The following is a 57,671-nucleotide window of genomic DNA, read 5'->3' on the forward strand; positions in this document are numbered from 1 at the left end:
CAGACCAAAGCGCATCCCAACTGCCCAAATCGGACCAGCCGCTGTTCAGGGGGACGGTGGCGATATTATCTGCCTTTTCCATCACGGCATAATCAATGCTGTCGGACGGAGCCTTGGCATAGGCGTCTTCGCCCAGACGGAAAAAACCCAGATCCTCCGCCCCGGTTTTCACCGCCTCTCGAACGGGAGCCAGCATGTCAGGCGCATGGGTTTCATAGGCCGCGGTGATGTCGCACACCCGGAAAAGGAACAAGCCCGCATTCCATAGGTGTTTGCCGCCATCCAGAAAGGTCTGAGCCGTGGCGACATCGGGTTTTTCGGTGAAGCTGACCAAGGGATGCGCTGCAAGGCCGTCCGGCTGTGTGGCGAGTTCCAGATAACCGTAGCCGGTTTCAGGGCGGTCTGGCATGACACCCAGCGTGACCAGCTTGCCGTCCGCGGCTGCAGTCGCCGCCACCCGCACCGTATCGAGGAAGGTATCGACACCGGCAATGATATGATCAGAGGGGGCCACCAGCATCAGCGCGTCGGGTTCTTCCTCCAGCAGCAGCGCCGCTGCGAGAATCGCCGGGGCGGTGTTGCGCAAGGCCGGTTCAATGACAACGCGGGCATCCGCCAGACCGATCTGTTCGCATTGTTCGGTCGCGATAAAGCGGAAATCAGCGTTGGTCATGACCAACGGTGCGCCAAAATCCGGACCTGTCAGACGCTTCAAAGTGACTTGAAATAAGGTCTCATCACCGAAGAAGCCGGTGAACTGCTTGGGGTAGGACCGGCGGGAACTGGGCCAAAGGCGGGTGCCGGAACCACCACAAAGGATAACGGGGTAGATCATGCAAACCTCTTGGCTGACCGGTCGAATTCGATCTGCGCTTAGCCTGTCTGCGCGGCGATTTCCACCGTACTTGTGACCTGAAGAAACTCAGGTGGGCCATTGCCTAAAACAACAGCGGTCAACGGCCTGCCGCGATACGCACCGGTATCAATTGCGATATGACCTGGGGTGATCCGCGGTTCGGCAACGATAGTATGTCCATGGATCACCCAAGTCCCGTCGCTGCGCGGTGTCTGATTGCGCGTCGGACGGGCCCAAAGGAGCACCTCGTCGCTTTGCGCGGACATTGGCTTGTCTGGTTGGGTGAGGGCATGAACCACAATCACATCGCCGCTTTGCCACCATAACGGGCGCGCCGCCAGCCACGCTTCCAAATTAGGGGGCATCGCCTTTCGCAGGTTTTCTGCGACCATCTGGTGCCGGGCCGCCGCGTTGGGCCCCTGGGGCGCTGTGGTCAGGCCAAAGCTGAACAAGGTGTCTTGTCCACCGGCGCCAATCCAACCCGCGGCGCGTTGATCCGGATTTTGCAAAAACCGCAGCATCATCAGGTCATGGTTGCCCATCAGGCAGGTGACGTACGGTTCGTTATCCAATGCCATGAGACGGTTCAAAACCGCGGCACTGTCAGGGCCGCGATCGACATAATCGCCGACAAAGACCAGATCGGCGGGGCGACCCTGGCGATGTGTGTCTATCTTGCTCAACAATGCTTCCAAGGCGCGCAAACACCCGTGGATATCCCCAATTATGTAGGTGAGCCGATCGGGACGGGGCGTTGTAGGCGGATCTTCATGGGGCCGTTCTGGCGCATCAAGAAGATAGCCCGAAACGCAACCGATAAGGAAACCACCCAGATGGGTTTGCCAGGCCAGTTGCCCATCCAGCGCCCAATACATGACGAGGTTGATCACGATCAAATAGATCAGAAGCCGCCACATCTGGCGCAGGTTGCCTTCATGCAGGTCACGGTCCAGCCAAAGCCAGACCACCATGGCGCCAGCCAACCCGAAAAGCGCGCCCGAGGCACCGACCATCAGGCGCAAGGACTCCGAGAGCAAGCCATAGGCCACCGCGCCGCCCAGCAAACTGCCAACGTACAATAACGCCAGACCGCGCCCGCCGATCCGGTCAACGACGATGTGACCTAGGGACCAAAGCGTGGCCATATTAACGGCCATGTGCAGCGGCCCGCCATGCAGAAACCCATAGGTCAGGAACATCAACCATGGTTGCGCCGGATAGTTTGGCCGCCAGTTCTGGAGCAATTGCGGACGGAAGGCACCGTTATCGTAGGCGGTTTGACGCAAACGCGGAATGTTGAGCACACCATAGTCTGCGGCCAAAAAGGAAATTTCCACCCCGGTGCATATGGCGATGATTGCGAGGATCAACCAAAGGCCAAACCGGTCAGATCCGGGATCAAAGGCGGCAGAGTTCATTCCCTGTCATCCCCCAGACCGGGCAAAGGCTCAACTGGAAATCGGTTTGGCGTCGCGCGCATTGCGCGAACCCACCGTGACAAACGAGGCGCGACCGCCATACATGGGTTAGCTTTGCGCGGTTAAAACCGCGAGGGTCTTGTCGTATTTGGTTTGAAGCCTGTCTCTGGTGGCGGGGTCGGATAGCAAGTGCAACCGCGAGCGGTTGTGTCGGACATCAGCAAGTTTCACTTGGCGCGCGATCTCATTCCGCAAGACACGGGGCAGATAGCCGTCATCGTAGCTTTCGTCCGGTCGCTTGGTCATACAATCGACCGCATCGGCAACGGCCACGCCAAAGAGATCTGCGATGTCCTTCAGGCTCACAACATCACGGTCATCGCAGTCTTCGATACTGTCATGGAGAAGTGCTGTGATCTGATAAACCTCTCCAAGGTGTCGAACTGCCTCTGCCACGGCCTCAACGTGTTTGAGATAGTCAACACCAAGCTTATCGACCTGCCCGCGATGTGCGTCGCGAGCGAGGTGCAATGCCCGGTCAATCTGGCTTTCACCCATGAAAAGCGCCCTACAGGATCTTAGTTAGGCATAAAGCGTGGCAGTTTAGGCAAAGCCGATGCCATGAACCGCTGCATTCTCGCCTCTGCCTGTTCCTCGGTCTCACCACGCGCGATCGGCGTCACAAAGCGCACAAGTGATCCGTCCGTGCGGCCAATGGACAAGCTGTCATAAACCACGCTGAACTTGGCAGCGAAATCATTGGTCATCCGTTTGCCGCGCTGTTCAAACCAGTAATAGACCAGCTGGCGGGACAGTCCCTTTTCGATGATAGCGCGATTGACCTCGAACTCGCCATAGACCGTATCGGTGAAGCTGACCTTGTGCTCATCCAGATTATAAACCTCCCAACCGCCGACGGGCAGGCAAACCTCAGGAGAGTGGATACCAGAACCGTCGGTCTGGTTATGATAATATGCGATGAACATGTTCACACCAGCCGGCTCTCCCGCGGTGGAGAATGTGGCGTTCAGGTAGTCATCGGCAGCCAGTGTCGCCTCTACCGCCGGATCAAGTGAGCTGCGGACCGACGCCCAACCGTCAATCGTGTTCGGGAACAAGACGAATGGATCGCGGTCCAAATTGGTGACCTGCGTGTTTGGCCGCGCCACCATCCAGACCGCCGTTACGGCGATGGTCAGCACACATGCCGTGATCATCGCGCGGGACACCCGGATGGCACCGATCCGCCCCATAATGGGACCAAAGCCCTGGAAATCCAGATCAATGGCCTGCGACAATGGCAAGGGGTTAGGGGTCAGCCGCTGCAGGACGATCGCCATCAGAAACAGGATGCCGATACAGGCGAGGAAGATGATCCAGCCTTCGAAGAAATGCATGAAGCCTTCGGCATGTTCGATCCCATAGGAATTCACAACAACCCCGACAACGCCGATGCGGAAGGAATTCATGAACACCGTCAGCGGTGCCGCTGACAGCAAAAGGATCGCCTTGTGCCAGATCGGGCCTCGATAAAGGATCGAAACAAGATAGCTGAAGCTGAGGATCGGGAACAGGTAGCGCAGGCCAGAGCAGGCTTCGGCGACCTGCAGCTTGAACACACCCAGATCGATGATGTTCCCTTCCAAGAAGACCGACACACCGGCCATCTTGACGAACCATACCCCAAGCTCAGATGAGACACCTTGTAGGAAAATCGTCATCTGCCAATACAGAAACTGCGGCAGCGGCAGCATGAAGATCAGGTGCAGCACAGGTGCCCAGTGGGTGATGCCGCGTCTCCAGCCAAAGACGGTCAAGACCACCCCGCCGGTCCAAAGGATAAAGGCATATGTCACGATATCCGGGATCCGGGCGATATTGCCCAGGATCGCGATCGTAAGGGAGATCATGATGAGCAGAACGCCAGGCGTGCGGTCCGTCACATCGTATGAGGGGGTCGGTGATCTTCGCAACTCTCGGATAAAGAGATAGAGGGAGATCAGGGGGATCAGCGGGCCGTGGCTGTATTCCGGCGTGGCCCAAGCCTCTACCAGTGAAACAAACCCGATCCAAAAGATCGGCACGGATGCGACCAGCAACAATGAAAACCAGAACAACCCCAGCGGGTTGAGCGTACGAACGGCCGTCGTAGTGTTCATTCCTGTCGTATCCCGATCTGTTTTGCGGATATAGGTCGATTCTGCTCAGGTCGGCATAGAGCAAAACCCATAAAAATTCGACCCGTTACCTAGATCACATGCGCGTCATAGAAGGCGCTAGGGTCGCAGGGAAAAGCTACGATTGATGGTCGCGAATAAGGTATTTCTGCGTCGCCCATCACCATCGTTCGTCTCGGTCAACCCGTATTCATACCCGGTCCGCAATTGCCAATCATGCGTCAGATCCCGTGTGTAGGTCACACCAAGATTTGTACGGCTACGATCCGTACCATCGTCGCCTTGAGCATCGCTTTCAGTAAGCGACAGATCCAGTTCCAGACCGGAGACGCGATCGATCTCGTGCCGGTAATTTGCGGAAAGACGCGTGTTGATAAAGGAGTCGCCATCGGTGTCCGTGTTCGCGTTCTGACTGAACCGTATCCGGTAGGAGCCACGTTTCAGATCACCGGAATAGGTCAGCGCCAGCAAGGGGTCGAAACCATTGCCGTTGGTTTGCGTGGCACCAACTGAAAAACTCAACTCACCCCGTTTCAATTCCAGATCACGGGCAACACGGATCGTTTGCCGCCGCCCATTCCGGATCAGGGTGTTCGAAAACGTCGCGCTGATCTGTCCATTTGGCCGATCATGCTCAATACCGAAATTGAAGGATGGGCCCTCATCGACATCGGTGGACCGGCCACCTGCCTCGTCCTGTTCCGTCTCGATCCGGACCGCGGACAGCCCGGCATTCACGCGGGTGGCGCGGGATATTTCGTAAACGAGGTTTGCACCATAGCTGGTGGTTTCCTGCTCTGTCTCAACATCGTCATCTTCGATGAGTTGGGATTGAGATGCGGTGAGCCGCAAGGTTGCAGATGGCGTTATCAGCAAGCGGAGCCCCGCATCGATCGAGAAAAACTCCGTATCTGTCAGTTCGTCGCTGGTCACGCCGTTGAAATTGCGGGTCCGGTAACGCAGATCAACATCCGTGCCCCAAGGGCCCTGTGGATTGGTCTCGAACGAAAAACGCAGATCGGTATCTACGCGTGTTCCATCATCTTCGATCAGATCCTCGTTCTCGAACTCATCCTCCACCACGCGCGACCGGCTGACATCGGTTTCGCGGTAAGTGCCCAGGAACGAGAAATTGGCATTCGCGCCCTCGCGGCGATAGGCCAGCGTCGCGAACGGATCTTCGAACACTGAAGTCGTCGTATCGTCCTGTGCGAAATACCCCGCCTCAAACCGGCCGCCGAAGGTCAACGCCAGATCGGATACCTTGGTTTGGCTGCGAGCACCGAAGGTGAGATTTGTGCGCGAAAGGGTCGAGCGTCCATTTGGATCTGCCACGTTTTCCAGGTTGTCGCTGGTCACGATCCCCGTGGACAGGTCGAGCGTGTATTCGATACCCGGAGGAGGCTGCCGCTCCTGCGCGACAACCCCACCCACGGATCCGATCACAATAGCTAGGCCCAGCGTTTTTCGGCGGGCATCTCTCAGCCTCATGGCGTCACTCGAACAGGCGGCGTTCGGGCACCAATATGACGTCGCCATCATGCAGCACAACATCACGGATAAGCCGAGCACCGCGCGATAGGGCGTTATAATTCACTTTGACCAACTTCTCGGTATGGCCAACGCGCCGACGGATCTGAACCCGCTTGGTGGCGGCAAACTTGGTAAATCCGCCACTGGTCGACAGGAACTGGAGGATCGTCAAACCGGGTTCAACCTGTTTGGGGCCGGGGCTTGAAACCTCTCCCAGCAGGTAGATGGTCATGGTTTCCAAATCAGGTTCCGCGTCGAGTAGCCGATCGTTGATACGGCTGACGGCGACAAACACGGTTGGTGGGTTGGCAAAGTTTGGCGCCAAACGGCTGGTAATGGCACGGCGCACCTGCTCAACCGTTCTGCCGTTTACATTTACGGTGCCCGCCAATGGAAAACTGATCTGGCCATCCGGTGTTACCAGCACGTTCCTGTTAAGACTGTTATCTTCAACGACTTCGATTTGCAGGCTGTCGCCCGGTTGGATGCCGTAGCTTCCCTGCGCCGTCGCTGCCGTGGCGAAGAACAATGAAAGAAGCAAAAAGCCAAGATACCGCATTTTCGATCTGCACCTGGAAATCATTTCTGGTCAAATCTGGAATAAGCGATTGGGGCAGGCCAGAGAAGGACCTGCACCATGTTTTGGTCTGAATTGGCGCAGGTCGTTAATATCCGTCGTTTTTTCGCATCACTCAGACGGTGTGGTGGGGGCCGTTTCGGCGGATCCCAGCCGATCCAACTGCTCCCGCGCATCCTCGAACGCGGCCCGGGGGTCATCCCCAGCAAGGTCCAGCGCCTGTTCCAGAAGCGGTTTGGCCTTAGCCGGTTGGTTCAAGGCGATATAGACCTTGGCTAAGTGGTATTGGACTGTCGGATCTTGCGGCAGACCTTCTGCGGCAGGTTCCAGATGGCGCAAGGCCTCCTCATAGTCGCCCCGCAGATAAGAGATCCAACCATAGGTGTCTTGGAAGGGTGCAAAATCGCTGTCGCGCAAACGCCGTGCGACGCGGTAGGCACGGTCAAGGCTCTCTGGATCATCGCGCAGCGTCGACAGCAAGCTGGCCAGGTTGTTGGCAATCACGCTGGTTGCAGTGTTCTGGTCGTAAAGTGCTTCATAGATCTCTAGCGCGCCTTCCTGATCTCCGCTTTGCTCAAGGCTACTGGCCAGCATCCATTGCAGGTTGGGTGATGCCGTCGTCGCCTCGATCCCCTCCCGCAATGTGGTGAGGGCTTCGTCTGACTGGCCTTGGGCATTCAAAGCGCGGACAAGCTCAATCCAGATACGCTCAGCATCGGAATTTTCGGCAAGGAGGGTGCGATACCCCTCGATCGCCTTGTCGGCCTCGCCCTGCAACCCCCACACAACGGAACGAAGGAAGCGCAGGCCGCGATCATCGGGCCGAGTTACCATGAGGGTTTCGATATGGGCCGCCGCGACATCCGTATCCCCATTGCGCAGGTGGAGATGCAACACACCTAGGTCCGCACCTAGATTGCCGCCATCCTCTTGCGAGAGTTCATCGAGGAACGAAAACACCTCTTCCTCGCGATCTTGTGCCGTCAAAACAGCAAGCTGCAATTGATCGGCAACCCTGCGTCCCATTTCGCTATCCAAGCGGCGCAGCGATCGCACGACCTGCTCTGCCCGGGGCCAATCCTGCAGCGCCACGTAGACGCCCCCAAGTTCGCGCAGCAATTCGGGATGACCCGGCGTGATGCGCAACGCATTGACCAAAGCCGCCTCTGCCGGGCGCAACCGGTTCTCCGCCAACAGGAACTGCGTGTAGATCAGGGCCGTTTGCGGGGCGTTGTTCGAAGCATCCACGGCAGACGCCAAGACCTCCCCCGCCAATTCCCGGTTGCCGTTGCGCACATGGGCTTGTGCCATCAGCGTCATCAATGTGTGATCATTGGGATCCTGGTCGAGCGCCCGGCGCAAATCGACGATGGCCTGGTCCGCCTGATCATCTTCGATCAGCCAGGCTGCACGCACCTTGAGCGCTTCGACCAATTGACTGTCTTCGGTCAAAACCTTCTCGACAACTTCCCGGGCGCCAACATGGTTGCCGGTGTCGTCCAGCATCTGCGCCAGCAGAACACGCAATTCGCGGGTTTGGTCGTTCGATTCAGCGCCATCCAGGATCTCTTCCAGTTCGACCAGCGCCTTTTGCTTGAACCCATCTTCGAAATTCATGCGGGCGCGCATGGACCGAAAGAGCTGATCATTGGTCCCTTCATCGATCAATTCGTCAAGCAACGCGCGCGCCTCATCACGACCGCGGATCTGTTCCATGAAACGAACCAGCGTGACTCGCTCTTCATCACCCGATGTATCGGTCGCAATCTGATCGCGCAGAAATTTCTCCGCCGACTCCTTGTCACCGCGAGACAAGTAAAACCGGATGAGGGTTTGGCGGATCCCGTTGTCATTGTCGAATTTGCCCAGCATGTCGCGCAGCAGGGCCTCGACTTTGTCATCTTCGCCGCGCCGGGCCAGCAATTCCAGCTTGATGCGATAGAATGCGCGGTTGTTGTCTTCAACTGCGAGGGCGGCATCAAGCTCCTCAAGTGCCGCGACCTCTTCCCCATCCCGGATCAAGGAGTTGATGACGATGCCACGGGCAATCATGCTATCCGGCAACTGTTCGGTGAGCGCCTTGGCTGTCTGTGCAACCTCGCGCCGTGTCCCGGGTTGCTCTTCCAAAACGGCATTTCTGTAGTTCACAGCCGCCTGGACGACCTGCAAGCCCGGATCGTCGGAATTGGTTCGCTGTGCCTCCTTCAGATACCGTTCGGCATCAGGATAGCGGTTAAATTCCAACGACAGCTCGGCCAAGGCAAGATAAGCATCCCACGCGTCGGGATGCTGCTCCACCAGCCGCAGATACTGCGAGAACGCCTCGTTCTTTTCGCCACGCTGCCGAACGGTAAGCGCATATAAAGAACGTGCTTCGCGGTGGAATCCGTTGAGTTTGAAAACATTGCGAAGCTCGACCAATGCGCGGTCAACATCGCCTTCGGCAATTAATTCAAGGCTTCGTTGGTAATGCCCTTCGGCACGCTCTTCAGATGTCTGACAACCTGCAAGGCCCAGACATAAAAGCATGGCAAATAACAGGCGAGAGGGGGTAATAGACGGCATCCAAATTCTCCAAGGTTGCCGCTTACTATAGCGGCGAGACTGGCCTGACCAGTCTCACCAACAGGACTGTGATCAGATCAATGCTCGCCGAAGCAAATAGCTGTGAAATGTGATCGAAGGCTAAATTAGTAGCCCGTACCGCGCGCAACAACGCTCACCGTACGATACAAAATCGCGACATCGGTCGAGAACGACATCTGGTCGGCATACTTTGTATCAAACCGGGCGCGACCGCTGAATTCACAGTTGTTCCGCGCAGAGATCTGCCAAAGCCCAGTAATACCAGGCCGGACGCTGTAATAGGCGGCACCCGGATACAACTTTTGCTGGTTGCACATCATGGGACGTGGTCCGACCAACGACATGTCGCCGGTCAAGACGTTCCACAACTGTGGCAACTCATCCAAAGATGTCTTGCGAAGGATGCGCCCAATATTGGTGATCCGAGGGTCATTCTTGAGCTTTTGGCTCCGCTGCCATTCCGCGCGAGCGTCAGCATCATGGGCCAGATGATTTGCCAATTGCGTATCGGCGTCATGGACCATCGTCCGCAATTTCCAGATCTTGAAGACGCGGCCGAAACGTCCCACACGTTGCTGCCGATAGAAGGGCGAATTGCCATCCCGTGCTATCAATAGCGCCATGATTGCAACAAGCGGCACAACCAACGGTGCCGCCAGCAGGATTAACGCGATATCCAACGCGCGCTTCATCCCGTTGCGGTAGTATCCCTGCCGGCGTTGCACCGGAAAGACCTGAGCGGCCAACACTGGCTCGCCCTGATCAGCAACAGTTGCGAAATGTGCAGTCATTTTATTCCTTACACCTATCGGCTAGGACCATGCGGTCGGGTGTGTGCATAACTGTGCGCTTCGGACCCATCATTTACTTCTCTGGGGTACAAATACCCGCTTACTGCTAAGGACTTAATGTAAAGTTTAGACAAAGAGAAGGCGGTGTCGCCGAAAGATCACCCATGGTTAACTCACTGTTTAAATTCAATTTTCACCAAAAACACCTCAGCCGCTGCCCAATTATGCCGCATTGTTGGGCATTTTCCGCGCAGTGTTATCCCCAGTGGTAGCGGATATCGGCTCATTGTTAAGGGGTTCATTCCGGTGTTCTTCCCCATTGCGCCTGAATTCCTAGCGATTTGCGGAAAGGCTGTGCTGCACTTTGTGTTGAATTCGGCGACCATTTGATTGGAGCGCCATATTGTTGCCAATGTCGCAACAACATCTTTCGGAATAGTTCTTGGTAGGGCGAATCTCATCGATCGCCGATTCTGCGGCAAGATAGGGGCTGGACGCTTGAGAAAAGATGCGCAACACAGCCTCGACTTCCCAAGCTGATGCATGATCCTTATGTATGCGGCTCACCTCGGTAAACGGCTCGTGTGACTCGGCAAGATGGTTGGCGCATCAGATATCTACACAGAGTATTTCGGATTGCGGGAGCGGCCCTTCACGCTGCTGCCCGATCCTGATTTCGTTTTCTGGTCCCGCGGACACCGCGCTGCCTATACCATATTAGAGTATGGTATTGTTATGCGGGCGCCCATCACGGTGCTGACCGGTGAGGTCGGTGCGGGCAAGACCACCCTCTTGCAGCACCTGCTGAACTCCATCCAAGACGATACGACCATCGGGCTGATCTCGAACGCCCAGGGCGATCGAGGTGATTTGCTGCGCTGGGTTTTGAATTCATTTGGAATCGAGACGGGCCGCGACCTTGACTATGTCGGCATGTTCCAGCTGTTGCAGGACTTCTTATTGGGGGAATACGCCGATGGTCGCCGCGTCATCATCGTGATCGATGAGGCACAGAACCTGACTGCGGAAGTGCTTGAAGAACTTCGCATGTTGACCAACATCAATACCAACAAGGATGAGTTGTTGCAGCTGGTCCTTGTCGGTCAGCCGGAATTACGGGCTAAAATCGTCCGACCGGAACTGAGCCAGTTTGCTCAGCGGGTCGTTGCAAGCTATCATCTGCTTCCGATGTCGGAAGACACGGTATCACAGTATATCAAGCATCGCCTGAAACATGCAGGCGGCAAAGGTGATGAGTTCACGAAGGAAGCTGTGGAGCTTGTCTATCAACATACCGGCGGGGTGCCCCGTCTTGTGAACAAGTTATGTGATTTTGCCATGGTATATGCCGCGATGGGGGAAGAGCGGAGTATTACCGAGACAACCGTACAACAAGTCATCAGCGATGGCGTTTTCGTCACTGCGATTACCCTCACCGAACGAGCTGCTGAATGAACCCGGAACTTCGCTACTACCTCTCCGTTTTCTTCAAACGCTTTCCGCTGTTTGTCTTTGTGACATTGTTCGTGGCCGTACCGGCGGTGATGTTTTCCTTCTTGCTGCCACCGACATATTCGGCGCAGGCCCTGCTTTTGTATGAGCGAAGCCAGTTGAACGAAGATACCGGTCGGCGTGGTGGCGGATCTTTCCGACCCGCAGAAGAATTGCAAAAGGTGCGTCAGCAGCTTTTGACCCGTCAGATCCTGATCGATATCGCCCGTGATCATAACGTGTTCGAAGGGATCCGGACCATGCCGCCGGATCAGATCGTCAGCTCCATGCGGGCCAACACCACGATCAACAACAATACCGGCCGCGACAGTGCCACCTTCATGCGCGTGCGATTTGAAGGGCGCAGTGGCACGATCGCCTCCGCGGTGGCCAACGACTATGTTACGCGGATACAAGATTTGTCAGCCCGTGCACAGCGTGATCGATCAGGTGGAACAACGGCGTTTTTCGAGCAGGAGGTAAACCGCCTCAGCAACGAACTTGCACTGAAGAGTGCTGAGATCGTGGAATTCAAAAATGAGAACCCCGAAAACCTACCGGAGCGGCTTAATTTCCAACTGAACGAGCAATCGCGGTTGCAAGAACGCGTCACTCGGTTGGAACGCGATATCGACTCGCTTCGTGATCGGCGCAACCGGATCGTATTGATCTACGAAAACTCCGGATCGGTCGAAACCACCGAGAGGCGGAGCCCCGATGAGGCGCGTTTGGCCAATCTGGAAGCTGAATTGGACGAGTTGCTGATTGTTTTGTCCCCGCAGAACCCCCGCGTGTCAGTGCTGCAAGCTCGGGTCGATCGTCAGCGTGAAAAGGTTGCGGCACAGCTCTCCGCGACCTCCATCGACGGGGAAACCGACACCGATGCCAACGCGCCCCTTGATCGTGATGCCGCGCTGTTCCAGGCCGAACTGGATGAGATCGATGCGCGCATCGCCGACAATGAGGCAGAACTGACGGCAACGCAGAAGCGTCTCATCGAATTGGATGACTCGATCACCCGGACACCTACGGTTGCGATCACGCTTGACGGTTTGGAGCGGGAGAAAGATGCAATTCAGCGACAATACGACATCGCCGAAGGCAACCTAGCCAGGGCGGCTTTGGAGGAACGCAAGATCACCGGCGCCCTGTCGGCCCGCTTTGTGGTGGTGGAAAACGCGGTTGCGCCCAATCAACCGTTCAGTCCAAACAGACCGTTCATCGCGGGTGCCGGGATCGGCGGCGGCCTAATGCTAGGCTTTGCGCTGATTGTGCTGCTTGAACTCATGAACAAATCGATCCGCCGTCCGATGGAGTTGACCAACGGCCTCGGCGTCGCGCCTATGGCCACTATCCCTTACATCATGACAGCGAATGACCGGCTCAAACGCCGCGTCTGGACCCTAGCCGTGGTGCTGACGATCTGCGTCTCGGTTCCGGCAGCCATGTATTACATCCACCTGAATTTGTATCCGCTGGATCGGGTGATCGACGCGTTTATTGAGCAGTTCCGCTCTTTGAACCTCCTCTGACGCGCGACGCGAGATCGGACGAACACGATGGAAAAACTGCAAGCGGCCCTCCAGAAAGCGCGCGAAAAGCGTGCGGAGACATTGAATGAGCCGACTCCGACGAAATCAGCCCGCCCCAAAAGTCGCCTGTTACGCAATGATAAACCGGATCTCACCACCCTTTGGGCCGATCTCGAACCCATGGATATCGACAAGACCCGGCTGCGACGCCGCAAGTTGTTAACCATAGATGCGGGACATGAAGCGACACCGTTCGACATGTTGCGCACCAAAGTGCTTCAGACCCTTGCCGCCAATGACTGGAAACGTATCGCGATCACATCGCCCTCTCCCGGTTCGGGCAAAACAACGACCAGCGCTAATTTGGCGGCATCCCTCAGCCGTCAGTCCGAACTGCGGATCATGTTGATGGATATGGATATGCGTCGCCCGGCCCTGTCGAACGCCTTTATGCAACGTGGTACCAAAAGCACGTCCGATGTTCTGGAAGGACGGGTCACCTTTGCCGATCAAGCGCTATGGATCGGCACCAATCTGGCGATATCGATGAATTTCAACGCCATGCGCGACCCGTCGGATTTGTTTCTTCGCCAACGCACATCGGAAGTGCTGGACGAGATCGAGAAAACTTACAAACCCAATGTGATGCTATTCGATATGCCACCGCTCTTGGTGAATGACGACACGTCGGCCTTCCTCAAAAACGTCGACTGCGCGATGATCGTGGTGGAAGCCGGTGTCTCGACCCTCGAACAGGTTGATATGTGCGAAAAGGAGCTTGCCGAGCAGACAAATGTCATGGGCATGGTCCTGAACAAATGCCGCTTCCATTCGGATGGTTACGGCTATTACAGCTACAACAAAAGCTACTGACGCGGGACCGGGGTTGCGATGATCCAAGCGTCCAAAATCGCAGTCATCATACCGCATTATAACGACCATGATCGCCTCCGCCGGTGCCTATCCGCTTTGGCGAAAAATGATCTGACAGCGGCAGAGGTCGTGGTGGTGGACAATGCCTCCCCCACACCCGTTGAGCCCATCACACAAGAATTTCCGCAGGTCAGACTGGTGACCGAACCGCTAAAAGGGGCCGCCGCTGCGCGCAACCGAGGCGCGGCAGAGACGACCGCGCCAACCCTGGCCTTTCTTGACGCCGATTGTGTACCTGCGCCCGACTGGTTGACCACGGCGAACGCCTTGGCCGCCGACAACACCGTTATCGGTGGACGCATCGATGTCTTTGACGAAACCCCTGCCCCTCGCAGCGGAGCCGAAGCATTTGAAACAGTCTTTGCCTTTCACCAACGCAGCTATGTGGAAGATAAGGGTTTTTCCGTCACCGCCAATCTGGTCACAACCCGCAGTGTGTTTGACCGGACCGGCCCCCTGATTGTCGGCGTGTCCGAAGATTTGGAATGGTGTCAGCGCGCCACGGCAAAAGGGGCAAGGTTGGTCTATGCCGACACACTGAAAGTCTCTCACCCGACGCGGATCGACTGGCCTGCGTTGCGCAAGAAATGGCTGCGCACCACGCAAGAAGCGTTTCAGTTGCAACCGGCCAACGCAGCCGGTCGGCTGAAATGGGTTCTGCGCGCAGCCGCAATGCCGCTGAGCATCGCGGCCCATACACCGAAAGTGCTGCGCCATCCCGCTTTGCGGGGCGCCACAGAACGCCGCGCGGCCCTGGCCACGCTTGCCCGTTTACGACTGACCCGCGCGGCCTGGATGTTGCGCCAATCCCTGGGAATACCGCTGTGACCGAACCCAAACCCGACCTTACCGTGATCGTGATCAGCTACAACACCCGGGAGCTGACACTGGCCGCGCTGCGCACGCTTTACGAAACCACCCGGAAGACGAATTTTAAAACTGTTGTACTGGACAATGCATCCCATGATGGCTCCGCCGATGCCGTGGCGGAGCATTTTCCGCAAGTTGAACTGATCCGGTCGAACGAAAATCTGGGCTTTGCCAAGGCAAATAACGTGGTGGCCGCCGATGCGACCACCGAATGGCTGCTCTTGCTGAACCCAGATACGGAATGCCACGAAGGTGCCGTGGACAACCTGATGGCCTTTGCCAAGGCAAACCCGCAGGCAGGTATCTACGGGGGGCGTACCGTCTTTCCCGATGGCTCCCTGAATATCGCGTCGTGTTGGCAAAAGATCACCGTCTGGTCGAACTTCGCCAAAGCCATCGGGCTCGCTGCAATGTTTAAGGGATCGGAATTCTTTAACCCCGAAGGTATGGGCGACTGGAAGCGAGATACCGTGCGTGAGGTTGACATCGTTGTGGGATGTTTCCTGCTGATACCCCGCGCCCTGTGGGATGATCTTGGCGGGTTTGACCTGAAATATTTTATGTACGGGGAGGAAGCTGATCTGTGCCTGCGCGCCAAAGCAAAGGGCTACAGCCCCATGATCACGCCCGATGCAGAGATCATGCATATCTTTGGCGCCGCCGAGTCGGTCAACGGTGAGAAGGCAACACGGGTGGCCAAGGCCCGCACCACCCTGATCCGCGACCATTGCAAACCTTTCGCTGCACCGTTCGGAGTGTTCACCATGTGGCTGTGGTCCGCGATCCGCCATTACGGGCTGTCCACAGCTGCACGACTGAACCCGGGCAAGTTCGCACATCGGGCCGAGCAATGGGGCGTCGTCTGGGCCAAGCGCCGCGATTGGCTGAAAGGATACTAGAGTATTTTTGCCAACACTGCCTGACCGTCTTGCGCACCGCGTCCATTGGCATGACAATAGGACATGACGCAGACCATTCCCACATGGCAGGATACCGCCGCCCGATTGATCGCGGTGGCGCGGGGCGCTGAGGCCGCCGATACTGTGATCAAAGGTGGCATTTGGGTGAACGTTCACACGCGTGAAATGCTGCCAGATCATGACATCGCAATAGCTGCCGGTCGCTTTGCCTATTGCGGGCCAGAGGCCAGCCATTGCATCGGCCCCAACACCCAGGTGATTGAGGCGCGGGACCGCTACATGATCCCCGGCCTGTGCGATGGGCACATGCATATCGAAAGCGGGATGTTGACCCCTGCCGAGTTTGCCCGCGCCGTCATCCCCCATGGGACGACCACCATGTTCACGGACCCGCATGAAATTGCCAACGTTCTGGGCCTGTCGGGGGTTCGGCTGATGCATGAGGAGGCAGCGCTCCAGCCCATCAACATCTACACCCAGATGCCGTCCTGCGCCCCGTCTGCCCCAGGGCTTGAAACGACAGGCCACGAGATCACGCCAGAGGATGTGGCAGAGGCGATGACATGGCCGGGCATCATCGGGTTGGGCGAAATGATGAACTTTCCCGGTGTGATCCATGGTGACGCCAAGATGCTGGCTGAGATTGCCGCAACCCAGGCTGCCGGTAAAGCCGTTGGCGGGCATTATGCCTCCCCCGATCTGGGCCCTGCCTTTCACGCCTATGCAGCAGGCGGACCAGCCGATGACCATGAAGGCACGTGCGAAGCGGATGCCATCGCCCGGATGCGTCAAGGGATGCGCGCCATGATCCGGCTGGGCAGTGCGTGGTACGATGTTGAAAGTCAGATCACGGCGGTCACAGAACGCGGCCTTGATCCACGCGGGATGATCTTATGTACGGATGACTGCCATTCCGGCACCTTGGTGAATGACGGTCACATGAACCGCGTCCTGCGCCATGCCATCGACTGTGGCTGCGATCCGCTGGTAGCCCTTCAAATGGCCACGATCAACACCGCCACCCATTTCGGGTTGGAGCGGGAGATTGGCAGCATCGCCCCGGGGCGCCGCGCAGATTTGATCCTCACATCGGACTTGCGCAGATTGCCTATTGAGCATGTCATCGCACGCGGCCAGACCGTGGCCCAAGACGGCGGTATCACTGTCGATTGTCCACATCTTGATTGGCCTGGGACGGCGCGCCAGACTATGAACATGGCGCGCGATGTGACGGTCGATGATTTCCGGATCGCGGCACCCAAGGGCTGCAGTCATATTGAGGCACAGGTGATCGGTGTTGTCGAAAATCAGGCGCCGACCCAAGCGCTAAAGGCGACAATTCCGGTTATGGATGGCAACCTGACCCCGGACAGGGATATCGCACATATTGCCCTGGTCGAACGGCATAAAGCCACGGGTCAGGTCACAAACGCTCTGGTCCAAGGGTTTGGTTACACGACCCAGATGGCACTTGCATCCACCGTAGCCCATGACAGTCACCATATGATCGTGGTCGGCACGTCCCCCGCCGACATGGCCCGCGCGGCCAATCGGTTGGCCGAAATCGGTGGCGGCATCACGCTTTGGCAGGACGGCGCAGAACAGGCGCTGATAGAGTTGCCTATCGCGGGCCTGATGTCCGACAGCCCCGCCACCGAGGTCGCCGCCAAGGCCGACCAGCTGGGAAATGCGATGCGCGCCGCGGGCTGCACCCTAAACAACGCCATAATGCAGCATTCCCTCTTGGCACTGGTTGTCATTCCAGAGTTGCGGATCTCTGATTTGGGTCTGGTCGATGTCACGAAATTTGCACTCACTGATCTTTTGGTGTCAGAAACCTGATTGCATGTCCGCCAGAAAAGGAGCTTTGCCATGACCGCCCCTCCCATCGCTCCGATCCTGACACCGCCTGATCAGGAAGCCGCGACCTTCACTGATGCAGCTCAGGCGGTTGATTATCTGGCAAAGCTCTATGCCACGGCGACAACCTTCCTGCGCAAAGCATTCTCTGAAACCGCCAGTGGAGAGCGTCCGGACCACCGATACCGAGCCTATTACCCAGAGATCCGACTGAAAACGACAAGCTTTGCCCGTGTCGATAGCCGTCTGAGCTATGGCCACGTGGCGGCTCCGGGCACCTACAGCACCACAATCACGCAGCCAGAACTGTTCCGGAACTACCTGAACCAGCAAATCGCGTTGTTGATCGAAAATCACGGCCAGCCGGTGGTGATTGGCCCGTCAGAAACGCCCATCCCCGTGCATTTCGCCGTGTCTGATGACAGTTCGATCACCGTGCCGCATGAGGGGGTCATGTCGTTCCCCTTGCGCGATATCTTTGATGTGCCGGACCTTGCGACAACGAATGATGACATCGTCAACAATTCGGCCTTTGCGCATGAGGACGGTTCCAACCCCTTGGCCCCGTTCACCGCGCAACGCATTGATTATTCCCTCGCGCGGCTCAGCCATTACACGGCGACACGGCCAAACTACTTCCAAAATCATGTGTTGTTCACAAACTATCAATTCTATGTCGAGGAGTTCGAGGCCTATGCCCGCAAAGCCCTTGCCGACCCTGCCAGCGGCTATGTCGCCTTTGTTGGTCCCGGCAACCAGATCATCCGTGACCCTGCCGGCGTAATGGAAACCCCGGCAAAGCTGCCGCAGATGCCAAGCTATCACCTGATCCAGGAGAACGGCGATGGGGTTACACTGGTGAATATCGGGGTCGGGCCATCGAATGCAAAAACCGCGACAGATCACATCGCCGTACTGCGCCCGCATGCCTGGCTGATGGTCGGGCACTGTGCGGGCTTGCGCAATTCGCAAAGCCTCGGTGATTTCGTCCTGGCCCATGCCTATCTGCGCGAAGACCACGTGCTGGATGATGACCTGCCCGTTTGGGTGCCGATCCCTGCCCTGGCTGAAGTGCAGATCGCGCTGGAACAGGCCGTGGCCGAGGTGACCCAGCTAAAGGGGTTCGAACTGAAAAGCATTATGCGCACCGGAACCGTCGCCACCATCGACAACCGAAATTGGGAGTTGCGGGACCAATCGGGCCCGGTGCAACGGCTCAGCCAATCTCGCGCTGTCGCACTGGACATGGAGAGTGCCACCATAGCGGCCAACGGCTTTCGCTTCCGGGTGCCCTATGGCACGTTGCTATGCGTTTCAGACAAGCCGTTGCATGGCGAATTGAAGCTGCCTGGCATGGCTTCGGATTTCTACCGCACACAGGTTTCGCGCCATTTGCTGATCGGAATCCGAGCCATGGAAGCCCTGCGTGGCATGCCATTGGAGCGTCTTCACAGCAGAAAACTGCGCAGTTTCGACGAAACGGCCTTCCTTTAGGGCCAAAAAACGACCCGACGCCACGGAAACTTAGCCAAAACCCCTTGATTTGCTGGGGTTCCCGCCACAAAACGTTGTGGCCGCACCCTACATGGCGTAGCATCACACGAATAAGCCCCAACAAAGGGTCAAGAACGAGGAGACCATAACAATGGCCAAACCAATGACCAAGACACAGCTTGTGGCCGCGCTTGCCGACGAAATGGGTTCGGACAAGAAAAGTGCAACCACAGCCTTGGATGCGATCACAGGGATCATCACCAAAGAGGTTGCCGATGGCGGCGCCGTTACCCTGCCCGGCGTTGGCAAGATCTATTGCCGCGAGCGGCCCGAGCGCATGGTGCGCAACCCGGCCACCGGTGAGCAGATCAAGAAAGACGCCGACAAGGTCGTCAAGATGACCATCGCCAAGGCGTTGAAAGACAGCGTCAACGGCTGATCCGGTCAGACAGTTTCACGGAAGACGGGCTGCTTTAGGGCGGCCCTTTTTCATTTTGAAGGGCCGGAAAACCGGTAAGGCAACAGAAAACACAAACGGCTATATCACGGGGATGTTCTGAGGTTTTGGTATGAAACGGTTCATTGACGCCACATTGGGCAGATGGTTTCGGCACTTCATGTTCGTGCTTGTACGGACGTATTATGCGTTATTCTACAATGTCAGTTGCACCAACAAACACTTGCTGCAAGACCAGCCGGGCACCCTGATCCTGGCCACCCATGTCAGCCGACATGATGGCCCACTGATCTCGGCTATCCTGTATTCGACCATGCGGATCAGGCCGACCGTGCATTACGACGAATATTACAGCTGGTTTCAGTGGTTCCCGCTCTACGTCGCCTCGGCGATCCCGATGAGCTCTCCCAAAACCTGGTCCGAGGAACGACGCATCGCACGAAAGGCATTCACCCTTGGGGTCATTCACAAGGTTTTGGCCAACGGCAACTCTATCCTGCTGTTCCCAGCGGGCCGGGTGCGCCGACAGGAAAAGGAAATTGTTGAGCCGTATCTGTCCGGTGTCCATGACATCCTGCGCGCGAAACCGGACATACCGGTTGTGCTGCTAAAGCTCGATGGGCTGGGGAAGTATCAATTCGCCAAACATGACAGCTTTTGGAGCTTTCTTGGGATCAGGAAGGGCCGCAGGCATATCAGCGTTGATATCCAACCCCTCACCGACCTTGACCCGGCAATGGCATTGCCGGCGTTCAACAAAAAAATCGAAGATCTTCTGAACGCGTAGCCCAATCTGCTGCGGGTGGTTCAGGTTCCTGGTCCGATACGTTAAGCGGGTCGAGCCGACATCGGGGGGACCAATTGGACATTCGTGCGATCTTGATGGGCCTCGCCTTTGCGATGATGTGGTCATCGGCCTTTACCTCCGCACGCATCATCGTCGCCGCCGCGCCGCCGATCAGCGCCTTGTCATTGCGGTTCCTGATTTCGGGCCTCATCGCCATCGCTATAGCTCGGTTCCTGGGCCAAACTTGGCGACTGACAGCGCTACAATGGCGCGCAACGATCGTCTTTGGCATCTGTCAGAACGCACTTTACCTGGGCCTCAACTTCTATGCGATGCAGACGGTGGAGGCGTCCCTCGCAGCCATCATCGCGTCAACCATGCCGCTTCTGGTGGCGTTGCTGGGATGGATGATCTTCCAAGATCGATTGAACAGCCTGTCGGTTATGGGCTTGTTGCTTGGCTTTGCGGGTGTCGCCGTGATCATGGGCAACCGTTTACAAGTCTCGGGCGGGGTCGATTTGACCGGTGTTGCGCTGTGTGTCATCGGCGCTGCGGCATTGGCCCTTGCGACCCTGGCCGTCCGCGGCGCGATAGCAGGCGGCAACATGTTGATGGTGGTGGGCCTGCAAATGATGGTGGGGGCTGCAGCCTTGTCTCTGATCGCCGTCACAACCGAAAGCTGGTATGTTAGTTGGTCAATCGAACTGATCATGGCCTTCGCCTATACCACAATTGTACCTGGCCTTCTTGCCACGCTTGTCTGGTTCTGGCTGGTGGATCGGATCGGCGCCGTTCGCGCCGCGACATTTCATTTCCTAAACCCGTTCTTTGGTGTTGCCGTGGCTGCTCTGCTGCTGTCGGAGCAGATTGGTCTTTATGATTTGATTGGCGTCACGGTCATCATGGTGGGCATCCTTGCCGTGCAGTTGGCAAAGACACGAGGCCCCTGACCACGCGGTTGTTATCAGGTGTCATCACTTAGAGGGATGACACCTGGCCATCGGTAGGGCACATCCCGGTCATGGACCTAATACTCGGATACGGCGCGGGCCTATTGACCCTAATCAACCCGTGCGTATTGCCGGTATTGCCCATCGTGCTGGCCGGCGCGTTGCAGGCAAGTCGTTGGGGTCCCGTCGCCTTGGCCGCTGGAATGAGCCTGGCCTTTGTCACCCTTGGGCTGGGCGTTGCGACCCTAGGCCAATCCCTTGGCGTAGACCAAGATACAGTAGCACAGGTCGCAGCCATTTTCATGGTAGGTTTTGGGCTGGTTCTACTGGTGCCGCAATTCTCGGCCCGCTTTGCCACGGCAACGGCTGGCATGGCAGCCAGCGCCGATAGCCAGATGGACAAGGTCGACGCGACCGGCCTACGCGGTCAGTTCCTGGGCGGCATGCTGCTGGGCGCTGTCTGGAGCCCTTGCGTCGGCCCCACCCTTGGCGCAGCCATCTCTCTCGCGTTTCAAGGGGAAAGCCTTTTCTGGGCCGGATCGATCATGATGACCTTTGCTCTTGGGGTATCCACCGTGATCCTGGCATTGGGCTATGGTGCCCGCTCAGCCTTACAACGGCGCAAGGCCTGGATGCAAAGCATTGCCATGCGCGCCCGCCCGATCCTTGGCATTGTTTTCGTCTTGGTCGGCCTTGGCATCTTGTTCGGCATCCATAAATTTTTGGAGATCTGGGCGCTCGACCTGCTGCCCATCTGGCTCCAGGACCTATCTGTCGCGTTATAAACTATCAGGAGACTACCCATGAAACGCCGCCATTTCATCGCTCTTTCGTCCGCAGCGCTTGTTGTCCCAGCGCTGGCACGCGCCACCCCAGCGTTGGACTACACACCAGGTTTGGCGGATCAGCGGTTAAAAGCCGGAGAAACCGTGTTCCTCGATTTCAAAGCGGAATGGTGCACGACCTGCCGGGCCCAAGAGCGTGTAATCGGCGCACTTTTGGCGGAAAACCCCGCTTACGGGCAAGCCATCACCTTTATTAACATCGATTGGGACGACCATAAACGCGATCCACTCACAAAACGCCTGGCCATACCTCGGCGATCCACATTGGTGGTTTTGAAAGGCGACCAGGAGCTTGGCCGCATCGTGGCCGGCACGCGCAAAGACGACATCAAAGCTCTGCTGGACACGGCATTGCAGGCCGCCGCTGTCTGACCACTCACTGTGACACGATGCACGGGACCACTCGCAGCGGCCATGGCATGAAGGTTCGGATGTGAACGTTGATCTCAACATCATATTCACCTGACCATGGCCAATGGACCTGGATATCGCAGGCGCGCTGATAGGCCGGTCGTTGAGCATCGCAGAGAATATTAACGCCACCGCATTGCACAGACACAGCGTCGCGTTACCTCCTGCATTCAGATGCGTCAGAGGTGCACTATGAACGAAGCGGTCCGTGACCCCGATACAGATGTCAGTCAACCCTGGGACAAGGATAACCAAGCGTGGTGGGACTGGTATGTCAGCCTTGCCGATAACGAGGATGAGATCACCACATTTGAGGCCGTCGCACCGCTGCCCGACCTTCCACTACCCTCTGACGAGGCGGTTATTGCGGAACTGGCCGCGCCCTATGAATTGACCGACGCGGATGTCGCGTTCTTTCACGACAACGGTTTCATCAAGCTCAAGCGCGTGTTTTCACCCGGCGCAGTGTTAAAACTCCGGGCAGAATTGATCCGCTTGCTCAAGGCGGAGTTCGGCGCCGATCCCGATAGCGGCGTACAAGACCGCTTTTTAAGCCTTGAGATGATCTGGCCCGATAATCCGCTTCTGCGCGCTTACGTGCTTTCACCCCGTGTTGCGCAGATCTGTGCGGATCTGCTGGAGGTTCCAGCGGTGCGTCTTTACCATGACAATGTACTATCTAAGCAGCCAGGATGCGGGCGCACGCCGTGGCATTTTGACGATCACCATTTCCCGTTGGATACCAATGACGTCGTCACGGCCTGGGCACCTGCACAGCCGATCCCACTGGCAATGGGGCCGCTCGCCTTTGCCTATCCGCGCAGCATCTGGGAATTGGTCGATAACGTGGCGTTCGAGAAGTCATCGACCAGCTATGACAAGAATGTTGCCAAGCTCTTTGCCAGCCACCAGGTGGCTGTCGACGAAACGCCGTTCGAGATGGGAGAGGTCAGCTTTCACCACAACCTCAACTTCCATACCGCAGCCCGCAATCGAACCGATCGCAGCCGGATCGTCCTGGCCAATACCTATTATGTCGATGGCGCGCGGGTCGTGGACTCGCCCACGATGGTATCCGGCGACTGGCAAAAATTCATGCCGGGGGTTGGACCAGGTGATATAGCGGCGAGCCCACTTAACCCGATCTGCTGGCCGGTGACGACGGATGAGTGAAATCTTAACGCGAAGTTCCGCCCATTGGTCCGAAGCCGGGCGCAAGGGTATGGAAGCGTTTTATCATCTTGCCACCGACGACTACCGCCATCTTGCGCTTGCGCGAAATTGGGTGGACTTTTTCGAAGCGGCCCAGGCAAAGGTCGGTGACCGCAGCTTGCGCCTTTTGGATGTCGCCTGTGGATCCGGCAAATTCCCAAGCGCGCTTGCGCAACATGGTAACCTTCAGACCGCCAAGATCGCGCCGATAGAGACCGCGCTACTGGACCCGTCCGCCTTTTCCATCGCAGAGGCGCGCGCGGCTCTGCCTGCTCCGTTTCAGTGCCACGGGGAATACGAGACAACCCTGCAAGCGTTTGATCCACCAACTGGTGGATTTGATATCGTATGGGCCACCCACGCGCTTTACGCGATCCCCCGTAGCGAGTTGGCGCCGGCCCTGGCCCAGTTCCGGGCGGCAATAGCCCCCGGCGGCCACGGGATCATCGCCCATTCGGCAGAGGCTGGTCATTACATTTCGTTCCATGGTCATTACTTATCCGCCTTTGATACACCCGGCGTGGAACAATATGTCCCGGCAGAGTTGATTGCCGATACGCTTCGCCGCACGGGTGCGGACGTGTCAGTGGAAGAAGTCATCTACGACAGTGTGGCCGATGGCGATGCGACAGAGGCAGTCGAAGGCTATCTGCGCCGCTGTGTCTTTGACGACACGATCAGCCTGATCCAGATGCAGAAGACCGAACCACTCGCCAGCTACCTTGCACACAGCCGTGATGCAGCTGGTTGGCGCTTTGGACAACGCGTCTGGTTACTGACCATCACCGGCTGACAAAACACCCCTCCCTTTATAAAAAACGGCCCGCTCTCGGGCCGGGAAAGCATCCTATGCATAATCTCTGCCCGCTGCGGACAGACTGGACCGAAATCGTAAGCCATGGAGACGCCCCTGACGCGACCGCGTTGCGGTCGCATCTGCGGGCCGTGCATCGCGAAAATGCCGGCTTTACCGAGCGTTGCGCCATGCGCTGCCGCGATACGGACGGGCGCACAAGCTATGATTGGCTCATCGACGCTGTTGATGGCTCACAACACCGCAAGATCCTGGATCTCGCATGCGGCTCCGGCCCGCTTCTGGAGCTTTGTCACCAACGGTTTCCGGCGGAGGTCGATCTGGTCGGCGTGGACATGGCACCCGAGGAACTGGCCCTGGCAAAGGCCAGGCTGCCTGTGGGTCGCGCCCGCCTGATCGAGGCGCAGGCCCAATCGATGGCCTGCCTTTCGGACAACTCGGTCGACATTGTGTTGTGCCATTGGGCGCTGACGCTGATGGATCCAGTCGCGCCGGTTTTGGCCGAAAGCGCACGCATCCTTGCCCCTGGGGGCCGCTTTGCAGCGATTGTTGATGGTGACATGGACATGGCACGCGGATACCGGAACGTCCATGACTTGATCTATGGATATGTTCAGGTCGAGTTGCCGCAATACGGCGCATTCGATTTGGGCGATCCTCGCGTGCGTGACACGGACAGCTTGGCAGACCTCACGCGCAGGGCCTTTCCCACCGCGTCCGTTGAGGTGCATCCGAATGTCGTGACCATGCGCGGATCAGCGGAAACGATCGCCGAAGAGGCAGCCGGTTTCTTTTACGCAGCTTTCGTTTTGCCGCCGGATCGCCGCGCCGCGATGCTCACCGACCTAGCCGCGTATCTTTGCGCAAACATGGATCAAGGCGAGCAGGCCAGTTTCGCAATGCCAATCAACCGGCTGGTTGTCACCTTGCCATAGTCGTTGTGCCAACCACAGGGATCGGGCAGTCGGAAGGGAGGTCTCCCTATCAATGCGTCCAACGCATTCCATGACAGATCTAGCTTAAATTCTAAGCGCGGCTTTCTACACAGCCCGTGTCACGATGGCCAAATGGGATGGTGATCGTCGATAATGTAGATATGGGAATGGCGCAGCGGGCCATGGCTATGACGCACGGGCTTTAACGCGCCACTTAATGTCGGATCATGGTGATCCGGATCACCATGGGCATGTTCATGCTCAATTTGGGGGTGTTCATGCTCGATCTCACGCGGATCCCCTGCCGGCCAGATTGCCAGGGCCACCAGACCGGCCCCGGCGGCAATGACTGCAAAAACAGCAAAGGTTTGGTCTAAACCAAGCGCCACCCCAAGATATCCCGCCATTGGGTATGTCATCAGCCAGCATCCATGGGACAACGTGAACTGCGCTGCAAATACCGATGAACGGTCCGTGTCGTGGCAGGATTGGGTGATCAGCAAACCGCTTGGCGTTTGGATCATAGACGCCCCGGCTCCTAGAACCGACCAGATGATCAAACCTGCTCCAAACCCTGGCCCGAATGCTGCGCTGACAAGACCCACTGTCAGGATCGCGCCACCTGTCAAAACCACCGGGCGGACCGCGACCCGGCGCAACATCGCGGGCATCAGCAACGCAACCGCCATGGATCCGACGCCGTAGGCCGCGAAATAAACCGCCACCATGGCGTCCCCCAATCCCAACTCTCCTTTCACCCGTGGCACGGTGTTGACGATCACAATCGCAGTGGCCGCTGCAACCGATACATAAAGGGCCAACAAGCCGCGCAGTCGCGGGGTCGACAGGTACACCCATGCACCGCGGGTCAGTCGCTTGCGAAAGGGCAGCGGCATTGTGTCTGGCAGCAACGCAGGCAAAACGACCGAGGCAACGAGCAGACCAGAGGCCAAAAACCCGATGGACGTACCAGCGAACAGAAAGTGAAAGCTGACGACGGTCAGCAGCAAACCCGTCAGCAGCGGGCTCACGAGCGATTCCAGATCATAGGCCAGACGTGAATAGGACAGCGCCCGTGTGTAGTCTTCTTCCTTGGTCAGGATGTCCGGGATTACTGCCTGAAATGTCGGGGTAAATGCCGCAGACAGCGCCTGAAACGCAAAGACCAAAATGTAGATCTGCCAGATTTCGGTAACGAACGGCAAAAAGAGGACCAACACCGCCCGGGACAGGTCCAGACCGATCAGAAACGCCCGACGAGGCAGGCGCGCGGCCAAGGCAGACGCCACCGGCGCAACTCCGACATAGGCGATCATCTTAAGGGTAAGAGCCGTGCCCAAGACAGCGCCAGCATTGGGCCCAGCCAGATCGAAGGCAAGCAATCCCAGCGCCATGGTCGTCAACCCGGACCCCAGTAAAGACAGGACCTGGGCCAGAAAAAGCCGACGATAGATCCCGTTTGAAAAAGCTCCTGCCATGCGGCTTAGTCTAGGGATTCGTAATGGCAGATCAACGGGTCGGCACGCGGCGTGGCGCCGACGTTCATACGCCGTTCGGACAGGAACGTTCTGGCAAAAAGCAAGCAACATCGCGTCGTGTGATAAAGGTAACCAAAGCTTTTCGAACCAGTTTGCTTCAGGTTCGTTAAAAGTCGAAGGTTACCCTTCGAGTAAGCAATTTTTCCTAAATATGCGCCATCGAGCTGAAGGCGAGCGCATGCAACTGTCGGAGATATTGCAGAATTTCCTGTCGTTGACACAGGATGCGATTGGTATCGGATACCGGGGGCCCGATGATCAGTTGGGCAAGCTTGTCTATGTTAACCAGGCCTATGAGGAGCTTTTTGGCCGCTCCGCCGAAGACGTCCTGGGCAGACCCGCCTCAATCAGTCACGACCCCGATACCTGGCAAAGCTATCTCGCCATCATCAATTCCAGGTTCGCCTCTGGAGAGAGCAGTTTCAGTACTGAAGCCAAATGCATTCGCGCCGATGGTAGCAAATTCTGGGCCAGCCTATCCTTTTTTGTTGTCCCTGACGATGAAAATGGCGGCCGCTACACTGCCGCCGTTTTCCGCGATATCTCTGACTTGAAAACACGGGAGGAGGAGGCCGAGCGCGCCTTGCGCGACCGCGAAACTCTGCTGCGTGATCAGGACAAGATGTATAATGAACTGCTGGCCACCCAGACCCGCTTCATATCGGCGATCAACGCCTATCCCGATCCATTCGTCGTGTTTGATGCGGATCTGAACCTGGTCACGTGCAACACGGCCTACAAACGGTCCATGTCCACTAACCCTGACGCCATTCGCCCCGGTATGCATGTACGTGAGGTGCTGGTCGAAGCGATGGATAGCGGAACCCTGCATGAACCGGAGCAGGGCCGCCAAGCCTATATGGACGAATTGCTCGGGCCAGAACGCATCGGACGAAAGGTTGAGGATCTGGAGTTTCCGGGCGACATCCATCACCGCATGCTGCGCAGTCAGGCCGAAAATGGTGATTGGGTCCTGATCCGGCTCGATATCACCGAACTGGTTCGTCAGAAACGCACGGCGGAGGAGGCGCAAGATCGGTTGCTATCGGCGATCAGTAGCTACCCCTCGCCATTTTCGATCTGCGACTCCAACGCCCAACTGATCGTCTGGAACCCGAGCTACGCCCAATCACTGACGAACAACCCGGACGAAATCCAAGCCGGCATGACGCTGGAACAGGCCATGCGCATCGGCGTGCAAAACGGTCGCTTTCCGGATGCCATCGGCCGGGAGGAAGCCTGGTTGAAGGACATCTTGCACTCCGCCCGGAACGGGCGCGCGGTTGAAGATATCACGCTGGCCGATGACACCCATCACCGGGTGCTGCGGTCCAAATCTACCAACGGTGATCTTGTCATGATCCGGCTGGACACAACGGAGCTTGTCCGCCAGCGCCGCGCATTGGAAGAAATACAAAGCCGCCTGATCTCGGCCATCAACGCATTCCCGGATCCCTTCGCCATCTATGACAGCGATATCCGATTGCTGACTTGGAACCCCGCATTTACCAAATCGCTGACGGACAATCCCGACGATGTCTTTGTCGGGATGAGCGTCGATGATGTCATTCGTCTAGCAGTTAAAAACGGGCATGTGCCTGCCGCAAAGGGTCGGGAAGCGGAATGGTTGGATGAATACGTGACGCCCGACATGCCGCATACGGGAACCGAAGAATTCGAGTTCGACAATGACAGGCATTACCGGATCATGCGGTCCAGGTCCGAAAACGGTGAACTTCTTGTTCTGCGGTTGAACATCACAGAGGCCGTGCGGCAGCGGCGGGCACTTGAAGACTACGCTAAGCGTTTGGAGGATGCCAATCACGAGATTACCCATAAGGCGCTGCATGACGAACTGACCGGCTTGGGCAATCGCCGCTATCTGTCAGACAAATTCGAACAGCTTTCGACCCAAAGACGGCAAGAAGGAGGAGATCTGGCCGCACTACATATCGATCTGGATCGGTTCAAGCAGATCAATGACACGATCGGTCATGCCGCAGGCGATCATGTGCTGGTGGACGTCGCGAACCGGATCCGGGTCAATGTCCGGCAGGAGGATGTCATCGCGCGGATCGGCGGCGATGAATTCGTCATCCTTTTGCTGATCCCCGAAGACAGCGACCGCCCCAAAGAACTGGCGCAAGCGCTGCTCGATGATCTCAGCAAGCCATCCTTTTTCGAAGGGCGGGAATGCCGATTTGGCGCCTCCATCGGTATCGCGCGCACCCCCTTGGCCAATGAAGAGGATCTGCTCACCAATTCCGATGTCGCACTTTACAAGGCCAAACGATCCGGTCGCGGGCAGATCGGCATATTCGACCGCACCGATATCGACGAGATGCGCCGCACCAAGAACCTTGCCGATGACATTATGCGCGCGCTCGAAGCCCGGGAGTTTTTGCCCTATTACCAGCCCCAGATCGACGCACAGACCGGCAAGGTCGTCGGGGTCGAAGCGCTGGCACGCTGGTTGCATCCCACAAAAGGTGTTCGCGCACCCGACAGTTTTCTACCCGTTGCCACCGACCTTAACATTGTGGCCGAAATTGATCGCATGATCTTTGAAAAGGCCATCATCGAATGCGAAGAAACCTTGGGTCGATTGCCGGAGCCCCCCAGCCTGTCATTCAATGTCAGCGCGCGCCGCATCCAGTTTGACGAGATCGCCGAGATCGGGCGCCTTGCGGGTGGCTATTCGGGCAAGGTCGCGTTCGAGTTGCTGGAAACCATTTTCCTGGAGGAGGAAAGCGATGCGTTTCTGATGCAGCTTGATCAGTTGCGCGATATGGGAATTTCCCTCGAAGTTGACGATTTCGGCAGCGGGCGGGCCTCCATCGTGGCTCTGCAACGGATCGCACCTGATCAACTCAAGATCGACCGGCGGCTCGTCACGCCCATGACCGAACACAACAGCGCGTCTCGCCTCGTCCAGTCAATTATCGAGATCGGGAACGCGCTCCAGATAGGGGTCACGGCAGAAGGGGTGGAAACCGCTGAACAGGCCCGGATCCTGGCAAAGCTCGGAGCGCAGCGCTTGCAAGGATATTACTTTTCGAAACCGCTTAGCTTGCCAGGTCTGGTCGACTACCTCAACACCAGCACAGTCCGACGGCACCAAGCATAAGCCTCAGCCCTCTGCGATCAACGGATCCCGCGGTGAAGTGGCCCCTATAAGTGCCAGTGTTATGGAAGTTTCCGCGCGCAAAACGTCCCATAATGCCTGCAAACCCTCCTCTCCTCCGGCGGCGATGGCGAATTGCAGAATGCGGCCCAGAAAGGTGAAATGCGCCCCCTGACCATAGGCCTTCACTACATCTTCACCCGACCGCAATCCGGTGTCGTAAAACAACGGATAATCGGCACCGACCGCGGACTGGATCTCCCGCAAGGCGCAGATTGGGGCGGGCGCGCTCTCTAACTGACGGGCACCGTGGCTCGACACCTGGATCGCATCCACACCGGCCTCTTTCAGCGCCACGGCATCTTCCCGATACAGAACCCCTTTGACCACCAGCTTGCCAGGCCACCGGTCGCGCAGTTTTGACAGCATGGTCCAATCGGCTTTGGCCCGGCTCTCTGTCCGGTCGAAATCATAGCCGGGCATCCGGAAATTTGCTGGCTCTGGACGCCCTTTGAACAGCATCGCAAGGGACCAGCGCGGATGAAGTGCAAAATCCAGGAACTGACGCGGTCCAATGCGAAACGGCATGGTGAAACCATGGCGCAGTTCCCGTGGGCGGCGGCCCAGTTCCGGCACATCGACCGTCAAAACCAATGTGTCATACCCCGCAACCCGGGCCCGATCCACCAGCTTGAAGGTCCCCGTCCCGTCGCCACTAAAATAAAGCTGGAACCAAGCATGGCCCTCGGCCGCTTCGATCAGCGGCTCCATCGCGGTGGAGGCGACCGTCGACACGCCAAGCGGCACTTGCTCCCGCGCGGCCAATCGCGCCAGCATCATATCCGCAGCGGGCCCGGACAAGTTGCACATACCCATCGGGCTGATCCCGAAAGGCGCCCTGGTCTGTTGACCAAAGATCGAAACACCCAGCGATCGGTCGCTGACATCGCGCAAGATACGGGGCCGCAGCGTCAGCGCATCAAAGGCCGCGCGGGTGCGAACGGTTCCGGTTTCACACCCCGCCGCCCCATCGATGTAATCGAAAACCATCCAAGGCAGACGGCGCCGTGCCAGACGCCGCGCGTCGTCGCTGGAATGAATGCCGCGCGACATACCCTATCCGACCATCGTATCGCTGGGGCTCGGGTGCAAAATGATCTTTGGCGCAGCAACCTGGCCCGCGCGGATGTCCGCAAAGGCCTGCGCCCCATCCGACAGGGGGCGATGTTCGACCCAGTCCAGTGCCCCCAACCGACCATCAAAAATAGCGGCGGCCGTGTTCCGAAAATCCTGCGCCGTGTACGTATAGGTGCCGATAAATGTGATCTCCTGCAGGGTCATCCGACGGATATCCAGCCCGCCTGTATCCTCGCCCAAACCGATATGCAGGATGACACCACCAGGCCGAACCATCGTGCTGGCAACACTGCGGGTGGCGGCATAGCCCACACCATCGATCACCAGATCAGCCGCGCTAACCATGCCGGGCGGCACCGCGGCAAACCCCTCGATCTGATCCAGCCCGGCGCGGCGGCGCTCATTCGGCTCGATCACGCAAATATCGGTGGCCCCAAAGGCGCGCAAAGATAGCGCCGCCCCCACGCCAATCGCGCCACCGCCGATCACAACGCAACGCGCCGTTTCGATGGGTTGATCCAGCGCAGCCGCGCCCAGGCGCACGGCATGCCAACCACAGGCCAAGGGTTCGGCCAAGGCAGCGCGGGGCAGTGATATGTCAGCAGGAACCTCCACCAGATTGCGATCGGGGATCACCAACTGCTCGGCAAAGGCTCCCTCACGTGGCGGCATCGAAATGATCGCACGGTCTGGGCACAGGTTGTCACGGCCTGTCAGACAGGCGCGACATACCCCGCAAGTCACCAGCGGATTGACCGTCACCCGCGCACCCGATCCAACAACATGGCCCGCCGCCTCATGCCCCAGGATCAAGGGCGCCGGACGCCGCACATCATGGCCAAGAAATGCGTGCATGTCAGATCCACAAATGCCCACGGCAGCGATCTGGACCACGCTTTCGCCCGGCCCCGGCAGCGGGTCCGGGACATCCCGGTAGGCCAGGGTTTCTACAGCATCATAGACAAGTGCTTTCATCTGGCGCGGCTCCTCGCCCAATTTGGTGGCACAGTCAGCCCGGCCAAGCCAGAAAAACCGGCGTTATTCCTGACCGACAAACGCCGCGCAGATCGGGCTTTCAGGATCTTTCAGCCCAGCGACGATCGAGAAATGATGATGCCCGTCCTCTGTCACACAACGTATGTCAGCCCCCAACCCGTCCCACATCATCGCCAGCAATCGGGACTGGCGCACAAATTCAGGGCGTTCCTCACCGCCAACCCAGGTCGTGACCGCCGCATTGGTCAGCGGTTCGCACAAAGCAGCACTTTCAGCCACGGCTTCAGCGGTATCGAGCCCCAGGGTCTCGTTCATTTTGGTGCGCATCAACGGCCGCAGATCATGCAAACCACTGATGGACAGGGTATGGTCAACACGGTCCAAAACCCCAAGGGGGAGCGGCGTGTCACCGCACACCATCCGGCTGACCAGATGCCCGCCTGCCGAATGACCGGCCAGCCGAATCGGGCCCGCCAAACAGCCAGCAGCCACCGTTACCGCCGCCCCAATCTGGCGGGTCATCGTCGCAACCCGCGCCTCCGGCGCCAAGGTATAGCTGGGCAGGCAAACAGCCCAGCCCGCGGCGCGCGCGCCCTCGGCCAGATGGGTCCAGTCTGATTTCGACAGCCGCATCCAGTAACCACCATGGACGAAAACGGCCAAGCCGTGCGGTGTGCCATCCGGCCAGATCAGGTCGAAACGCGCCCGGTCCGCATCGCCATAGGGGATATCTTGCTCGATCCGGACACCGCTGGCCCGGTAAGCCGCCGCCTCCGCCGCCCATTTACCGGGCAGCGCCTCCGACCCTGGCACATGCGCCATGTTGGCATAGGCATCATCCCAATCCCGCGTCATCTCAGACGGCTTCCAATGCCAGCGCGACGCCCTGGCCAACGCCGACACATAGGGTGCACAACGCCCGGCACGCGGTACCCTCGGCCACCGCGCGTGCCGCCGTTCCGATCAGCCGCGCCCCGGTCATGCCCAACGGGTGACCCAGCGCAATCGCCCCGCCATGGGGGTTGATATGATCGGCCATCGGATCCAGCCCCAGTTCCCGGCAAACGGCAATGGCTTGCGCAGCGAAAGCCTCGTTCAACTCGATCATGCCGAAATCAGCAGGTGTCATTCCCAACCGCGCGCACAGCTTTTGCGTCGCTGGCACCGGCCCGATCCCCATGACGCGCGGCGCAACACCCGCGCTGGCCGCGCCCATGATCTGCGCCATCGGCACCAATCCATGATCCGCAACAGCGCGGTCCGAAGCGAGCAAGACCGCCGCCGCCCCGTCATTCACGCCCGAGGCATTGCCCGCGGTCACCGTCCCACCCTTGCGAAACGGGGTCTTCAGCGCCCCCAGTTTCTCAAGCGTGGTCTGCCGCGGATGCTCGTCCTCCACCACCCGCATAGGATCACCGCGCCGCTGGGGCACTTCCACGGGGATGATCTCCCCGGCATGCCAACCGGCGGCGGCGGCAGCACGGGTCTGGCTTGAGAGCGCAAACGCATCCTGATCGGCCCGGCTGACGCGATAATCCTCGGCCACATTCTCCGCCGTCTCGGGCATGGAATCGATACCATACTGATCGGCGATCACCTGATTGACGAACCGCCAACCAATGGTCGTGTCCTGCACCTGCGCCGTGCGGGCAAACGCAGACTCGGCCTTGCCCATGACAAACGGCGCGCGGCTCATGCTTTCGGCGCCGCCCGCCAGGATCAGATCGGCCTCCCCGGCGCGGATCTGCCGGGTGCCTGCTATCACCGCATCCATCCCGCTGGCACAAAGCCGGTTCACGGTCAGCGCGGGCACGGCCTCTGGCAACGGCGACAGCAACACCGCCATCCGCGCAACATTGCGGTTATCCTCGCCCGCCTGATTGGCCCCGCCCAGGATGACCTCATCCAGCCGCGACCAATCCAGATCACGCCGGCCCACAAGGGCGGTCAAAGGAAGTGCGGCCAGATCATCGGCCCGGACCGCAGCCAGCCCCCCGCCATACCGGCCAATGGGCGTACGCGCGTAATCACAGACATAGACCTTGGTCATCATGCTTTCATCTCCTCAAGCCACCCCCAGGAACTGCTCGCTGGTCTCGTGGTCCAGGTCTGCAAAGGCGCCCGACCACACCGTTCGCCCCCGCTCCAGGATGACCGCACGGTCACAGATCTGGCGCAACTCGGCCAGGGATTTGTCAATCACGATGATTGCCAACCCCGTCTCGCGTTTCAGGTCTGCAATCGCCGCCCAGATCTCCTGGCGGATGATCGGGGCCAGCCCCTCCGTCGCCTCATCAAGGATCAACAGGCGCGGATTGGTCATCAGGGCCCGCCCGATCACCAGCATCTGCTGCTCACCCCCCGACAGCGACGCGGCCCGCTGCGCCCGCCGCTCGGCCAATCGCGGAAACATCGCCGTCACCCGGTCCAGATCCCACGGGCCGGGGCGCGCAGCGGCGATCAGGTTCTCGGCCACGGTCAGATCGGCAAAGCACCGGCGCCCCTCGGGCACCAGACCAACGCCCAGCCGCGCCACCTGATGGCTGCGCAGCCGGCTCAGGTCATGCCCATCAAAAATCAACCCACCTTGGGCCGGCAACATCCGGCAAATGGACTTTACCGTCGTGCTTTTGCCCATCCCGTTGCGGCCCATCAGCGCCAGAACGTCGCCCGCATCCAATGACAGATCCACACCGAACAGGGCCTGACTGGCGCCATAAGAAGCCTCCACCCCCGTCAGATCCAGCAGGCTCACGCGCCTTCCCCCAGATAGGCGTCGCGCACAGCCGGGCTGCGGCGGATCTGATCGACCGTTCCGGTCTCAATGATCTGACCATAAACCAGCACGCTGATCCGGTCCGCCAGGGTAAAGACCGCATCCATGTCATGCTCCACCAGCAGGATAGGTGCATCAGCGCGCAACGCGCTCAGCAAATCGGTCAGCAATTTGGAACCTTCGCCGCCAAGCCCCGCCATGGGTTCGTCCATGATAAAGGCCTTGGGCGACAGAGTCAGCGCCAGCGCGACCTCTAATTGCCGCCGTTGACCATGGCTCAACGCCGCCACACGTGCCGCGCGCACATCCTGCAACCCGACCCGTTCCAGCGCAGCCTCGGCCCGGTCCCGCAGATCCTGGTCGCCCAGGGCGGGCCGCAAGAACCGCCACGGCCGCCCAGCTGCCCCCAGCGCGCCAAGCATGGCGTTTTGCAGAACCGTATCTTCCATCGCCAGGGCCGAGATCTGGAAGGTCCGCGCCAACCCTGCCTGCGCCCGGCGGCGCACCGTGTCATGCGTAACGTCCCGGCCCAGCAGCTCAACTCGCCCGGCATCGGATGCCATGCTACCGCAAAGCTGTGCGATCAAGGTCGATTTGCCCGCCCCGTTCGGCCCGATCACAGCGTGAATTTCACCGGGCCGCACATCGATAGAGACGTCATGTGTCGCCTGCACCGCGCCAAAGCTTTTGCACAGGCCATGTGCTGACAGAACTGCCTCAGCCATGGGCGCGCGCGACCAGCCCGACGATGCCGCCGCGGGCAAACAGCACCACGCCCAACAGGATGGCCCCCAGATAGATGTGCCAATAATCACTCAAACCGCCCAGCCAATGCTCCAACAGAACAAAGGCCGCGGCGCCAATCACCGGCCCAATCAGGCGCGCAACCCCACCAAGTATGACAAAAATGATGATCTCTCCCGACATCTGCCAGCTGAACATGGTCGGGCTGACAAACCGGTTCAGGTCCGCGAACAGCGCCCCTGCCAGCCCGGTAACCGCGCCGGAAATCACAAAGGCGACCAGTTTCAGTCGAAAAGGGCTCAGCCCCATCGTCTCCACCCGGTGGGGCACCTGCCGCGCCGCATTTAGCGCCAGACCAAAGGGGGACCGGGCCAGCAGCGCATTGAACCCCAGCACCGCACAAAGCAGCGCGAAACATATTGCAAAGAACTGGATCGGATCGAGCGTGTTCAACCCGGGAAAGCCGTTGCGCACATAGATCGACAGACCATCCTCGCCGCCATACTGCGCCCAGCTGATGGAAAAATAGTAAAACATCTGACCAAAGGCCAAGGTGATCATGATGAAATACACGCCCGACGTTCGCAGCGACAACAGCCCGATCAGCAAGGCGGCCAGAGTCGAGGTTGTGACCGCCACCAGCCAGATAACCGGCATCGATTTGGTTCCATCGATCGGAAACGGCCATTCGGCCAGCGGGGTAAAGGTCTGCGCGTGATAGGCCAAAATGCCCATCGCATAGCCACCGATCCCGAAAAACACCGCATGGCCCAGGCTGACCAACCCGCCCAGGCCCAGCGCGATGTTCAGGCCCACCGCGGCCAAGGCAAAAATGACAGCGCGGGTGACAAGCGTGATGATGAACGGCTCATCCACCACCAGGGCCCAGATCGGCACTGCCACCAGCGCCGCCAATATGCCCAGGTTCAACCACCGCTCCGGGATCATGCGCGCTGCCCGAACAAACCTGTGGGCCGCCAGATCAGAATAGCTCCCATCAGGATGTAAATCGCCATGGAGGCTAAGGCGGATCCGGTCGATGTCGCCCCCGCAGGCTCCAGAAACAGGCGGAACAGCTGCGGCAGGAACACACCGCCTAGCGTATCCGTCAGTCCGACGATCAGCGCCCCGATAAACGCGCCCTGGATCGACCCGATGCCGCCGATGACGATCACCACAAAGGCCAGGATCAGCACCGGCTCCCCCATCCCCACCTGCACCGACTGGATCGCACCGACCAAGGCACCGGCCAGTCCCGCCAAGGCAGCACCGATGGCAAAGACCAGCGTATAGAGGTTTGAGATATTGACGCCGAGTGCCGCAATCATCTCCCTGTCATTCTCACCGGCGCGGATCTGGATACCCAGCCGGGTCTGCTGGGTCAGCAGCCACAGCAGCAACCCGACCACCATCCCGATGCCGATCAGAACCAGCCGGTAAAGCGGGTATTGAATGCCACCCGGCAGGCTGACCGGCCCCGACAGATAATCCGGGATGTCCAGAAACAGCGGAAAAGATCCAAACACCCAACGCACCCCTTCGGAGAAGATCAGGATCAGTGCGAATGTTGCCAGCACCTGATCCAGATGGTCCTTGGCGTAAAGCCGCCGGATCACCACCACCTCGATCAGCACACCTGCGATGGCCGCCGCCGCCATCGCCGCGACCATGGCCAGCAGGAACGACCCCGTCGCCCCTGCCACGGCGGCGGCGGCAAACGCACCGACCATGTAAAGGGAGCCATGGGCCAGGTTGATCAACCCCATGACCCCAAAGATCAGCGTAAGGCCAGCAGCCATCAAAAACAGCATGACACCCAGTTGCAGCCCGTTCAGGATCTGCTCGATGATCAGGATCGCCGACATCTCGGGCCGCGGGTCAGCGCCGCTTACATCTTACACTCAGCGGCATAGGCATCGGCGTGATTTTCAAGGGCCACACCGATGATCTTGTTGGTGAAGACATCGCCCTCTTTCACCACCTCGCGGGCATAGATCGTCTGGATCGGGTGCTGGTTCAGGCCAAACGCGAAATCGCCCCGGGTGCTGTCGAACTCCGCCGCTTTCAATGCTGCGCGAAACGCGTCCACATCCGCCACATCCGCCTTTTCCATGGCCGAAATCAGCAGGCGCGCGGTATCAAACCCCTGACTGGCATAAAGCGAGGGCAGCCGGTCATACTTGGCCTGGAATGCCTCGACAAAGGCCGCATTGGTTGGATTGTCGATATCCTTGTTCCACTGGCTGGTATTGACCACACCGAGGGCCGCGTCGCCCACGGCCTGCAAAATACCCTGGTCAAAGCTGAACGCAGGCCCCACCACGGGCAACCCAACCGCGCTATCGGCATATTGCTTCAGGAATGAAATCCCCATCCCGCCCGGCAGGAAAAAGAATACGCTATCCGCGCCCGAGGCGCGGATCTGCGCAATCTCGGCCGCATAATCCGTCTGGCCCAGTTGGGTATAGATCTCTCCGGCCAGTTCTCCCTGATAGGTGCGCTTATATCCAGTTAACGCATCCTGACCTGCAGGATAATTCGGTGCCAGAATAAACGAATTGCCGTATCCCGCAGTGTTCGCATAGGCGCCCGCAGCCTCGTGCAGGTTGTCGTTCTGCCAGGCCACGTTGAAATAGTTCGGATGGCATCCCTTTCCGGCCAGGGCAGAGGGCCCAGCATTGGGCGACAGATAGAACTTGCCCTGCGCCGTCACCGACGGGATCACCGCCATGGCAAGGTTCGAAAAAATGATGCCCGTCAGCACATCCACCTTTTCCGATTGCACCATCTTGTCGGCCAGTTGCACGGCAATATCGGGCTTGCGCTGGTCATCCTCGATTACGACCTCGATATCGTCGCGCCCCGATTGCTCAACCGCCAGCATGAACCCGTCGCGCACGTCAATGCCCAGGCCCGCGCCGCCGCCTGAAAGCGTGGTGATCATCCCCACCTTCACCTCGGCCAGGCCGGCAGTGGCCACCATGGCCGCACAAGCCGCAGCCAGCAAAGTCTGTGTTACCTTCGTCATATACCCTCTCCCCTTGTTATTCCGACCACCTAGAATGTCTTGAATGTGAGCGTCGTGTAGGTCCGTTCGATCCCGTCAATATCCAGCAAAGTGTCGTTGATGTATTTCCCCGTATCCTCGCCGTCCGGCACGTAGACCTTCATCAACAGGTCAAAGGCCCCGCTGGTCGAATACAGTTCCGAATGAAGCTCCCGCTGGGCAATCGCATCCGCAACCTCATAGGTCTTTCCCGGTTTGCAGCGGAACTGGATGAACACAGCAGACATGGATCTCTCCCTCGCAGATCAGACGCGCGCCAACCAACATCGCTGACGATTGCCACTCTGGGTGCCGCGGGCTGGCGGTGTAAAGACGATACTGTGCCCGCCACAGCCGCGACCCCCGGCAATATCCGATGGGATCACCCCACGGGCACGCAACTTCATTCATAATCTGTGGCAGGGACCAAAATTTATTTCAAGCAAGAAGTTTCAGGCTTGAAGAATTAAGGAATCCGTTACCAACGGTCCAAGGCCGCTTCGTCCGCGTCCTTTGCAGCAACCCAGGCATCACCTGCCGCTCCACGCTCCTTCTTCCAGAACGGGGCGCGGGATTTCAGGTAATCCATCAGGAACTCCGCCGCCTCGAATGCATGGCCGCGATGACGGGCCGCCGTGGCGACCATCATGATCTGCTCGCCCACACGCAACGCGCCATGGCGGTGGATGACCACCACACCCGCCAAGGACCAGCGATCTTCGGCCTCCTCAGCGATCTTGGTCAAGGCGGCCTCGGTCATGCCGGGATAATGCTCGATCAGCATCTCGGTCATCTGGCCGCTATCGTCGCGCACGAGGCCGGAAAACGTCACAACAGCCCCGGCATTCTGCAGCCGCGCGCTAAACGCTTCCAGTTCCGCGCCCGCCTGGAACGCAGCTTCTTGAACGCGGACGTCAACCACCGGTCATGGGCGGGAAGAATGCAACCTCCCGCACACCAGCAAGCGGCGCAGTAAAATCCGACAGTTCCTGGTCCACCGCGACGCGCAACGCCGTCAGATCGGCAAAGGCCGCGGCATAACGATCTTCGCGCGCGATCAACTCGGTCACCAGATCGGCCACGGTGGCGGCCTGTGTCTCAATCTGCTCTTTGGGCAGGCCGATCCGCTCACGCACCCAGGCAAAATACAAAACATCGATCATGTTGCAGCGCCCCCCTCTTTTAGATGCGGCCAGGCCTTGCGCAGGTAATCCCACCCGGTCATCAGCGTCAGAATACCGGCAACCCATAACAGGCCGATGCCGCCATACCAGCTGACATCCCATCCGAAATCCAACCATCGCAGGCCAAAAACATCTTCCTCACGTCCGGCCAGGATATCCTCAAACAGGGCATCATCCATGCCCAACGACAACATGCCCAGATAATGCTCGACAGCGCCCTTGGCGAACAAGACCGCAATCGCCACCATCTGCGCCGTGGTCTTCCATTTGGCCAGCTTCGTCACTTTCAGCGTCCCCGCCGTGTCGCCTAGGAACTCCCGCAAGCCACTGACAAACACCTCACGAAACAGGATCACGGTCGAGGGCAGCAGGATCCACGCATTCATTCCCGAAAAGCCAGTAATCACCAGCAACGCAATCACCACCATCGCCTTGTCCGCAATCGGGTCCAGCATCGCACCCAGCCGGGTTTCCTGCCCCCAGGCCCGGGCAAGCCGCCCGTCGATCCAGTCGGTCAAGGCCGCGACCGTGAACAAGGCCAGCGCAAACCAGTCCGCCCAGGGCCGATTGAAATACAGAAACATCACCGCAACGCCAGGCGCCGCCAGCAGGCGTAGAACAGTCAGGATATTCGGAACGGTCCACCGCATGGCGCACCTCTACCTGCTTCGCTTGATGAGGGAAAGACATCCCCCAAAAACGATATTGGACAGACGGTTGGCGTACCGCGGATCAGTCGAATCTCCCGGATTTATCATCGGTATCCAAAATCGCCAATTGTTGATCGCAGGGACAGGCGGCGATTTTCGCCACCGATATCTGGGACGGCAGCTTACCAAATCGTCACAACACCGCACGGTGCGTATGTATGGGATGTGTATGCTTTGTGCATGGCTTCTGCATGGCCTGTGACAGGGGTCAGGGCCGGTCGTGGAAGAAATCGTAAATGGTTTGCGCCATCGCTTCCGAGATCCCATCAACCGCCTTTAGATCCGCCAGATTGGCCCGCCCCACCGCCTTGGCCGACCCGAAATGCGACAGCAACGCCCGCTTGCGCGTGGCGCCCACGCCGGGGATGTCATCCAACGGGGTTTTGCTAACCGCCTTGGCCCGCTTGGCCCGGTGGGTGCCAATGGCAAAGCGGTGCGCCTCGTCCCTAAGCCGTTGAACAAAGTACAAAATCGGGTCGTTATGGCGAAGGGCAAAAGGGCGCTGACCTTTGCGGTAGAACTCCTCTTTGCCCGCATCCCGGTCCACACCTTTGGCGACCCCGATATAGGGCACATCCTCCACCCCCAGATCACCCATGATCTCGGCCACCGCGCTGATCTGGCCCGCACCGCCATCAATCAACAGCAGATCCGGCCAAGTATCTGATTTCCGGTCAGGATCTTCCTTTAACAGGCGCTGGAACCGGCGGGTCAGTACCTCTTTCATCATGCCGAAATCGTCGCCCGGAGTCAGTTCCGTGCCCTTGATGTTGAACTTACGGTATTGGCTCTTCATAAAGCCATCCGGCCCAGCCACGATCATCCCGCCCACCGCGTTGGTGCCTTGGATGTGAGAGTTGTCATAAACTTCAATACGTTGCGGGGGTGCGGCCAGGTCAAACGCTTCGGCCAGACCCTTCAGCAACTTTGTCTGGGTGGCACTTTCGGCCATCTTGCGGGCAAGGCTTTCCTTGGCGTTACGCAGAGCACCCGCCACAAGCTCTTGTTTCTCACCACGTTGAGGCACCAAAATCTCGACCTTGCGACCGAGTTTTTCGGTCAACGCCTCGACCATCAGATCCCGGTCCTCAATGTCATCGGACAGGATCACCTGCCGCGGCGGCTCCTTTCCGTCGTAGAACTGGCCCATGAAAGCCTGCAAAACCTCGGCCGCATTCTCTGTTCCCCCGGTGCGGGGATAGTAATCGCGGTTGCCCCAGTTCTGGTTCGCCCGGATGAAAAACACCTGAACGCAGGCCTGCCCACTATCCATATGGAGCGCTATGATGTCGGCCTCTGTCACGCCCTTAGGGTTGATACCTTGGGCGGATTGCACCTGGGTCAGAGCCCGGATCCTGTCGCGTAAGGCGGCGGCGCGTTCGAACTCCATCTCGGCAGAGGCGGTCTGCATTTCCTCCGCCAGTTTGGCTTGCACATTCGTGGTCTTGCCCTGCAAAAACCGTTCAGCATCAGACACTAAGGTGCCGTATTCCGCCTCAGAGATATGTCCGACACACGGCGCGCTGCACCGCTTGATCTGATACAGCAAACATGGACGGGTCCGCGCATCAAACGTCGCGTCGGTACAGTTGCGCAACAAAAACACCTTTTGCAACTGGTTCAGCGTCCGGTTCACGGCGCCAGCACTGGCGAAAGGCCCGTAATAGCTGCCCTTGTCGGCCTTGCGCCCTCTGTGCTTACGGATCTGCGGGAAGCCGTGGTCCTTGGCCACGAGAATATTCGGGAAGCTTTTATCATCACGCAACAACACATTGTAGCGCGGCTTGAGTTGCTTGATCAGGTTCTGCTCCAGCAGCAGCGCCTCAGTCTCGGTCCGGGTCGTCAGGAACATCATGCTGGCGGTTTCACGGATCATCCGGGCGATCCGCGCGGAATGTCCGGCGGGCCGTGCGTAATTTGATACGCGGGCGTGCAGACTTTTGGCCTTACCCACGTAAAGAACGCGCGCCTGCAAATCCAACATTCGATACACACCGGGCGAGTTATCTAGTGTCTTGACGTAGTTCTGGATGCAGGCGTGGCCTGTGACATCGCTTGGCCGGTCCTCTGCTACCTCAGGCTGATTTTCGATATTTTTCTCCATCAGTCGGCGATTCCCCGGCCCGGCTGCCCTCTCAGATCCCGGTATGCAAGAGTAAACCTGTCCACCGTTTCTGTGGATAAGTCGGAGGAGAAGTTTTTGTCACCCCAAATTTGTCTTTCAATTTCGGGCTTTTCCTTAATTTGCCTAAAAATTAGGCTAAGTTGGAGTGCATTGTTTTTAAAGGGAATTTTTTGTGAGCCGCACCAAGATCTTGAAAATGTTACCAAATTTCTAACACTAATGTGACAGCTTGAGGCGTAGTGCATAAGTCAACCCAATTGGTGGATCGGGCGGCTTTATTCCACCCCCAACACATCCGGTGTTTCCCAGCCCAGATGTTGGCCCCCGTCGATACACAGCATTTGGCCGGTCACGGTAGGCGCATCCAGAAAATATCCGACCGCAGCCGTGATGTCATCGGGATTCGCACCGCGTTCCAGTATGGTTGCGGCGCGTTGCTTGGCAAAATGCTCTGCCGATTGCCGCCCCCCCTGCAGCGTCGGGCCCGGGCCGATACCGTTGACGCGAATATCGGGCGCCAGGGCCTGTGCCGCCGTGCGGGTCAGCGCCCACAGCCCCATCTTGGCAATGGTGTAGGTCATAAATTCCGGCGTCAGTTTATGGACGCGCTGGTCAATCATGTTCACCACCAGCCCCCCGGCCACGGGCTCACCTTGACCATCCATGCTGGCCTTCGGAGCCTGGGCGGCAAAGTTCTGGATCAACACAAACGGCGCACGCAGGTTGGATTCCAGATGACGGTCCCAACTGTCCCGCGTCGCGGTTTCAACCGTATCGTGCTCGAAGATGGACGCATTATTGACCAGAACAGTCAGAGGGCCCTCCAAGGCCGTGGTCGCGCGGGGCACCAGGGCCTGGATTTGCTCTTCGTCCAGCAAATCGGCACGCACCGCAACAGCCGTTCGTCCCATCGCCGTTATCTGCGCCACGACCTCCTCCGCAGCCTGTGACGAACTGGCATAGTGAACGGCCACATCATGCCCTCGCTCCGCCAGATAAAGCGCAATCGCCCGGCCCAACCTTTTGCCTGCGCCGGTCACAAGTGCCTTAGCCATGCCCACCCTCGTAAAAAATCACGGTCATCAAATAAATCGCGTAAAGCGTCGTGAAGACAATACCGATCGTCCGACCCATGTTACGACCACGAAACACGAAGGGCAGCAGAAGGAGCGAGGCTGCCAGCATCACCCACAGGTCGAACTGCAGTACGCCCATGGGGACTGGGATCTCCCCCACCAGCGCCGTGATACCGATTATGGCCAGCAGGTTGAACATGTTCGACCCAATCACGTTGCCCAGGGCCACATCCGCCTGGCGGCGCAGCGCGGCCATAACGGTCGTGGCGAGTTCAGGCATCGACGTGCCGATGGCGACAAGGGTCAGCCCGATTACCGTGTCGGAGACATGGAGCGCCTTGGCAATCCGCATAGAACTATCCACCAACAGGTCAGCGCCAAGGGGTAAACCGATCATGCCAAGGACAAGGAACAGGGCGATCTTCCAGCCTTCGACCGACGGATCCGCCCCCTCGACCTCATCTTCCTCGGGCATGTCCCGGCCATTGCGACGATGGCTGCGAGCGGTGAGAAAGGCATCATACAGAACAAATCCAAGTGCCCCCAACAGGATAAGGCCGTGGATCCAACTGATGGGCCCAAGAAAGGCCACGACCATGAAAAGCAGCGTCGCACTGATCATGAATGTGTAGGTCTTGCGGGTCTCGCAGGCACCCGTATCAAGCCCCGCCATCAACGCTGGCACACCCAGCACCAATAGGACGTTGGCGATGTTCGAGCCGACCACGTTGCCAATGGCGATGCCAGGCACGTCTTCTAACACGGCCTGGATGGAAATGAGCAATTCCGGTGCCGACGTCCCAAAAGCCACGATGGTCAATGAGACCAGCAGGGCAGGTACACCGACGCGCAAGGCCAGGTTGACGGCCCCCTTAACCAATGCGTCGCCTGCCAGAAGAAGGATCACCAGCCCCAGGACCGCCAGGCCGATATCAAGGATCATCCGCGACCTTTCCCACAGGCACAGGGACCGGTTCCGATCAACGGGGCCTTGCAATGGTGACAGATCCGTTGCGATTTCCGCAACAGGCGCGGCGCGCGCAATTTGCCGAACATGGCCAATACGGCCATCCCGATCAGGAAAAATGTGACAATTTTAACCAGCACGTCAGAGGCCGTACCGGGCCCAAAGGGCGCGTTCTTCGACCTGCCCGATCACCTGCGCTCCGAACCGGGACAAGAGCGACTTGCGAGGACCGTAGATCGTGAACTTGACCTTTTTGCCAAAGCGGTCCTGCATGACGGGCTTGAGGTGACCAACGGCGTCGACCAACCCGACCTCGATCGCGCTGCCGCCCACCCAGATCTCCCCGGTGAACAGATCACGGCCCTCTGGCAGTTTTGCGCCGCGCCGTTCGGTGACCTGGGTGATGAAGTTTGCGTGGATCTTTTCCTGTAGATCCTTGAGCCGCGCGATATCTTCGGGTTTTTCGGGCCGGAACGGATCCATGAAGCTTTTCGAGTTGCCCGCCGTGTGAACCCGGCGTTCCACACCATAGCGTTCGATCAGTTCGTGGAACCCGAAACCGGCCGAAATTACCCCGATGGAGCCGACGATGGAGTTGCTATCGACAAAGATTTCATCGGCAGCCGTGGCGAGCCAGTATCCGCCAGAGGCTGCAACATCCTCTACAAAGGCAAAGACCGGGATCTTTTTCTCGTCCGCCAGCCGACGGATCCGCGCGGCGATCAGCGCCGATTGTGCCGGGGATCCCCCCGGGGAGTTCAACACCAGCGCCACTGCTTTGGGTTTTCCGCGGGAGAACGCCTTTTCAATGGCACCGCTGATACCTTCATCATTCAGGCCACGGGGACCGGCAGCAATCATGCCGCTCAGACGTACGACAGCCACCACCGGATCGGAGGACATAAACGGGATAAAGCGCTTCATGCGACGCGATGTAGGACTGCCGCTACCCGACAACAAGGTCGCGATTGAAATGGTATACCAGCCATGGGGATACTGTTGCCCGGATGCATGTCTCGACAATTATTTGGCGCAATGGCTTGTTGGCACTGGGGAATCAATAGGCCTGACATCCCTTGACCGCGCGGGTCCAGGCGCCGTAACGCACGCCGCGATCTGCCAGCGCCATTTGCGGCACAAAGCGGTGGTCGCGGTCCCAAGTTTGCGCGAATTCGGCCTGAGCGGGATACAGACCTGCGCGCATGCCAGCGATCCAGGCGACGCCAAGCGCAGTGGTTTCAAGCACGCGGGGCCGATCAACCTGAGCGCCTGTTATATCGGCAAGAAACTGCATCGTCCAATCGCTGACGGTCATGCCGCCGTCGACCCGCAGGACAGAGCCCACGTCGTTTTCCTCCCAATCGGACTTCATCGCCTCAATCAGATCGCGGGTCTGGTAGCCCACACTCTCAAGGGCGGCTCGGGCGATCTCCTCCGGGCCGGTATTACGGGTTAGGCCAAAGATCGCGCCGCGGGCATTGGCATCCCAGTACGGCGCACCAAGGCCGGTGAAAGCGGGCACCATGATCACCTGCTGGCCGTCATCAGCGGCCTGGGCCAGATCACCGGTCGCACCGGCCGTGTCCACGATCCGCAGCCCATCGCGCAGCCATTGGACCGCGGCACCCGCCACAAAGATCGATCCTTCAAGCGCATAGGTCACATGTCCCTCAAGGCTGTAGGCGATGGTGCCCAAAAGGCGGTTGCCGCTTTCGATCAAGGTGTCGCCGGTATTCAGCAAGGCAAAGCAGCCGGTGCCGTAGGTCGATTTCAGCATGCCCGGCTCAAAGCAGGCCTGGCCCACTGTGGCGGCCTGTTGATCGCCAGCCACACCCTGAATCGGGGTCTGGCCGCCCAAAAGGTCGGTTATCCCGAAATCGGCATCACATCCTCTCACCTCCGGCAAAAGCGCCATCGGGATATCGAGCATCGCGCAGATCTCGGCATCCCATTGCCCATCGCGAATATTGTAAAGCAGGGTCCGCGCGGCGTTGGTGGCATCGGTGACATGGACGGCACCACCGGTCATATGCCAGATCAGCCAGGTATCGACCGTGCCAAAAGCCAGCTCTCCAGCCGCCGCCCGGTCGCGGGCACCGTCGATTTCATCAAGCAGCCAAGCCAATTTCGTGCCACTGAAATAGGGATCAAGCAAAAGCCCCGTTTTCTGGCGAACCATCGGCTCATGACCGGCCTCTTTCAGCGTCTCGCACATGGCGGCAGTGCGCCGGTCCTGCCAGACAATGGCATTGTGGAGCGGCGCGCCCGTCTTGCGATCCCATAGGAGCGTTGTTTCGCGCTGGTTAGTGATCCCAATCGCTGCAACATCCATGGCTGTGGCCCCGGCCTGGGCCATCACGGCCGCACAGGTGCGCCGGGTTGTGTGCCACAGATCCATCGCATCATGCTCAACCCAGCCCGACGCGGGAAAATGCTGTGCGAACTCCTCTTGGGCCTGGTGGGCGGGCCGCAACTGCTGATCGAACAGAATGGCCCGTGTTGATGTTGTTCCCTGGTCGATGGCCAAGACATAGGTCATGCGCGTCTCCTCCCTGCGCGGTGTTGCCGCACACTGCGATCTGCGCAACCGGGCTGCAAGCCGGAACCCGCAGGGAACGCAGAGCCAGATGCACCATTTGGTTGCACTCGGACCTGATTCCATGCCTGATGGTGGGGTCGCTGACGCTTACCATCGGGTTGAAGCTGCCAGAACAGGATCACGCGACACCGATGCCGTCCGGCCACGGACCGCACAAATCCCAAATTATCGTTACACCCGCCAGGAGGATTCTCCAGATGACCAATCGTGATATGCAACCACCCAATCATCCCGCCGTAACGGCCTATGCCGCTGAGGTACAAGCAGGGACGCTCTCGCGGCGAGAGTTCCTGAGCCACGCCACGGCGTTGGGCGTCAGCGCCACGACAGCGTACGGCTTGATTGGGGCCGCCACGCCGGCCCGCGCCGAAAGTCATATGCAAGATGGCGGAACGCTGCGGATCGAAAGCACGGTCAAGGCCATGAAGGATCCGCGTACCTATGACTGGCCGCAAATGTCCAACTTCTCGCGCGGGTGGCTGGAATACCTGGTGGAGTATAACAGCGACGGCACCTTCCGCGGCATCCTTCTGGAAAGCTGGGAGGTGAATGACGACGCCACTGAGTACACCCTGAAGGTGCGCGAAGGTGTAACCTGGAACAATGGTGATGCCTTCACCGCCCAAGACGTAGCCAGCAATATCGAGCGTTGGTGTGACCGCAGCGTCGAAGGCAATTCAATGGCGAGCCGCATGGCGTCCCTGATCGACGAAGAAACGGGTGTTGCCCGCGAAGGTGCGATTACAATCGTCGATGACACCACCATCACGCTGGTGCCTGGCAGCCCCGATATCACGCTGATCGCCGGTTTTTCTGACTATCCAGCTGCCATCGTCCACAGCTCCTTCCGGGGTGATCCGCTGGACAACCCAATCGGCACCGGCCCCTACTTGCCTGCAGAGTTCGAGGTCGGCGTGCGTGCCGTTCTGGTGAAGAACGAAAATCATGACTGGTGGGGCAAGGGCGTCATCGGTGAGGCAAAGCTGGACCGGATCGAATATCTGGATTTCGGAACCGACCAGGCCTCCATCGTGGCGGCAGTCGATTCCGATGAAGTCGACATGATCTATGAAAGTCTTGGCGAGTTCATCGAGATTTTCGATGCAATCGAATGGACAAAATCCGAAGCCGTCACAGCCAACACGCTCGTCATTCGCACCAATCAAACGGCCGAGGTAGAGGGGAACAAACCATACGAAGATGTTCGTGTGCGCAAGGCCCTGGCCATGGCCGTGGATAATGCGGTCTGCCTTGAGATTGGTTATGCCGATCTGGGTGTCGTGGCGCAAAACCACCATGTCTGCCCGATCCACCCCGAATATGCCGAGGTGGAGCCACCGGTCTTTGATCCAGTGGCCGCCAAGGCGATGATGGATGAAGCAGGTTTGGGCGATTATGAGCATGAACTGATCTCAATCGATGACGACTGGCGCAAGAACACGACCGATGCCGTGGCCGCCCAGTTGCGGGATGCGGGTTTCAATATCAAACGCACCATTCTGCCCGGGAATACTTTCTGGAACGATTGGGCGAAATATCCGTTCTCGACCACCGACTGGGCACAGCGGCCATTGGGCGTTCAGGTCCTGGCCCTGGCCTATAAATCGGGCGAACCCTGGAATGAGGCTGGGTTCTCCAACCCCGATTTCGACGCGGCCCTGACCGAGGCGCTGGCCATCGCAGATGCCGACAAGCGGCGCGAGACAATGACGACGCTGCAAAAGATCATGCAAGACGAAGGCGTGGTCATTCAGCCCTACTGGCGGTCAACCTATCGCCACCATAGGGAAGGCGTGATCGGAGCCGAGATGCACCCGACGTTCGAGATCCACGTTTACAAACTGGGTCTGGCCGCCTGACACAAATAGGCCCGCGGTGCCCACGCCGCGGGCAATTCTCACATAAAGGGATCTTCGGCGCAGCGGTTGGCCCGATTGCTTCGCAAGAGCGTAGTTTCGCGACAGTGAACCATATCGCAGCCGCCCCAATGCATGGGTGTTGTCGCAACCTTGAAATTTGGTTCTTCGCTTGAAATATGGCACGTTACCGTTGCTAAGGATGCGCTATGGGCCTGCGCACCATACTGAAATACCTGTTGGACGCGCATTTCGACGGCGCGAGTGGCGGTTCCGGAGGCGGCCTTGGTTGGCGGCAAACGGTTCCATGCGCTAAGCGGCCAAACCTTTGAAAAAAGAATTAGTTTTGGACTTGAGCGCGTATGTCGGCATCCGCAGCACGGGGTTCTCTCACTTTGCGGGTCAGGTCCATGCGTTTGAACCGCATCCGATAAATTTTGACTTCCTCGGTCACACCGCGGGTCAGCGCCCAAATATCAAACCGATCAACACAGCAATTTTGAAGGCGCTGGGTGTTCGATGCCGACGTTTGGTGGTGCAATCCGTTTGATCGAGGGAAGGCATGCACGTTTGGGCAGGTTCATCACTGGGGCGCCATCGATATGATGAAAATTTTCGGCGGCCGAACACGTGGAGAAAGGCCGTCATGATCGCCGCGCACTATCTCGAGCGGCATTGCTTGTGACAAGCAATGGGGAGATGCCAGCCGGTACAAACGCCGATCTTATTTGAGATCCCACGCTCACGAATGACACAGGGCCGGCCCCTATGAATACAATGACAAAAAAGCCCCCAGGATATCAGATCGCGGGGGCTTTAACACCGTTTAGCTTGTCATGGTCAGCGGCTGAGCGCACCGACACCCGAGAAGCGGAACGCCTCTTGTTCCAGCCCGTCGATCTCTTCGGCGCTCATCTGATCATGGGCGACCGTGATACGACCCAGGAACACAAGCGGCAACTCATCAGCGCGGCCTTCCAGATCAGCCTTGATCGCTTCGGCCGTGGCCGCACCCACATCGTCACCCATGCGCATGGGCGTGGCATCCAACTCGCCGCGGCGGATCGCGTCAAGCTCAAGGCCCGTCCCACCCCAACCGGTTGAGAAGATCTCCTTCTCCTTTCCCATCGCCACCTGCGCCTCGACGCTGCCCATCGCCATGGCGGTGTTGGCGTTGTGGATGATGGTGGCCTCCGGATAGGCCTGCATGATCAGGCTGGTACCTTCAAAACCGCCCTCGCTTTGATATTCGCCGTAATGCTCATAGGCGGTTGTCCAGCCGCCCTTTTCCTCAACGCAGGCCTTGAAATCACCCGAACGCTGGTTGTCGGTGATGCCGGGAATGCCGCGGTTCATGGCCATGGTCACGCCCTCACCCAGCCGTCCTAGCATGTATTCACACATGGTCAGGGCACCAGCGGCAGAGGAGAAATCAAACCACGCATCGGGCTGCGTCTTCAGGTCTTTGAGCGGCGTATGGAACGCCCAGACATAGGTGCTGAACCCCTCATTGGCAGCCAGCTTGTCAATATTGTCAGCCTGGATGGCCAGTTCCGACGGACCAAAGATGACGTAATCGTAGAGGTCAGCGTCCTGTTCGACCTGGCTTGCATAGGTCGACTGCAGCGAATGTTCGATCTGTCGGCTTGCAAATTCCGTCGTTTCATAGGTGATGCCCAACTGGTCCAGCCGCTTGGTCAGGGCCAGATAGTTGCGCGCCCAAAAGTCCGACGTGTCAGCCGACGGGTAGATCAGTGCAATCTGAACCGGTGCCTCTTGTGTCCCAGCAAAGGCGATGGCTTCGGAACCCACCACCTCTTGCAGGGCTTCCAGCTTGCCCTCGGCATTCACCTCATCCGGGACCCAGTAGTCACGGTCGGCGATATCGGGCAATTCGTTCAGTGGCAGGGCGCTGTGGCCGTCGGCAAAGGCCGCGCAGGATAGCAAAACGGCTGTGAGCGCCGTGGTTGTCAAGATCTTCATGGTAGTCCTCCCAATGGTGGTAATCGCGGATATGTCTCATTCCGCCGGACCCGCGATGCCCGGGGGATTTATTGTGGTCAGCCGCTCGGCGCGGGTGGCGTGGCCAGCAGCCCACCGACCGCTAGCAGCAACAGGAGCCCCCCAATGATCATGGCGGTGAAGCGCATCAATTTTTGCCCGTCCGGCGTGTGCAGACCCGCAAACAAGCCTTTGGAGCCGTCGCGATCCTTCTTTTGCATCCAGGTATAAAGTGCGACCGAGCTGACGATGACCGCGCCCGAGGCGACGGATTGCCAGAAGAATTCGATCCGCAGGGTGACCAGGGCGTTGATCATCATCGACAGCAGCAAGACACCCGCGAACGAACCGAGCATCGACGCACGGCCACCGAACAATGACGTCCCCCCCACAACAACTGCCGCGATCACATGAAGGTTGAAATACGGGGCGGAGGTCGCCTGGATCGCGTTCAGCTTACCGGTCAGCATCACGCCCGCCATGGCAGCCGCAGCACCCATCAGCACATAGGCATAGATCTTGTGGCGGCTGACGGCGATACCTGTCATTTCGGCCGCGTCCGGGCTGGAGCCAATGGCGATGGTGTAACGCCCGAAATAGGTTTTCGTCAGCAACCAGTAGCCGCCGATCATCGTCGCAATACCAAGAATGACCGGAATGGGAACGAAACCGGGGATCTGGCCACGCCCGATATCCGTGATCAGATCGGGGAAACGCGCCAGGACCAGCCCCTTGGCTATGACCAAAGCGAGGCCGCGATAGACCAGATCCATGGCCAGCGTTCCGATCAGATCCGGCACGCGAAACTTGGTGATGACCAGCCCGTTGATCAGGCCCATCGTCGCGCCCAGCATGATCGCAATCGGCAAGGCAACCCAAGCCGGAAACCCGTATTGCTTGATCAGAAAGGCCATCAAGATACCACTCAGCGCCGCGATGGAGCCGATAGACAGGTCAATGCCACGCTGTGTTATGACAAAAGTCATTGCCATCGCCATGGGCATGTAAAGTGCCGCATCCAACAGGATCAGGTTCAGGTTGCTGAGCCGAAAATATCGGGCAGGCTCTGCCACGCCCATAAATAGCAGAATCGCCAGGATCATGACCATGGGGCCAATGATCGCCAGGTAGGGTTCGAACCGGTCAGCGATGGAGCGGGGTTGGGTGTCAATGGCTGTCATTTTGGTTTCCTCACGCCGCTTCTTCGACGCCAACAATCAGGCCCAGGACCTCTTGCTGGTTGCTGTCGGCGGTCTTGACGACGCCCACACATTTGCCCCGCCGCTGGACATGCACCCGGTCCGAGACCTGGAACACATCATCCAGCGAATGGCTGATGAGGATCACGGCCAATCCTTGCGCCTTCACCGTCTCGATCAGCTTGAGCGTTCGGGCCGTTTCCTGCGGGCCCAGGGCCGCCGTGGGTTCATCCATCACCAGCACACGCAGCCCTTCGTGATAGACCGCGCGGGCGATGGCGACCGCCTGCCGCTGCCCGCCTGACAGGCTTTCGGTCGGCGCATCCATACTTTTCAGTCGCACACCCAGACGTTCGAACAGGACCCGCTCCGTCTCGGCCCGCATGCGTTTGTTGTCCAGCATGGTGATGCCGGCAAATTTGGTCGTCAGTTCATTGCCCAGAAACATGTTGGCCGCCGGATCCAGATGATCGGCAAGGGCCAGCGTCTGATACACAGCGTCGATCCCTTTATCGATGGCATCGGAATGGCTGGCCATTTCCAGCTTTTCGTCACCCAGAAAAATCTCCCCCTCGGTCGGTTGATAGACCCCGGTCAGGATCTTGATCAGCGTGGATTTGCCCGCGCCGTTATCGCCAACGATGGCGACCACTTCGCCCGCATGGGCATCCAGATCGACGCCCGACAAGGCTGTCACGCCGCCAAAGCGTTTGGTGATGTTGCGCATTCTGACCAACGGTTCAGATGACATGACATAACCCTTTCAATGGTGGTTGTGCCCGCGGGCACCACGCCCGCGACCGGAAGGGTGACCTTACTTACCCCAAATCTTGCGATACGCGTCACGGTATCCATTGCCGGGGTCGAAGATGTTATCATCGCCACCATCAAAGCTGATATTGTCAGCCGTCACGACATGCAGGGGGGAGGTGTAGCCCGACCACTCCACGCCCTGAATGGCGCGGTTCAGCTCATCGACCAACTGCCAACCTTGCAGGTTCAAGGGCTCCGCCACGGTCACCGACTGGTACTGACCTGCCCGGATCCGCTGATAGGCGCTTTCGGATCCGTCGCCTGCGGCCACGGCCTTTGGCTTAGAATCTCCGGCAATGCCCGCTGCGGCCAGGGACGGCCCCATGAAATCAAAGTAGATGTCGTTGATGGCCAGAGAGTGGGTCCAGGCCGCACCGTGGCGCTGCAACAGGGCTGTGGTCAGCGTTGGCATACGACTGGACGTGTCAGCGATGGGCGTGTCGACATATTCCAGGACGGTGCCGCCCAGTTTCTCGATCTCTTCCTTGATCCGGTCGGCCTTGGCGATGGCAATCGCATAAGTGCTGTCAGTGAAAATCACGACGCCCGGCGCCCCACCCGCATCGGCAAAGGCCCATTGGGCAGCGGCGGCGGAAACCTCCATCGCGTCGGTGGACACATTGGTAAAGAGACCAATCTCCGCATCCGGTCCAATGACCGGTCCGGCATGCCAACTGACCATGGGAATGCCGGATGCCTTGGCCTGACCCAATGCGGCCTGCTGTTCCACGGCATCAAAGCCGTTGATGATGATCCCGTCGGGCTTCAGTGCCAAAGCCTGACCGAAGGCCGCTGTCCGCCCCTGGATCGAACCTGCACCGTCCAGCACGCGAACGTCCCAGCCGATGGCCCCCACGGCCTCTTCCACGCCGCGGGTCACGCCCAAGATGCCGCCGTTTTTCATGTCACCGGCCAACACGACGATGGTCTTGCCTTCCGCCGCGGCAGGCCCGTCGGTTGGGCCGTCCCAGGCGGTTTTCTGGCCCGCATGTTTCTGAACCGCCGCCATTGCATCGGCCACAGCATCGGCACTGACCGGCGCGCCAAGGCCAAGCGACGCTATCGCGGCCCACAGGAATGATCGTCTCAGCATAGTTTCCTCCCTTATGCTTCTTATTTCGGTGCGGCGGCCTTGCGCCGTTGGGCATAGCCCGCGATGCCAATGGCAATTAGCAGGGTCACGCCGTTGAACATGGGCTCCACCCAGAAGGCCCCGCCAAACTGTTGGATGCCCGAGATGCCCACTGCCAGGATGGCCACGCCCACCACCGTGCCAAAGACATTCACCCGTCCCGGTTTGATGGTGGTCGATCCCAGAAACGCGCCCACAAGTGCGGGCAACAGAAACTCCAGCCCGACCGAGGCCTGACCGATCCGCAATTTTGAGGCCAACAAGACGCCGGTGATCGCCGTCAAAGTGCCCGAACACATGAACGCCCCGATCACGTATTTTCGGGTTGGTATGCCATTCAGCTCTGCCGCGCGCTGGTTCGCGCCGATGGCGTAAAGGTACCGGCCGATGGGCGTGTATTCAAAGATCAGCCACATGGCGATGGTGATCGCCAGCACGTAAAAGCCGGTAATCGGCAGGCCAAGAACGAACGTGCCGTTCAGGGCAAAGAACCCCTCAGGCAGCACACCGACCATCTGCCGCCCGCCAGTGTGCCAAAGGGCCAGCGCATAAAGGACAGTACCCGTGCCGAGCGTCGCGATGAAGCTGTCGATCTTGGCGACCTCAACCAGCAGGCCATTCAGAAAGCCCGACAGCGCACCAAGCAGGATCACAATCGCCACCGCCAGCGGCCAAGGCAGCCCCAGCATCGTCTGCAACGAGATCGCCAAAATGTGCCATAGCACAATGCCATAGCCTACGGTCAGGTCGATCCGCCCCGCCGCCATGGGGATCATCGCGCCCAGTGAAAGCAGCGCGATAATGGCTTTGTCCGAGATGATGGCCCGCAAGTTCAGCAATGTCGGGAACGTATTCGGCAGCAGGACCGAGAACAGGATAATCAGGAAAACCGTCAGGATCACCAGCCCATAAACCGGCAGCAGGCGCAGCAATCGCGCCCCGGTGCTCAGCTTTTGCATCTCGGCCCGGGTTGGCTCCAGTGCGTTGGATTCAAGTGATTGCATTGATGCGTTCCTTTGCCGATCCATGGTTCCCGGCCGATGCCGTCTGGATCAGATTTTCGGTGGTCAGACCGGTGCCGGTCAGTTCATCCACGATCTGGCCTTGGCTGAAAACGATGGCGCGGTGACAGATGGCGGCCACTTCCTCGAAATCCGTCGACACGACCATAATCGCGACGCCGCGCGCGAGGGCCGCATTGAGCAGGGCATAGATCTCGGCCTTGGCGCCGACATCGACGCCCGCCGTCGGGTCCTCGCAAATCAATAGCTTGCGACCCGTCGCCAGCCACCGCCCGATCACGACCTTTTGCTGGTTGCCACCCGACAGGGCCTCAATCGCCAGGGTCGGGTCATTGGGGCTTAGCGCCACGTCCCGGCCGATCGCCACGGCTTCGTCCACTTCCGCCCCGGACGATTTGAACGACAACGCCCCACGCCCCACCGCCGCCGGATTTAGAAACGTGTTTTCCCGGATGCTCAAATTCATGGCGACAGATTCTTCCGTCCGGTCACGGGCGACCAAGCCAATGCCCGCCCTCAAGGCTGTTTGTGGGTTGGTCAGGTCTGGAGCCTTGCCCTGCAACAAGATCTTACCGTCGAAGGGGGCGGCCCCGAACAGGGCGCGCGACACGCTTTCATGCCCGGCGCCACGCAACCCGACCAGCCCCACAATCTCGTTACGATGCAGATCGAAACTGATCGGCCCGGCCTGCCCCGCATAAAGGTTTTGCACGCTCAATACTTTATCACCCAATTCTTGGGCAGGCTTCAGCACCTCGCGGGTTTTGCGACCCACGATCATATTCACCAACTCTTCGGGTGTGGTGTGATCGATGCTGCGCACGCCAACCATCTGGCCGTCGCGTAACACGGCGACCCGATCAGCGATCTGAAAGATTTCATCCAACCGGTGCGAGACATAGATCATCCCCACGCCCTTTTCCCGCAAAGGCCGGAGCGCCGTAAACAACCGCTCGACCTCATCCGCGGGCAACGACGCCGTGGGCTCATCCAGCACCAGAAAATCCGCCTCAACGGCCAGGGACCGGGCGATAGCAACCAGTGATTTCTCGGTCCGCGGCAGATCCTGAACCCGCGTCGTCGGATCAAAATCGCACCCCACCTTGTCCAGCGCCTCGCGCGCAAAGGCATCAACCTTGCGCCATTGGATCAAACCGGCACCCTTGGCATAACCCAAGGCGAGCGCGATATTCTCCGCCACCGTCATCCATTCGATCAGGCCAAGATCCTGGTGGATGAACGCCACCTTCTGGCGCTCGCCAAATCCGCTGGGGCGATGCTCATAAGGTGCTCCGTCGATCAGAACCTGCCCACCATCGGGCCGATGGATCCCGCCCAACACCTTGATCAGGGTCGACTTGCCCGCGCCATTCTCACCCAGCAGCGCGACAATCTCCCCCCGCGCCACGGCCAGCGAGACCGATTTCAGCGCGTAAGTGCCGCCAAAGTGCTTTTCGATCGCGTCGAAAAACAGCCCGTTTTGCAGGTGTTGGTTCACGTATCCTCCCAGCGTCACGGCTCATACTACCCCACATTCCTCCCGGTGAGATATTGAGTTACCCGTAACGTCCGCCTATCATTGGGACGAGATCAAAACCTGTCAATAGAAAAACGTTACGGGTAACATCAATGCAGGACGAAGGGTTAACCCTTTGAAAAACAACAAGGTAAGCCTGGCTGAGGTCGCCAAGGCTGCTGGCGTGTCAAAAATGACCGCCAGCCGCGTTCTACGTGATGAAGGCGGCTTTTCGGAATCGACCCGCGACAAGGTTATGGCCCAGGTCGAACGGTTGGGTTACTTGCCCAACCGTCTTGCGACCGTTTTTGCGGGCGACAAGAAATCTACCTTCGTCGGTGTATCGATCCCCGATCTGGGCAATGAAGTGTTCGGCATGGTGTTGGAAGGCATCGACCGGAAACTCGGCGCCTTTTCGCATCAAAGCGTCCTGGGCCTGACGCAACACGCGCTGGACCAAGAGGAAAGCTGGATCGAAACGGTCCTGTCATGGCAACCTGCCGGGCTGATCCTGACCGGTCGCTCCCATACGCCAAAATCTCTGGTCATGCTCAAGGGCGCGGGCGTTCCGGTGGTCGAAATCTGGGACCTCAACTCCTCCCCCATTGACCTGTGCGTGGGGGTGAACCATTTCGACAGCGGCTATGATATGGGCCGATAT

The 57,671-nt window shown here is 58.7% G+C and carries 51 protein-coding genes (2 of these 51 cut by a window edge); 18 read left to right on the forward strand and 33 right to left on the reverse strand.

Features of this window, described 5'->3' with window-relative positions; genetic code table 11:
* The 8 genes from IU397_RS15445 to IU397_RS15480 form a co-directional block, all read right to left on the reverse strand.
* A protein-coding gene (locus IU397_RS15445; protein ID WP_204415454.1) for a mannose-1-phosphate guanylyltransferase/mannose-6-phosphate isomerase crosses the window boundary here: on the reverse strand, nucleotides 1-835 show its 5' portion. 578 nt of this gene lie to the left of the window's left edge; the window shows 835 of its 1,413 coding nt (coding positions 1-835); the start codon lies at nucleotides 833-835; its stop codon lies beyond the left edge, outside the window.
* Between the two features lie 38 nt (nucleotides 836-873).
* A complete protein-coding gene (locus IU397_RS23355; protein WP_239479839.1) occupies nucleotides 874-2,274 on the reverse strand; it encodes a rhomboid family intramembrane serine protease in 1,401 nt (466 codons plus the stop codon).
* Nucleotides 2,275-2,382: 108 nt separating this feature from the next.
* Nucleotides 2,383-2,832 carry an HD domain-containing protein gene (locus IU397_RS15455; protein WP_204415456.1) on the reverse strand — a complete coding sequence of 150 codons (450 nt, stop codon included), beginning with the start codon at nucleotides 2,830-2,832 and terminating at the stop codon, nucleotides 2,383-2,385.
* 20 nt (nucleotides 2,833-2,852) lie between these two features.
* Nucleotides 2,853-4,433 carry a VPLPA-CTERM-specific exosortase XrtD gene (xrtD, locus tag IU397_RS15460; RefSeq protein WP_204415458.1) on the reverse strand — a complete coding sequence of 527 codons (1,581 nt, stop codon included), beginning with the start codon at nucleotides 4,431-4,433 and terminating at the stop codon, nucleotides 2,853-2,855.
* Between the two features lie 117 nt (nucleotides 4,434-4,550).
* Entirely contained in the window at nucleotides 4,551-5,942 is a 1,392-nt protein-coding gene (locus IU397_RS15465; RefSeq protein ID WP_204415460.1) for a hypothetical protein, read from the reverse strand.
* Between the two features lie 4 nt (nucleotides 5,943-5,946).
* Nucleotides 5,947-6,543 (reverse strand): polysaccharide biosynthesis/export family protein, encoded by a 597-nt coding sequence (locus IU397_RS15470; RefSeq protein ID WP_204415461.1) that lies wholly within the window; start codon nucleotides 6,541-6,543, stop codon nucleotides 5,947-5,949.
* Nucleotides 6,544-6,672: 129 nt separating this feature from the next.
* Complete coding sequence (locus tag IU397_RS15475) at nucleotides 6,673-9,126, reverse strand: tetratricopeptide repeat protein (RefSeq protein WP_204415463.1); 2,454 nt, start codon at nucleotides 9,124-9,126, stop codon at nucleotides 6,673-6,675.
* A 125-nt stretch (nucleotides 9,127-9,251) separates the two neighbouring features.
* Nucleotides 9,252-9,938 (reverse strand): sugar transferase, encoded by a 687-nt coding sequence (locus IU397_RS15480; RefSeq protein WP_204415464.1) that lies wholly within the window; start codon nucleotides 9,936-9,938, stop codon nucleotides 9,252-9,254.
* 597 nt (nucleotides 9,939-10,535) lie between these two features.
* On the opposite strand from IU397_RS15480, the gene IU397_RS15485 reads away from it, so the two are divergent.
* The 15 genes from IU397_RS15485 to IU397_RS15555 all read left to right on the forward strand — a co-directional run bounded on the left by IU397_RS15485 (nucleotide 10,536) and on the right by IU397_RS15555 (nucleotide 25,449).
* Entirely contained in the window at nucleotides 10,536-11,393 is an 858-nt protein-coding gene (locus IU397_RS15485) for an ExeA family protein (protein ID WP_204415466.1), read from the forward strand.
* Complete coding sequence (locus tag IU397_RS15490; RefSeq protein ID WP_204415468.1) at nucleotides 11,390-12,961, forward strand: Wzz/FepE/Etk N-terminal domain-containing protein; 1,572 nt, start codon at nucleotides 11,390-11,392, stop codon at nucleotides 12,959-12,961. The genes IU397_RS15485 and IU397_RS15490 overlap by 4 nt, the downstream gene beginning before the upstream one ends.
* Before the next feature lie 27 nt (nucleotides 12,962-12,988).
* The gene (locus IU397_RS15495; protein WP_204415470.1) at nucleotides 12,989-13,834 is read left to right on the forward strand and encodes a tyrosine-protein kinase family protein; all 846 of its coding nucleotides are present in this window, start codon (nucleotides 12,989-12,991) and stop codon (nucleotides 13,832-13,834) included.
* Between the two features lie 18 nt (nucleotides 13,835-13,852).
* Nucleotides 13,853-14,722: a glycosyltransferase family 2 protein gene (locus IU397_RS15500; protein ID WP_204415472.1), complete on the forward strand. Its 870-nt coding sequence runs from the start codon at nucleotides 13,853-13,855 to the stop codon at nucleotides 14,720-14,722.
* The gene (locus tag IU397_RS15505; RefSeq protein ID WP_204415474.1) at nucleotides 14,719-15,663 is read left to right on the forward strand and encodes a glycosyltransferase family 2 protein; all 945 of its coding nucleotides are present in this window, start codon (nucleotides 14,719-14,721) and stop codon (nucleotides 15,661-15,663) included. Before IU397_RS15500 ends, IU397_RS15505 begins: the two co-directional genes overlap by 4 nt.
* 63 nt (nucleotides 15,664-15,726) lie before the next feature.
* On the forward strand, nucleotides 15,727-17,526 hold the full coding sequence (ade, locus tag IU397_RS15510) for an adenine deaminase (RefSeq protein ID WP_204415476.1): 1,800 nt from the start codon (nucleotides 15,727-15,729) through the stop codon (nucleotides 17,524-17,526).
* Nucleotides 17,527-17,556: 30 nt separating this feature from the next.
* Nucleotides 17,557-19,038 carry an AMP nucleosidase gene (locus IU397_RS15515; RefSeq protein ID WP_204415478.1) on the forward strand — a complete coding sequence of 494 codons (1,482 nt, stop codon included), beginning with the start codon at nucleotides 17,557-17,559 and terminating at the stop codon, nucleotides 19,036-19,038.
* A gap of 151 nt (nucleotides 19,039-19,189) precedes the next feature.
* Nucleotides 19,190-19,477, forward strand: a complete 288-nt coding sequence (locus IU397_RS15520; RefSeq protein WP_204415480.1) for an HU family DNA-binding protein — start codon at nucleotides 19,190-19,192, stop codon at nucleotides 19,475-19,477.
* Nucleotides 19,478-19,607: 130 nt separating this feature from the next.
* Nucleotides 19,608-20,282, forward strand: coding sequence for a 1-acyl-sn-glycerol-3-phosphate acyltransferase (locus tag IU397_RS15525; protein ID WP_204415482.1), 675 nt, complete (start codon nucleotides 19,608-19,610; stop codon nucleotides 20,280-20,282).
* Between the two features lie 74 nt (nucleotides 20,283-20,356).
* Nucleotides 20,357-21,232 (forward strand): DMT family transporter, encoded by an 876-nt coding sequence (locus IU397_RS15530; RefSeq protein WP_204415484.1) that lies wholly within the window; start codon nucleotides 20,357-20,359, stop codon nucleotides 21,230-21,232.
* A 71-nt stretch (nucleotides 21,233-21,303) separates the two neighbouring features.
* Nucleotides 21,304-22,017, forward strand: coding sequence for a cytochrome c biogenesis CcdA family protein (locus tag IU397_RS15535; protein ID WP_204415486.1), 714 nt, complete (start codon nucleotides 21,304-21,306; stop codon nucleotides 22,015-22,017).
* Between the two features lie 18 nt (nucleotides 22,018-22,035).
* On the forward strand, nucleotides 22,036-22,449 hold the full coding sequence (locus IU397_RS15540; protein ID WP_204415487.1) for a thioredoxin family protein: 414 nt from the start codon (nucleotides 22,036-22,038) through the stop codon (nucleotides 22,447-22,449).
* A 231-nt stretch (nucleotides 22,450-22,680) separates the two neighbouring features.
* A complete protein-coding gene (locus tag IU397_RS15545) occupies nucleotides 22,681-23,661 on the forward strand; it encodes a phytanoyl-CoA dioxygenase family protein (RefSeq protein WP_204415490.1) in 981 nt (326 codons plus the stop codon).
* A complete protein-coding gene (locus tag IU397_RS15550; protein ID WP_204415492.1) occupies nucleotides 23,654-24,493 on the forward strand; it encodes a bifunctional 2-polyprenyl-6-hydroxyphenol methylase/3-demethylubiquinol 3-O-methyltransferase UbiG in 840 nt (279 codons plus the stop codon). Before IU397_RS15545 ends, IU397_RS15550 begins: the two co-directional genes overlap by 8 nt.
* 56 nt (nucleotides 24,494-24,549) lie before the next feature.
* A complete protein-coding gene (locus tag IU397_RS15555; protein ID WP_204415494.1) occupies nucleotides 24,550-25,449 on the forward strand; it encodes a class I SAM-dependent methyltransferase in 900 nt (299 codons plus the stop codon).
* 119 nt (nucleotides 25,450-25,568) lie between these two features.
* Here the strand turns inward: IU397_RS15555 and IU397_RS15560 are convergent, their stop codons facing one another.
* Nucleotides 25,569-26,927, reverse strand: coding sequence for an MFS transporter (locus IU397_RS15560; RefSeq protein ID WP_204415496.1), 1,359 nt, complete (start codon nucleotides 26,925-26,927; stop codon nucleotides 25,569-25,571).
* Nucleotides 26,928-27,165: 238 nt separating this feature from the next.
* Between IU397_RS15560 and IU397_RS15565 the strand changes: the two genes are divergently transcribed.
* Nucleotides 27,166-30,114, forward strand: coding sequence for an EAL domain-containing protein (locus IU397_RS15565; RefSeq protein WP_204415498.1), 2,949 nt, complete (start codon nucleotides 27,166-27,168; stop codon nucleotides 30,112-30,114).
* A 3-nt stretch (nucleotides 30,115-30,117) separates the two neighbouring features.
* Here IU397_RS15565 and IU397_RS15570 read toward each other — a convergent pair whose 3' ends face one another.
* The 18 genes from IU397_RS15570 to glpK all read right to left on the reverse strand — a co-directional run bounded on the left by IU397_RS15570 (nucleotide 30,118) and on the right by glpK (nucleotide 47,411).
* Nucleotides 30,118-31,224, reverse strand: coding sequence for an alpha-hydroxy acid oxidase (locus IU397_RS15570; protein ID WP_204415500.1), 1,107 nt, complete (start codon nucleotides 31,222-31,224; stop codon nucleotides 30,118-30,120).
* Nucleotides 31,225-31,227: 3 nt separating this feature from the next.
* Nucleotides 31,228-32,223: an alcohol dehydrogenase catalytic domain-containing protein gene (locus IU397_RS15575; protein ID WP_204415502.1), complete on the reverse strand. Its 996-nt coding sequence runs from the start codon at nucleotides 32,221-32,223 to the stop codon at nucleotides 31,228-31,230.
* Between the two features lie 63 nt (nucleotides 32,224-32,286).
* Complete coding sequence (locus IU397_RS15580; RefSeq protein WP_204415503.1) at nucleotides 32,287-33,099, reverse strand: alpha/beta hydrolase; 813 nt, start codon at nucleotides 33,097-33,099, stop codon at nucleotides 32,287-32,289.
* 1 nt (nucleotide 33,100) lies between these two features.
* On the reverse strand, nucleotides 33,101-34,294 hold the full coding sequence (pcaF, locus tag IU397_RS15585; protein ID WP_204415601.1) for a 3-oxoadipyl-CoA thiolase: 1,194 nt from the start codon (nucleotides 34,292-34,294) through the stop codon (nucleotides 33,101-33,103).
* A 15-nt stretch (nucleotides 34,295-34,309) separates the two neighbouring features.
* Nucleotides 34,310-34,999, reverse strand: coding sequence for an ABC transporter ATP-binding protein (locus IU397_RS15590; protein WP_204415505.1), 690 nt, complete (start codon nucleotides 34,997-34,999; stop codon nucleotides 34,310-34,312).
* Entirely contained in the window at nucleotides 34,996-35,745 is a 750-nt protein-coding gene (locus IU397_RS15595; RefSeq protein ID WP_204415507.1) for an ABC transporter ATP-binding protein, read from the reverse strand. Before IU397_RS15595 ends, IU397_RS15590 begins: the two co-directional genes overlap by 4 nt.
* Nucleotides 35,738-36,712 (reverse strand): branched-chain amino acid ABC transporter permease, encoded by a 975-nt coding sequence (locus IU397_RS15600; RefSeq protein ID WP_204415509.1) that lies wholly within the window; start codon nucleotides 36,710-36,712, stop codon nucleotides 35,738-35,740. The genes IU397_RS15595 and IU397_RS15600 overlap by 8 nt, the downstream gene beginning before the upstream one ends.
* Nucleotides 36,709-37,629: a branched-chain amino acid ABC transporter permease gene (locus IU397_RS15605; RefSeq protein ID WP_204415511.1), complete on the reverse strand. Its 921-nt coding sequence runs from the start codon at nucleotides 37,627-37,629 to the stop codon at nucleotides 36,709-36,711. Before IU397_RS15605 ends, IU397_RS15600 begins: the two co-directional genes overlap by 4 nt.
* 23 nt (nucleotides 37,630-37,652) lie before the next feature.
* A complete protein-coding gene (locus tag IU397_RS15610) occupies nucleotides 37,653-38,747 on the reverse strand; it encodes an ABC transporter substrate-binding protein (RefSeq protein ID WP_239479847.1) in 1,095 nt (364 codons plus the stop codon).
* 74 nt (nucleotides 38,748-38,821) lie between these two features.
* Entirely contained in the window at nucleotides 38,822-39,058 is a 237-nt protein-coding gene (locus tag IU397_RS15615; protein ID WP_204415515.1) for an Lrp/AsnC ligand binding domain-containing protein, read from the reverse strand.
* Between the two features lie 230 nt (nucleotides 39,059-39,288).
* The gene (locus IU397_RS15620) at nucleotides 39,289-39,732 is read right to left on the reverse strand and encodes a molybdenum cofactor biosynthesis protein MoaE (protein ID WP_204415517.1); all 444 of its coding nucleotides are present in this window, start codon (nucleotides 39,730-39,732) and stop codon (nucleotides 39,289-39,291) included.
* The gene (gene moaD / locus IU397_RS15625; RefSeq protein WP_204415603.1) at nucleotides 39,725-39,970 is read right to left on the reverse strand and encodes a molybdopterin converting factor subunit 1; all 246 of its coding nucleotides are present in this window, start codon (nucleotides 39,968-39,970) and stop codon (nucleotides 39,725-39,727) included. The genes IU397_RS15620 and moaD overlap by 8 nt, the downstream gene beginning before the upstream one ends.
* Nucleotides 39,970-40,644, reverse strand: coding sequence for a CDP-diacylglycerol--glycerol-3-phosphate 3-phosphatidyltransferase (gene pgsA, locus IU397_RS15630; protein WP_204415518.1), 675 nt, complete (start codon nucleotides 40,642-40,644; stop codon nucleotides 39,970-39,972). The genes moaD and pgsA overlap by 1 nt, the downstream gene beginning before the upstream one ends.
* A 268-nt stretch (nucleotides 40,645-40,912) precedes the next feature.
* Nucleotides 40,913-42,808, reverse strand: a complete 1,896-nt coding sequence (gene uvrC / locus IU397_RS15635) for an excinuclease ABC subunit UvrC (protein ID WP_204415520.1) — start codon at nucleotides 42,806-42,808, stop codon at nucleotides 40,913-40,915.
* 296 nt (nucleotides 42,809-43,104) lie between these two features.
* The gene (locus IU397_RS15640; RefSeq protein ID WP_204415522.1) at nucleotides 43,105-43,884 is read right to left on the reverse strand and encodes an SDR family oxidoreductase; all 780 of its coding nucleotides are present in this window, start codon (nucleotides 43,882-43,884) and stop codon (nucleotides 43,105-43,107) included.
* A complete protein-coding gene (locus tag IU397_RS15645) occupies nucleotides 43,877-44,848 on the reverse strand; it encodes a calcium/sodium antiporter (RefSeq protein WP_204415531.1) in 972 nt (323 codons plus the stop codon). Before IU397_RS15645 ends, IU397_RS15640 begins: the two co-directional genes overlap by 8 nt.
* Nucleotides 44,849-45,013: 165 nt before the next feature.
* Nucleotides 45,014-45,796, reverse strand: coding sequence for a S49 family peptidase (locus IU397_RS15650; protein ID WP_204415533.1), 783 nt, complete (start codon nucleotides 45,794-45,796; stop codon nucleotides 45,014-45,016).
* Between the two features lie 133 nt (nucleotides 45,797-45,929).
* On the reverse strand, nucleotides 45,930-47,411 hold the full coding sequence (glpK, locus tag IU397_RS15655; protein ID WP_204415535.1) for a glycerol kinase GlpK: 1,482 nt from the start codon (nucleotides 47,409-47,411) through the stop codon (nucleotides 45,930-45,932).
* A 257-nt stretch (nucleotides 47,412-47,668) separates the two neighbouring features.
* On the opposite strand from glpK, the gene IU397_RS15660 reads away from it, so the two are divergent.
* Nucleotides 47,669-49,330: an ABC transporter substrate-binding protein gene (locus IU397_RS15660; RefSeq protein WP_239479841.1), complete on the forward strand. Its 1,662-nt coding sequence runs from the start codon at nucleotides 47,669-47,671 to the stop codon at nucleotides 49,328-49,330.
* A gap of 837 nt (nucleotides 49,331-50,167) precedes the next feature.
* Here the strand turns inward: IU397_RS15660 and IU397_RS15665 are convergent.
* From IU397_RS15665 to IU397_RS15690, 6 genes are all read right to left on the reverse strand, one after another.
* Entirely contained in the window at nucleotides 50,168-51,310 is a 1,143-nt protein-coding gene (locus IU397_RS15665) for a substrate-binding domain-containing protein (protein WP_204415537.1), read from the reverse strand.
* Between the two features lie 77 nt (nucleotides 51,311-51,387).
* Nucleotides 51,388-52,509, reverse strand: a complete 1,122-nt coding sequence (locus IU397_RS15670) for an ABC transporter permease (RefSeq protein WP_204415539.1) — start codon at nucleotides 52,507-52,509, stop codon at nucleotides 51,388-51,390.
* Nucleotides 52,510-52,519: 10 nt separating this feature from the next.
* Entirely contained in the window at nucleotides 52,520-53,278 is a 759-nt protein-coding gene (locus IU397_RS15675) for an ATP-binding cassette domain-containing protein (protein ID WP_204415541.1), read from the reverse strand.
* 63 nt (nucleotides 53,279-53,341) lie between these two features.
* Nucleotides 53,342-54,433: a substrate-binding domain-containing protein gene (locus IU397_RS15680; protein ID WP_204415543.1), complete on the reverse strand. Its 1,092-nt coding sequence runs from the start codon at nucleotides 54,431-54,433 to the stop codon at nucleotides 53,342-53,344.
* A 20-nt stretch (nucleotides 54,434-54,453) separates the two neighbouring features.
* Nucleotides 54,454-55,476 (reverse strand): ABC transporter permease, encoded by a 1,023-nt coding sequence (locus tag IU397_RS15685; RefSeq protein WP_204415545.1) that lies wholly within the window; start codon nucleotides 55,474-55,476, stop codon nucleotides 54,454-54,456.
* On the reverse strand, nucleotides 55,463-56,992 hold the full coding sequence (locus IU397_RS15690) for a sugar ABC transporter ATP-binding protein (protein WP_204415547.1): 1,530 nt from the start codon (nucleotides 56,990-56,992) through the stop codon (nucleotides 55,463-55,465). Before IU397_RS15690 ends, IU397_RS15685 begins: the two co-directional genes overlap by 14 nt.
* Before the next feature lie 154 nt (nucleotides 56,993-57,146).
* Between IU397_RS15690 and IU397_RS15695 the strand changes: the two genes are divergently transcribed.
* Nucleotides 57,147-57,671 carry the 5' portion of a LacI family DNA-binding transcriptional regulator gene (locus IU397_RS15695; protein WP_239479842.1) on the forward strand. Its footprint extends 498 nt past the window's final position, so the window shows 525 of its 1,023 coding nt (coding positions 1-525); it begins with the start codon at nucleotides 57,147-57,149; the stop codon falls past the right edge of the window.

The organism is Actibacterium sp. 188UL27-1, from assembly GCF_016901225.1.
GTDB lineage: Bacteria > Pseudomonadota > Alphaproteobacteria > Rhodobacterales > Rhodobacteraceae > 188UL27-1.

Bases quoted from the DNA above. Each gene is read 5' to 3' on its own strand.
- IU397_RS15480 (WP_204415464.1), bottom strand. From the start codon at position 9,938: ATGACTGCACATTTCGCAACTGTTGCTGATCAGGGCGAGCCAGTGTTG.
- uvrC (WP_204415520.1), bottom strand. From the start codon at position 42,808: ATGGAGAAAAATATCGAAAATCAGCCTGAGGTAGCAGAGGACCGGCCA.
- IU397_RS15645 (WP_204415531.1), bottom strand. From the start codon at position 44,848: ATGATCCTTGATATCGGCCTGGCGGTCCTGGGGCTGGTGATCCTTCTT.
- IU397_RS15495 (WP_204415470.1), top strand. From the start codon at position 12,989: ATGGAAAAACTGCAAGCGGCCCTCCAGAAAGCGCGCGAAAAGCGTGCG.
- IU397_RS15540 (WP_204415487.1), top strand. From the start codon at position 22,036: ATGAAACGCCGCCATTTCATCGCTCTTTCGTCCGCAGCGCTTGTTGTC.
- IU397_RS15500 (WP_204415472.1), top strand. From the start codon at position 13,853: ATGATCCAAGCGTCCAAAATCGCAGTCATCATACCGCATTATAACGAC.
- pcaF (WP_204415601.1), bottom strand. From the start codon at position 34,294: ATGACCAAGGTCTATGTCTGTGATTACGCGCGTACGCCCATTGGCCGG.
- IU397_RS15550 (WP_204415492.1), top strand. From the start codon at position 23,654: ATGAGTGAAATCTTAACGCGAAGTTCCGCCCATTGGTCCGAAGCCGGG.
- IU397_RS15470 (WP_204415461.1), bottom strand. From the start codon at position 6,543: ATGCGGTATCTTGGCTTTTTGCTTCTTTCATTGTTCTTCGCCACGGCA.
- IU397_RS15670 (WP_204415539.1), bottom strand. From the start codon at position 52,509: ATGACAGCCATTGACACCCAACCCCGCTCCATCGCTGACCGGTTCGAA.
- IU397_RS15525 (WP_204415482.1), top strand. From the start codon at position 19,608: ATGAAACGGTTCATTGACGCCACATTGGGCAGATGGTTTCGGCACTTC.
- IU397_RS15685 (WP_204415545.1), bottom strand. From the start codon at position 55,476: ATGCAATCACTTGAATCCAACGCACTGGAGCCAACCCGGGCCGAGATG.
- IU397_RS15615 (WP_204415515.1), bottom strand. From the start codon at position 39,058: ATGTCTGCTGTGTTCATCCAGTTCCGCTGCAAACCGGGAAAGACCTAT.
- IU397_RS15665 (WP_204415537.1), bottom strand. From the start codon at position 51,310: ATGAAGATCTTGACAACCACGGCGCTCACAGCCGTTTTGCTATCCTGC.
- IU397_RS15475 (WP_204415463.1), bottom strand. From the start codon at position 9,126: ATGCCGTCTATTACCCCCTCTCGCCTGTTATTTGCCATGCTTTTATGT.
- xrtD (WP_204415458.1), bottom strand. From the start codon at position 4,433: ATGAACACTACGACGGCCGTTCGTACGCTCAACCCGCTGGGGTTGTTC.
- IU397_RS15595 (WP_204415507.1), bottom strand. From the start codon at position 35,745: ATGGCTGAGGCAGTTCTGTCAGCACATGGCCTGTGCAAAAGCTTTGGC.
- IU397_RS15680 (WP_204415543.1), bottom strand. From the start codon at position 54,433: ATGCTGAGACGATCATTCCTGTGGGCCGCGATAGCGTCGCTTGGCCTT.
- IU397_RS15640 (WP_204415522.1), bottom strand. From the start codon at position 43,884: ATGGCTAAGGCACTTGTGACCGGCGCAGGCAAAAGGTTGGGCCGGGCG.
- IU397_RS15565 (WP_204415498.1), top strand. From the start codon at position 27,166: ATGCAACTGTCGGAGATATTGCAGAATTTCCTGTCGTTGACACAGGAT.
- IU397_RS23355 (WP_239479839.1), bottom strand. From the start codon at position 2,274: ATGAACTCTGCCGCCTTTGATCCCGGATCTGACCGGTTTGGCCTTTGG.
- IU397_RS15485 (WP_204415466.1), top strand. From the start codon at position 10,536: ATGGTTGGCGCATCAGATATCTACACAGAGTATTTCGGATTGCGGGAG.
- IU397_RS15650 (WP_204415533.1), bottom strand. From the start codon at position 45,796: ATGAAGCGCTTTATCCCGTTTATGTCCTCCGATCCGGTGGTGGCTGTC.
- IU397_RS15575 (WP_204415502.1), bottom strand. From the start codon at position 32,223: ATGAAAGCACTTGTCTATGATGCTGTAGAAACCCTGGCCTACCGGGAT.
- IU397_RS15570 (WP_204415500.1), bottom strand. From the start codon at position 31,224: ATGTCGCGCGGCATTCATTCCAGCGACGACGCGCGGCGTCTGGCACGG.
- IU397_RS15675 (WP_204415541.1), bottom strand. From the start codon at position 53,278: ATGTCATCTGAACCGTTGGTCAGAATGCGCAACATCACCAAACGCTTT.
- IU397_RS15490 (WP_204415468.1), top strand. From the start codon at position 11,390: ATGAACCCGGAACTTCGCTACTACCTCTCCGTTTTCTTCAAACGCTTT.
- IU397_RS15560 (WP_204415496.1), bottom strand. From the start codon at position 26,927: ATGGCAGGAGCTTTTTCAAACGGGATCTATCGTCGGCTTTTTCTGGCC.
- IU397_RS15455 (WP_204415456.1), bottom strand. From the start codon at position 2,832: ATGGGTGAAAGCCAGATTGACCGGGCATTGCACCTCGCTCGCGACGCA.
- IU397_RS15545 (WP_204415490.1), top strand. From the start codon at position 22,681: ATGAACGAAGCGGTCCGTGACCCCGATACAGATGTCAGTCAACCCTGG.
- IU397_RS15610 (WP_239479847.1), bottom strand. From the start codon at position 38,747: ATGGTGGCCACTGCCGGCCTGGCCGAGGTGAAGGTGGGGATGATCACC.
- IU397_RS15605 (WP_204415511.1), bottom strand. From the start codon at position 37,629: ATGTCGGCGATCCTGATCATCGAGCAGATCCTGAACGGGCTGCAACTG.
- ade (WP_204415476.1), top strand. From the start codon at position 15,727: ATGACGCAGACCATTCCCACATGGCAGGATACCGCCGCCCGATTGATC.
- glpK (WP_204415535.1), bottom strand. From the start codon at position 47,411: ATGACCTATGTCTTGGCCATCGACCAGGGAACAACATCAACACGGGCC.
- IU397_RS15660 (WP_239479841.1), top strand. From the start codon at position 47,669: ATGACCAATCGTGATATGCAACCACCCAATCATCCCGCCGTAACGGCC.
- IU397_RS15600 (WP_204415509.1), bottom strand. From the start codon at position 36,712: ATGATCCCGGAGCGGTGGTTGAACCTGGGCATATTGGCGGCGCTGGTG.
- IU397_RS15535 (WP_204415486.1), top strand. From the start codon at position 21,304: ATGGACCTAATACTCGGATACGGCGCGGGCCTATTGACCCTAATCAAC.
- IU397_RS15580 (WP_204415503.1), bottom strand. From the start codon at position 33,099: ATGACGCGGGATTGGGATGATGCCTATGCCAACATGGCGCATGTGCCA.
- IU397_RS15520 (WP_204415480.1), top strand. From the start codon at position 19,190: ATGGCCAAACCAATGACCAAGACACAGCTTGTGGCCGCGCTTGCCGAC.
- pgsA (WP_204415518.1), bottom strand. From the start codon at position 40,644: ATGCGGTGGACCGTTCCGAATATCCTGACTGTTCTACGCCTGCTGGCG.
- IU397_RS15555 (WP_204415494.1), top strand. From the start codon at position 24,550: ATGCATAATCTCTGCCCGCTGCGGACAGACTGGACCGAAATCGTAAGC.
- IU397_RS15465 (WP_204415460.1), bottom strand. From the start codon at position 5,942: ATGAGGCTGAGAGATGCCCGCCGAAAAACGCTGGGCCTAGCTATTGTG.
- IU397_RS15515 (WP_204415478.1), top strand. From the start codon at position 17,557: ATGACCGCCCCTCCCATCGCTCCGATCCTGACACCGCCTGATCAGGAA.